This is a genomic window from Enterococcus phoeniculicola ATCC BAA-412 (genome assembly GCF_000407505.1).
Taxonomy (GTDB): Bacteria; Bacillota; Bacilli; order Lactobacillales; family Enterococcaceae; genus Enterococcus_K; species Enterococcus_K phoeniculicola.
Genome location: NZ_ASWE01000002.1, coordinates 807,399 through 865,069, shown reverse-complemented (window position 1 = coordinate 865,069; position 57,671 = coordinate 807,399). Strand labels below are relative to the sequence as shown.

The 57,671-nt window shown below is 35.5% G+C and carries 39 protein-coding genes and 1 pseudogene (2 of these 40 cut by a window edge); 34 read left to right on the top strand and 6 right to left on the bottom strand.

The features are described 5' to 3' along the window. The 11 genes from I589_RS10655 to I589_RS10605 form a co-directional block, all read left to right on the top strand. Positions 1–1,021, top strand: partial view of a DNA alkylation repair protein gene (locus I589_RS10655; protein ID WP_010767425.1) — the 3' portion only. 86 nt of this gene lie to the left of the window's left edge; only the last 1,021 of its 1,107 coding nucleotides appear in the window; the start codon falls outside the window, past its left edge; the stop codon is at positions 1,019–1,021. Further along, complete coding sequence (locus I589_RS10650; protein WP_010767426.1) at positions 1,022–1,342, top strand: ketosteroid isomerase family protein; 321 nt, start codon at positions 1,022–1,024, stop codon at positions 1,340–1,342. A gap of 1,025 nt (positions 1,343–2,367) precedes the next feature. Continuing rightward, positions 2,368–2,685 carry a PadR family transcriptional regulator gene (locus I589_RS10645; RefSeq protein WP_010767427.1) on the top strand — a complete coding sequence of 106 codons (318 nt, stop codon included), beginning with the start codon at positions 2,368–2,370 and terminating at the stop codon, positions 2,683–2,685. Further along, the gene (locus I589_RS10640; RefSeq protein WP_010767428.1) at positions 2,686–4,227 is read left to right on the top strand and encodes a DUF4097 family beta strand repeat-containing protein; all 1,542 of its coding nucleotides are present in this window, start codon (positions 2,686–2,688) and stop codon (positions 4,225–4,227) included. A 529-nt stretch (positions 4,228–4,756) separates the two neighbouring features. Further along, entirely contained in the window at positions 4,757–6,508 is a 1,752-nt protein-coding gene (locus tag I589_RS10635; RefSeq protein ID WP_010767429.1) for a polysaccharide deacetylase family protein, read from the top strand. 45 nt (positions 6,509–6,553) lie between these two features. Beyond that, positions 6,554–7,756, top strand: a complete 1,203-nt coding sequence (locus tag I589_RS10630; protein WP_010767430.1) for a glycosyltransferase family 2 protein — start codon at positions 6,554–6,556, stop codon at positions 7,754–7,756. A gap of 18 nt (positions 7,757–7,774) precedes the next feature. Beyond that, positions 7,775–8,878 carry a non-hydrolyzing UDP-N-acetylglucosamine 2-epimerase gene (wecB, locus tag I589_RS10625; RefSeq protein ID WP_010767431.1) on the top strand — a complete coding sequence of 368 codons (1,104 nt, stop codon included), beginning with the start codon at positions 7,775–7,777 and terminating at the stop codon, positions 8,876–8,878. A gap of 87 nt (positions 8,879–8,965) precedes the next feature. Then, on the top strand, positions 8,966–10,039 hold the full coding sequence (locus tag I589_RS10620) for a glycosyl hydrolase family 8 (protein WP_034684988.1): 1,074 nt from the start codon (positions 8,966–8,968) through the stop codon (positions 10,037–10,039). A 1,350-nt stretch (positions 10,040–11,389) separates the two neighbouring features. Continuing rightward, entirely contained in the window at positions 11,390–12,286 is an 897-nt protein-coding gene (locus I589_RS10615) for a helix-turn-helix domain-containing protein (protein ID WP_010767433.1), read from the top strand. 198 nt (positions 12,287–12,484) lie between these two features. Next, entirely contained in the window at positions 12,485–14,137 is a 1,653-nt protein-coding gene (locus I589_RS10610) for a glycoside hydrolase family 43 protein (protein WP_010767434.1), read from the top strand. A gap of 18 nt (positions 14,138–14,155) precedes the next feature. Continuing rightward, positions 14,156–15,391, top strand: a complete 1,236-nt coding sequence (locus I589_RS10605) for an MFS transporter (protein WP_010767435.1) — start codon at positions 14,156–14,158, stop codon at positions 15,389–15,391. A gap of 1,304 nt (positions 15,392–16,695) precedes the next feature. Here I589_RS10605 and I589_RS10600 read toward each other — a convergent pair. After that, the gene (locus I589_RS10600) at positions 16,696–17,181 is read right to left on the bottom strand and encodes an MGMT family protein (protein WP_010767436.1); all 486 of its coding nucleotides are present in this window, start codon (positions 17,179–17,181) and stop codon (positions 16,696–16,698) included. Positions 17,182–18,166: 985 nt separating this feature from the next. Here I589_RS10600 and I589_RS10595 point away from each other — a divergent pair. Next, a complete protein-coding gene (locus tag I589_RS10595; RefSeq protein WP_010767437.1) occupies positions 18,167–19,120 on the top strand; it encodes a S41 family peptidase in 954 nt (317 codons plus the stop codon). Between the two features lie 239 nt (positions 19,121–19,359). Here the strand turns inward: I589_RS10595 and I589_RS18795 are convergent. Then, positions 19,360–19,874: pseudogene (locus I589_RS18795) on the bottom strand (transposase); the annotation flags it as partial. A gap of 903 nt (positions 19,875–20,777) precedes the next feature. Between I589_RS18795 and hemW the strand changes: the two are divergent. From hemW to I589_RS10550, 9 genes are all read left to right on the top strand, one after another. Beyond that, a complete protein-coding gene (hemW, locus tag I589_RS10590) occupies positions 20,778–21,941 on the top strand; it encodes a radical SAM family heme chaperone HemW (RefSeq protein ID WP_010767439.1) in 1,164 nt (387 codons plus the stop codon). 388 nt (positions 21,942–22,329) lie between these two features. Continuing rightward, entirely contained in the window at positions 22,330–23,361 is a 1,032-nt protein-coding gene (hrcA, locus tag I589_RS10585; RefSeq protein ID WP_034685137.1) for a heat-inducible transcriptional repressor HrcA, read from the top strand. A gap of 44 nt (positions 23,362–23,405) precedes the next feature. Beyond that, complete coding sequence (grpE, locus tag I589_RS10580) at positions 23,406–24,008, top strand: nucleotide exchange factor GrpE (protein ID WP_051119760.1); 603 nt, start codon at positions 23,406–23,408, stop codon at positions 24,006–24,008. Between the two features lie 46 nt (positions 24,009–24,054). Then, positions 24,055–25,884, top strand: coding sequence for a molecular chaperone DnaK (gene dnaK / locus I589_RS10575; protein ID WP_010767442.1), 1,830 nt, complete (start codon positions 24,055–24,057; stop codon positions 25,882–25,884). Positions 25,885–26,060: 176 nt separating this feature from the next. Beyond that, positions 26,061–27,221, top strand: coding sequence for a molecular chaperone DnaJ (dnaJ, locus tag I589_RS10570; protein WP_010767443.1), 1,161 nt, complete (start codon positions 26,061–26,063; stop codon positions 27,219–27,221). Between the two features lie 304 nt (positions 27,222–27,525). After that, entirely contained in the window at positions 27,526–27,969 is a 444-nt protein-coding gene (locus tag I589_RS10565; protein WP_010767444.1) for a hypothetical protein, read from the top strand. A 71-nt stretch (positions 27,970–28,040) separates the two neighbouring features. Then, on the top strand, positions 28,041–28,373 hold the full coding sequence (locus I589_RS10560; protein WP_010767445.1) for a hypothetical protein: 333 nt from the start codon (positions 28,041–28,043) through the stop codon (positions 28,371–28,373). 67 nt (positions 28,374–28,440) lie between these two features. Continuing rightward, positions 28,441–30,573 carry an ATP-binding cassette domain-containing protein gene (locus I589_RS17885; protein ID WP_010767446.1) on the top strand — a complete coding sequence of 711 codons (2,133 nt, stop codon included), beginning with the start codon at positions 28,441–28,443 and terminating at the stop codon, positions 30,571–30,573. Positions 30,574–30,799: 226 nt separating this feature from the next. Continuing rightward, entirely contained in the window at positions 30,800–31,894 is a 1,095-nt protein-coding gene (locus I589_RS10550; protein WP_010767447.1) for a glycerol dehydrogenase, read from the top strand. Between the two features lie 271 nt (positions 31,895–32,165). On the opposite strand, the gene I589_RS10545 is transcribed toward I589_RS10550, so the two are convergent. Together I589_RS10545 and I589_RS10540 are read right to left on the bottom strand one after the other, a co-directional pair. Beyond that, positions 32,166–32,903 (bottom strand): amino acid ABC transporter ATP-binding protein, encoded by a 738-nt coding sequence (locus I589_RS10545; protein WP_010767448.1) that lies wholly within the window; start codon positions 32,901–32,903, stop codon positions 32,166–32,168. Between the two features lies 1 nt (position 32,904). After that, entirely contained in the window at positions 32,905–35,061 is a 2,157-nt protein-coding gene (locus tag I589_RS10540; protein ID WP_010767449.1) for an amino acid ABC transporter substrate-binding protein/permease, read from the bottom strand. Positions 35,062–35,331: 270 nt separating this feature from the next. On the opposite strand from I589_RS10540, the gene uvrB reads away from it, so the two are divergent. From uvrB to whiA, 7 genes are all read left to right on the top strand, one after another. Next, a complete protein-coding gene (gene uvrB / locus I589_RS10535; protein WP_010767450.1) occupies positions 35,332–37,326 on the top strand; it encodes an excinuclease ABC subunit UvrB in 1,995 nt (664 codons plus the stop codon). Between the two features lie 9 nt (positions 37,327–37,335). Beyond that, complete coding sequence (gene uvrA / locus I589_RS10530) at positions 37,336–40,155, top strand: excinuclease ABC subunit UvrA (RefSeq protein ID WP_010767451.1); 2,820 nt, start codon at positions 37,336–37,338, stop codon at positions 40,153–40,155. A gap of 319 nt (positions 40,156–40,474) precedes the next feature. Beyond that, positions 40,475–41,731, top strand: coding sequence for a D-aspartate ligase (locus tag I589_RS10525; RefSeq protein ID WP_010767452.1), 1,257 nt, complete (start codon positions 40,475–40,477; stop codon positions 41,729–41,731). Between the two features lie 3 nt (positions 41,732–41,734). After that, entirely contained in the window at positions 41,735–42,439 is a 705-nt protein-coding gene (locus I589_RS10520; protein WP_010767453.1) for an amino acid racemase, read from the top strand. A gap of 275 nt (positions 42,440–42,714) precedes the next feature. Beyond that, entirely contained in the window at positions 42,715–43,599 is an 885-nt protein-coding gene (gene rapZ, locus I589_RS10515; RefSeq protein ID WP_010767454.1) for an RNase adapter RapZ, read from the top strand. Further along, on the top strand, positions 43,596–44,594 hold the full coding sequence (locus I589_RS10510) for a gluconeogenesis factor YvcK family protein (protein WP_010767455.1): 999 nt from the start codon (positions 43,596–43,598) through the stop codon (positions 44,592–44,594). The genes rapZ and I589_RS10510 overlap by 4 nt, the downstream gene beginning before the upstream one ends. Positions 44,595–44,624: 30 nt before the next feature. Continuing rightward, positions 44,625–45,554: a DNA-binding protein WhiA gene (gene whiA, locus I589_RS10505; RefSeq protein ID WP_010767456.1), complete on the top strand. Its 930-nt coding sequence runs from the start codon at positions 44,625–44,627 to the stop codon at positions 45,552–45,554. Between the two features lie 117 nt (positions 45,555–45,671). Here the strand turns inward: whiA and I589_RS10500 are convergent, their stop codons facing one another. After that, positions 45,672–46,187, bottom strand: a complete 516-nt coding sequence (locus I589_RS10500; protein WP_010767457.1) for a DsbA family protein — start codon at positions 46,185–46,187, stop codon at positions 45,672–45,674. A gap of 209 nt (positions 46,188–46,396) precedes the next feature. On the opposite strand from I589_RS10500, the gene nifJ reads away from it, so the two are divergent. From nifJ to glmM, 4 genes are all read left to right on the top strand, one after another. Next, a complete protein-coding gene (nifJ, locus tag I589_RS10495) occupies positions 46,397–50,062 on the top strand; it encodes a pyruvate:ferredoxin (flavodoxin) oxidoreductase (RefSeq protein ID WP_010767458.1) in 3,666 nt (1,221 codons plus the stop codon). A gap of 830 nt (positions 50,063–50,892) precedes the next feature. Next, entirely contained in the window at positions 50,893–51,774 is an 882-nt protein-coding gene (gene cdaA / locus I589_RS10490) for a diadenylate cyclase CdaA (protein ID WP_010767460.1), read from the top strand. Continuing rightward, entirely contained in the window at positions 51,774–52,889 is a 1,116-nt protein-coding gene (locus I589_RS10485; protein ID WP_010767461.1) for a CdaR family protein, read from the top strand. Before cdaA ends, I589_RS10485 begins: the two co-directional genes overlap by 1 nt. 26 nt (positions 52,890–52,915) lie before the next feature. Next, positions 52,916–54,271 (top strand): phosphoglucosamine mutase, encoded by a 1,356-nt coding sequence (gene glmM, locus I589_RS10480; RefSeq protein WP_010767462.1) that lies wholly within the window; start codon positions 52,916–52,918, stop codon positions 54,269–54,271. 529 nt (positions 54,272–54,800) lie between these two features. Here glmM and glmS read toward each other — a convergent pair. Further along, positions 54,801–56,609, bottom strand: coding sequence for a glutamine--fructose-6-phosphate transaminase (isomerizing) (glmS, locus tag I589_RS10475; protein ID WP_010767463.1), 1,809 nt, complete (start codon positions 56,607–56,609; stop codon positions 54,801–54,803). A 405-nt stretch (positions 56,610–57,014) separates the two neighbouring features. Between glmS and I589_RS10470 the strand changes: the two genes are divergently transcribed. Together I589_RS10470 and sppA are read left to right on the top strand one after the other, a co-directional pair. Then, entirely contained in the window at positions 57,015–57,305 is a 291-nt protein-coding gene (locus I589_RS10470; protein WP_010767464.1) for a hypothetical protein, read from the top strand. Between the two features lie 12 nt (positions 57,306–57,317). Next, positions 57,318–57,671: the 5' portion of a signal peptide peptidase SppA gene (gene sppA, locus I589_RS10465; RefSeq protein ID WP_010767465.1), read on the top strand. 675 nt of this gene lie beyond the right edge of the window; only the first 354 of its 1,029 coding nucleotides appear in the window; the start codon lies at positions 57,318–57,320; its stop codon lies off the right edge, out of view.

Here is a 57,671-nt window from a genome sequence, read left to right as displayed (position 1 = left end):
AAATCACTTTGTCCAAGATATTTTAAATGATGACTGGTTTAGTCTGAAATTACGTGAACGGATGCAAAAAATTTCTACTGAACTAGGTCGTTATCTGCCACAAAGCTACCCTGAAGCACTTGAAGTATTGGATTTAATAGTAGATGACTGTGTAGGGTTTGCTTACTTATTTTTCCCTGATTTTGTGTCGCTTCATGGTTTGGAGGAGAAATACTTTGAATTATCGATGGAGGCTTTAAAAAGATATACATCGATGTCTTCAGCAGAGTTTGCAATAAGACCATTTATATTAAAGAATCCAGAACGTGTGATGGAAAAGCTGATTCTTTGGGCAAAAGATGAAAATGAACATGTACGAAGACTGTCTAGCGAAGGTTGTAGACCGCGTCTTCCTTGGGGAATGAGTCTTCCTATTTACAAGACTAATCCAACTCCAGTTTTGAAGATATTAAACATTCTAAAAAAAGATCCATCTCTCTATGTCAGAAAGAGTGTAGCTAACAATCTAAATGATATATCAAAAGATAATCCTTGTTTGGTGATTCAGACTGCAAAGCAATGGTTTGGTGAAAATAAAGATACAGACTGGATTGTACGTCATGGGTGTCGTAGCTTAGTGAAACAAAGTGTTCCGGAAATTATGTCTTTATTTGATTATGCAAGCCAAGAAAGTTTAGTTGCTTCCGGGGAAATAACAACAGATAAGAAAACGATTGATTTAGGAGAGAAAACAGAACTACAGTATGCTGTAAACATAGAATCATTAGAACCAGTGAAACTCAGAATTGAATATGGTATAGATTTTGTTAAGGCAAATGGTTCTACTTCAAGGAAAAAATTTTTACTTTCAGATAAAACGGTGAATGCGATGAGCAAACTAAAGGGTAGAAAAACACATGATTGGTCTAACCTCACAACTCGAAAACATTATGCTGGGAGCCATAAAATCACTTTATTGGTAAATGGAATAGAAGTCTCAACTACAGAAATTAATTTAAAAATTGAGAAAGCAGGCAAATAAATGAAATTAGAAAAAATAATAAAACAGTATTTTGAAGCATCAAACAATTATAATGAAGAGGAATTAAAAAAATGTTTTACAAGCAACTCTATCCTATTCGATGAAGGAAGACAGTATAGTGGAAATGTGACTATAGCAAAACATATCCAGCAGGCAAATAATCAAAATGTGAAAGTCAAGGTGCTTCAAATAAGAACAGAAGGAGTGAAAACGATAGTCATTGGTGAAGTCACAGGCTCATTTGACCCAATTTTATTAGATTTCACCTTTACACTATCCAATGGCTTAATCTCTGAATTAGCAATTACGAATACTAAATGATAAAGAAAAAGAATGTATTATAAATATTTGTGGTTTATAGGTTTAAGAAAATCATCAAAATATTTTTGAATCAAATCCTGATTGAGAGATAAGAACCTAACGTTATTTAATCTGTGTAAAAATGAACTGGTAACCAATTCGTTACAGAAATTTACTTTTAAATTCGATAATTGCGAATTGATATCCTTTTTTTACTGAAATTTTGAGAAGAAACAATTTGATTTGTAATATAACTTTTAAATAGAAGAATACCTCGCTTTTTTATTTGTTTTATCACTTTTATTTTAACAAAGCTGTTCTTATTTTATGTACAAAAAAATAATCCAGATACCAATCAATTTGACAGGTATCTGGATTTTTTCGTTAGGACGTATGTCTTAAGCACGAATTGGATTTCAATCGCTGGCTTTTATGGACAGAAATGGATTTAGATTATTATGGAATAGCTAAAATTGATACATATTCAAGGTTGAAACTATTTGAAATAAAAATTGTTTCAAATGGCTACTGATACTCTCCTTTTGATTTGTATAGTTCTGACAATCATGAGAAAAATTTATATTTTGAAAATAAAGTGATTCATGAAACTCAATTAAGTTTTTTTATCCCAATGGATTCACTGAAGAAACAATAAGCAGACTAGATGTATTGAACAGGAAAGAATATACAGATACTTTGAACCATCTAACGAAATTTATATTTTAGAAGAAAGCTTACCTTTCTAAATAAAAATTGGTATAATCAATAGAAGCTATTTTAAGGACAATCAGCAATATATCAAATAGATAGAGGGAATAGAAGAAAATATGTTTCTAAAAAGATTTGGGCTACGGGTTAACTGTTTACAAAGAACATTTTGAAATGATTTATGAATCAAGTTTACGGGCAAAAAGCACAACTATTTTTTAGAAAATGAACTATCGATATATAGTATCTTTAGGTAGTTCATGTATGTATAAACGACCTTTTTTTACTTATCTTTACTCTATAAGCAAAAGCAAATAACCCTATACAGGAGGCGAACAATGAGAGCAACCAGTCAGTTCAAAAAAGGAGCGTTAGAGATGTGCGTATTGGATTTAGTCTCTAAACGTGATCGTTACGGCTACGAGTTAACTCAAATTGTAAACAGTTTTTTCTCAATTACTGAGGGCGCACTGTATCCTGTATTGCGAAGACTTGTTAAAGAGGAGTATTGTTACACGTATATGAAAGAATCACCAGATGGACCTTCTAGAAAGTATTATAGTATCACTAAATCAGGTGAAAAGTACCTAAGAACATTACAAGCTGATTGGAAAGAGTTTATTGTGGAAGTTAACAAACTGATGGAGGAAGAATAAATGAAAGAATATCTCGAACTGCTCAGTCGATATTTCGATGAAGAGGATGTTGAGGGCTTCAATGAAATGAAGGAGGATCTTTTAGAGCAGTTAAGAACTTGTATGGAGGAAGGGCAATCAGAGGAAGAAGTGGTAGCTAATTTACCTGATCCTAAACAAGTTGCTGAAGATTACTATGAAGATAAAAATATAGAGATTTCTAAGCGCAGTAAAACGTATGTGATCCCAAAGGAACATTTAATAGAAGAATTTGTTAGTTCGATTAAAAGTAAATCTAATCGAATGCTGAAACTATTCTTTAAAATGGTGCGAATAATATTTTCTATTTTAACATTTTTTATTTTAGGTTATTCATTAATATATATTGGCAATGAGCTTCTATTTGATCAACACTTTGCCATTATTCCGTTCTTAATATCTTTATTTTGTGGGGCTATTTTTTTATTTTTATTTTCTATTCACTTCACAAAATATAAAGAAAAATTGAGATTATTATCAATTATGGTAAGTGGCCTTGGAGTTCTGTTGTTAACGATATTCTCTTTAACAGATCAGTTATTTTACGAAGGGCACTATTTTTCTTCGAAATTTGAAGTCGAGACAACAAGTCCAATTAAAATAAAAGTAAATACGGATGTAAATGTTGTGGTGACAGTTACTGAAGTATCAAAATCACAATCCCTGAGTTATGTTGTTAGAGGAAATTTTGAGGAAGAAGATATCAAGAAACTTAATAGTAGTAAAAAAGATGGGATAATTGATTTAACCGTCAATAAAAATAGCTGGAAAAACAAGTTTACTAAATTTAAGAATTTGGAGATTGTATTTCTTGTCCCCAAAGAAACAACCTTATCTGATTTGGAGATTAGTCTTAAAAAAGGAGATGTTAGACTAACGGATATTTCTTCTGAAAATCTAAATTTTAAGATAAATGAAGGGGATGTTTACTTTAAAAATGTTCTTTTTAATTCCGGAGATATTAAAAATGATAGTGCTGATTTAATTATTGAAAAGTCTAAAGCAGATTTTGACATCAACAATAATTCTGGAAAAATTGTGGTTACTGATTACGTTGGTGACTTATCAATAAAGGATATTTCAGGCATTTCAATTTTAAAAGAAGTTACTTCAGACATACTGGAACTCGATAATGTTTCTGGGAGAGTCACTTTGGAAGATTCTACAATACAAAAATTATCGATTCAATCAATTGAAGGACAGATAGCTGTAAAAAATACATATGGCGAGTTGACAGTCAAAAATAGCATTGGAAAAATAGTAGGAGAAGATAATACTGGTTCCGTAGATTTTGTGAATGATTCAGGACCGATAATTGTCATACAATCAGAATTTATAAGCGGAAAAGTTAAAAGTAACAGTGGGATAATTAAATGGCTTCAAGATAAAAACTATCCTGTAAATATTAACATAGCTTCAGATAAGAAAACAGAAGACAATCCTTTTGCAAATGTCGAAAGCGACTATTCTGTAGCCATTAATTCCAATAGTGACTGGGTTAGAGTACTGGAAAAAATTGAATAAGTTTAATGCAAATAGTTCTAAACTAAGAGACTGGGATATATCATAGAATTTGATATTATCCCAGTCTTTTTTTTAATAATTTTTAGTCTATTCTAAATGCTAAGGTGCTGGAAATAGATCAAAAGTATACGTATTACATAATGAAATAGTAGTTGTAGCTATCTAAAAAAACGGTCTTTAAGGAAGCTTTAACAGACTCTTTCATATAAATGTAACAAGTATCCCTATGATACGGATAGATAATTATACGTATAACATCAAAAAACAACTACCGTTCTTTAAAATCTATTATTTTATAAATAATAGTGGACTTTGATGATTCTCGTATGTATAATGAAACCTACGCTATTATTCATAAAATAATAGCGTAGGTTTTACACTGAGATTCACTTCAAAACTTCGTAATAAGGATTGGAAATTGATTTAAACACGAATGGTGCCTTCTATGGCTTCACTTATTACGAGAGAGGTTGGTTAAAAGAAATCAACCTAAACAAGGGGATAATTAACATGAAAAGGAATGGGGAAAATGAACAAAAAAAATTGGGTTTACCAAATGAGCTTTCTTATAAGCTTAATTGGATTGTTGGTAATTTCTAAGCATGCGCAAGCAACTTCTCTAGAGGTAGATGCGATTAATTCAAACAATCATGTACTGGTAATTTATGATTCAAGAGATGGTCAGTTGAATGAAGAGCATCGTATGCTGGATATGGGGTTAGGGCATTTTGCAGAAGACATTCAATTTGTTAACTCAAGAGAGCTACAAGAATCCGATATAGAGGGGAAGACACATCTTGTTTACTTTGGTCGAGATGAAGAAGTATTATCGGACACAACGATTGAAACAATAGGTTCATTTACAGGTGCAAAACTTGGGATTGGTTATAATGTGGATCAGCTTGGAGGGAGCTTTTCTTTTGTTGATCTTGGCGATGAGCAGCTGATAGATGAGTTATCGTATATGAGTGATCCAAAGAAAACGCAAAAAATTGAAGCAGAAAGTATTATTGAAGCAACAATTGATGATGATGCAACTGTTTTATCGAAAGGAAAAGGAGAAAATGGAGAGCTTCCTTTTATTATGCATCAAGGAAACACCTACTATATGGCAACAGATTCCTTATTTCCTCCCAATTCAATTTATTTAGCGGAGGTTTTAAATCAGATATTTGAAGTAAAAACAACAGAAGGAACTCCAGCCTATATTCGACTGGAAGATGTTCATCCTTTATCTGATCCAGAAAATCTTATGGCGATTGCCAAAGAATTACAAGAAAGAAATATTCCTTATATGGTGGCAACAATTCCTGTTTATACAGATCCAAAAACAAAGATTGAATATCACTTTGAAGATTTTCCTAAAGTTTTAGAAGCACTGAAATATATGCAAAAAAATGGGGGAACCATTGTACTTCATGGGTACACCCATCAATATAGAGGTAGCGAAACAGGAGAAGGATTCGAATTTTGGGATGTGGAAAATCAGTCCCCGATTTATTCAGAGGCCGATGCCAAATTCACTAAAATCTCTGCTCTTGATTTTGATAGTCAAGAGGAATATTTAGCTGCACTAGAAGAGCAGAAATCTTTTGAAACAAAGTACATAAAAAAGAGACTGACGAAAGGGGTTCAAGAATTAGCGAACTACGGATTGTATCCATTGGCTTTTGAGGCGCCTCACTATACCATGTCTCAAAATGGGTATGCAGTTACATCAGAAGTGTTCTCAACTTACGTGGGACAAATTCAGTTAAGTGATGAAGAGTGGGAAATTATGAATACCACGCCATACGCATCAAAACCAAGTTTTTTAAATGGAATGTTATTATTACCTGAAACTATCGGATATGTAGATCCTAATTTAAAAGAGCCTGTAAAAGAAATGATGACTGCTTCAAACTTGTACCAAGTGGCTGATAATGGGATCATTGGCGGCTTCTATCATCCTTATTTAGGCGTAGAAGGCTTCAACGCTTTAATGGATGAAATGGAAAAAATCCCCAATTTGGAATGGATTGATTTAAAAGAAATTGACAATACAGTCAATGTAGAAAATGTGAGCATTACAAGCAAAAATGGGAAAGTGACAGCTAACGTGGATCATTTTGGGTTAATGAAAACTTCTTTAAGATACCCCAACTATTATTTACATCTTGGATTAGATAAAGTGATTTGGTTCATGGTTTATCTTGGAGTAGCTTTCATTTCAATTTTAGTTATATTTATTGTGATTCAGAAAATAAAAGAAAAACGGTCTTGGGGGAGAATAAAATCATGATGAATTTTTTAATGTATGCCTCATTATTCTTGATTTGGTTACCACATGTTCTTAATGATTGGCGGGTACCTAACGCATAGAAAGCATTTGAAAATTGTGGCTAATTTAGACGAAGATTTAGTAGAATTACCAACAGTGAGCATTTTGATTCCAGCACATAACGAAGAAATTGTTATCGAAGAAACAATTAAAGCAATGGTGGCGCAAAACTATCCAAAAGATAAATTAGAAGTAATTGTGGTTAATGATAATTCAACTGATGGAACAGGTAAGATTTGTGATCACTATGCACAGAAATATGACTTTGTTAAGGTTTTACATACAATCCCCCCTCAAGGAGGAAAAGGAAAGTCTGGTGCTCTTAATCAAGGATTAAAACATTCCACAGGAGAACTCATTGTGGTTTATGATGCGGATAATACGCCAGAACCTGAGGCGGTTTATCAATTAGCATTAGGGATCAGCACAGATGAAAAAGCAGGAGCTGTAGTTGGAAAATTCCGTGTAACAAATGGAAATGATAACTTATTGACTCGATTTATTAATATGGAAACAATTACTTTTCAATGGATGGCTCAAGCAGGTCGATGGAACTGGTTTAAATTGACGACTATTCCGGGTACAAATTTTGGCATTCGTCGTTCAGTAGTGGAAGAATTAGGGGGATGGGATGAACAAGCTTTATCAGAAGATACGGAATTAAGTTTTCGCGTATATGATTTAGGCTATCACATTCGTTTTTACCCTTCAGCAATTACATGGGAACAAGAACCTGATTCTGTAAAAGTTTGGTGGAAACAAAGAACTCGTTGGGCACGTGGAAATGAATATGTGATTGCAAAGTTTCTACTTAACGCAAAAGAGATTTCGAATAAAAAAGTATTTCTAGATTTGTTTTATTTCCTATTCGTATACATACTGTTCTTTGCAGGAATCATTGGTTCCCATGCAATATTTATCTCACAGCTGTTCACTAACTCCCCGCTAACTATTGGACCGGTATCTAATGTGCTACTAGTTGTAGGAGTGTTTATGTTCTTAACAGAAATCTGGTTGTCTCTGAGTTTGGAAAAAGGACAGCTTACTATTAAAAATGCTTTAGTTTCTATACTTATGTACTTTATTTACTCTCAAATGTGGGTTCTTCTAGTAGCCTATGCTACTTTGCTTGAGTTAAAACGTATAGTCTTTAAAGAAGAAGTAAAATGGTATAAAACAGAGCGAATAAAAAAACAAAAAACTTCATAGATAGGAAAGAGTTATATAATGAAAATAATGACGATTTTTGGGACAAGACCAGAAGGAATTAAAGTGGCACCAGTGATTCAAGAGATGGCGAATCATTTAGAGATTGATAGCGTGATTGTTAATACTGGTCAGCATAAAGAAATGTTAGATCAAGTATTAGATTTATTTGACATTACACCAACTTATAATTTAGAGGTCATGAAAGCAGGGCAATCTCTAGGCGAGTTAAACAGTGTATTGATTGAAAAAATAAGTAAAGTCATTGAAATTGAACAACCCGATTATGTCTTTGTCCATGGAGACACAGCAACAACATTTGCTGGAGCTTTTTCAGCCTATGTACATCAAATACCAGTAGGGCATATTGAAGCAGGATTAAGAACAAATAATATCTATTCACCTTTTCCAGAAGAAGTAAATCGCCAATTAGTTGGAAGAATTGCAATTGATCATTTTGCGCCAACAAACAAAAACAAAGAGAATTTATTAAAAGAAAATATCGATGCAAATAATATTCATGTTGTTGGAAACACAGTCATTGATGCTTTACTAAATATTAGTGAAAGAAAGAATAATTTATCTGATAAATTAAATCATCTATTGAGTAACAATAAAAGGACAATTTTATTAACCACCCATCGCCGTGAAAATTTGGATGATTTGCATTCTGTATATCGTGCTATCCAAAGAATCACAGATAGCTATGAAGATGTACAAGTGATTTTCCCTATTCATAAAAATCCGGTGATTAGAGAGAAAGCACAAGAAATCATTGGTGAGAATCCTCGTGTTCACCTTATCGATCCTTTAGAGTATGAACAATTTGTCCATCTAATGAAGCAGGCCTATCTAATTATTACTGATTCAGGCGGCATTCAAGAAGAAGCTCCTGGATTAGGAATTCCTGTATTAGTAGCAAGAGATACAACAGAACGGCCAGAAGGAGTGGAAGCAGGAACTTTGCTTCTTGTAGGAACAGATGAAGATAAGATTGTTGAAGAAGTTGAAAGATTACTCTCAAATCCAAAAGATTATCAAACAATGAGTGGAATCCAGAATCCCTTTGGCCAAGGAGATACAGCCAAAAAGATTGTGAACTATGTTAAAATGAAATTTAAGTAACTATATTTTATTAGGATTTATGGGGGATAAAGTGTGAGACGGATTTTTATAATGGCTAGCATGGTAGTAATGTTAGGAGGGTGCAGTTTGAAACAGTCTACTCAACAAAATGATACCGACGCAAGTGAATCGATACCACTAACAAATACAACAAATTCAGCTAAAAATCAAACGGAAATTTTTATTAACAAGTGGCTTAAAAGTGAACAAGGATTAATTATTACTTACATCAAAGAGAGTAAACAGGAAGACACAGATTTAGTCGCTGGACGGGATGCGTTATCTGAAAGTTTAGGACTCTCAATGGTTTATGCAATAAATAAAAATGATGAACGTTTATTTATTGAAAACGAAGAAACATTAATCGATTTTTTTATAGAGAAAGACGGATTTGTTTACTGGAAACTAACTGAATCAGGAGAAAAAGAAGTCACCACTAATGCTCTAGTCGATGATGCTCGAATTGCGAACGCACTGATTAGTGCTTCAAAACTTTGGGAAGATGATTCTTACGCACATGTTGCTGAGGTAATGACTGAGTATATGTTTAAGAATAATGTCAATCAAGGCAGCCTAGTCGATTATTATGATAGAAAGAATAAACTAGCCTCAACAGATATTACCTTATCTTATATTGATCCTGAAGCTCTTGAAAATGTAGCAGGCGATGTAACTAGAAATAAACAAATTGCCGAAAATACAATAAATATACTTCAGAATGCTCCTTTAAAAAATGGGTTTTACCCAAAATCTTATGAAGTAGATAAAAAAGCCTATCACTATGATTCTCAAGTTAATATCGTAGACCAAGCGATTATTGCCTATCATCAAGCAAAAGCCGGAGAGTCTTCAGATGCTTTTTTAGAATTTATTCGTCAAGAAATGGACAATAATGGCTATATTAATGGCATGTATGATTTAAATACAAAACGGCCAGTTGTTAATTATGAATCCCCTGCAGTTTATAGTTTTTTGATTATGTATTTACTTGAAATTGATGAACTATCCTTAGCAAATCAAATTTATCAACAGATGATTCTACTTAGAGATGAGGATAGTTCAAGTCCGTATTATGGAGGATACAGCGTGACTAATGGAGATACACATGTTTTTGATAATATACTTCCTCTTATTGCAGAGCAGTTATTACATGAACAATAAGTAATCTGCATTTTATTACAAGGCTGATAAATGAACTTATCTGACTTAAACTCTTAGAAATGATAAATTTAAATACCAAGCGTTCACTTACATTAGATACAAACTAAGTACACATTTGACAAAAGTCTACTTAAGCTAAAAAATTGAGCCCAATTAAGCACTTACACATAAAATACTGACTATATAATTCTTGATGCGGATGAAGAAATTCATCTGCATCTATTTTTTTAGAAAAAAAGGCTCGTTGTCAAATGTTGTTGTTTTAAAAATAAGTCACAGAATTGAGAATATTTTGGGGTGAACCCCTTAATTTATTGAGATATTTGACAGTCCGATAGTCTGTCGTGGAATAAACTTTACTGTGCTGTAGTTTATTAAGTGCATTTTAATCAAAGAGGTATTTTAAAAGCAACTCCTTTTTTGTATAGTGACGAAAGTCTAAAGAATGGAAGAGCTTGAAAAAATCAATTAGAACTATACTAACTTGTGGGTGAATGAAATGGCAGAATAAGTTAATGTACTAGAGTCATGTGTAACTCCATAGATTGAAAGAGATAAAGACATCCTAACTATAGTCTATGACTCGAAAAATAGTCATGAGCTCAATCAGCTATATATGGAATCAGAACCAGAGAGAGTTAATCTCAAAAAATTGCAGAAAGAGGTCAAAGAAAATTCTCAGTTTCTTGATTGGTTGAAGACAGTCCTTACTACTTTTTAATTAAGTAAGACGACTCTCAAACCAAAATTTTTTTTGGGAGAGTTTTACAACTAAAAAATGATAATAATATCAGAGATATGGATGGTCATGAAACGAACGAAGGGAAATTTTTAGATTGAGACAAATTAGTAAACTTGAGAACAATAGACCTAAAAAAGGAAAATTGCACAATAGAACTTCTTTATCAGGCACAAGTATAAACAGATTGTAGTATTTAGAACAAAATTCAAAATAGTGATAAGATAAATTTTTTTATAATTCATGTAAGACTAAGTCTTAAATTAGCCGATATAATTTTTATCGGTATGATTCGTTTCGAATAAAAACTCTACTGGCTAACTTTTTTTCCAAAGAAAAGGTTAAGAATAATTATTTCTAGAGTTATTATCTGTGAGCAGAAGGAAAAGGTTTAAGCGAGTTAGTTGAAACCCGGCTAAATTCTATTAAAAAGTTTGAAGATTTTCGACTATTATTGGTTATCTTGTTTTTTGAATATTGTTGATGAGAAGAAAAATAAACCCGCAAAATACTTTTTCAGTCTTTTTAGATAAGTTTTTGGGTAAAATTTCTATTGATAATGTTTTATGGTATATTCTTATAGAGCGAATGATTAGAGATTGGGGATACGTATGAACGAAAAACCTGAATGGTTAAAGAAAATTGCGAATTTACCTGAAATCAACATGAATATGAAGTTCTTTGGTGGTCACCAACAAAAGGTTTCTTTTGGCTGGACAGCAAAAAGAGAAACGCATTTTGCTTTTGAAATAATGATTATTTTAGAGGGGATACAGCGTACCGAATTTGAGGGGCGTTTTTATGATTTTTATGAAGATGAGATTATTCTCATTCCTCCTGGAGCAAGTCATGAGAATTCATGTATTTCGAAAGAGGGAATGCGCTATTTTTGTGTACACTTTGATATTGATGATCCGGGAATTCAACAGAATCTCTTAATGTATTGTCCAATTAAATTGAGCAAGGACAACGAGTTTTTTCAAGAAATCAAAAAGGTCTTATATACTTATATTGAGCTCTTGGGACAAGAGAGTTTTTCTTTACGAGAAAAATTACTTGTAGAAAAACTGTTAATCGAATTGGTATTAAGCTTACTTGATTACGCGACATTTGAGCAAGAGAAGCTGGCGTCATCGGATAATTCAACGATGGTTTTAGCAAAGTCAATCGCAGATACGATTCAGCAAAATTTCCGTGCATTTACCGAATATCCATTGGAAGAAAATAGACAGTTGCTTTCCATGAACTATATCGCGGATTCATTGAATATAAGTGAAAGCACAATGTTAAAGGTTTTTAGGAAAATCTATTCTGTCAGTCCTAAAAAGTACCTAGATCAATTACGCTATAATGAATCTAAATTTTTACTGCATCAACCAAAACTTTCAGTGAATGAAATTGCCGAAATCATTGGTTATCAGAACTTGTCTCATTTTTCTCGTCAATTTAAGAAATGGAGTAACTTATCGCCAAAAGAATATCGAAAGGCCAATAATCAAAAAAAGTAATTAAATAAATCAATAATTCCTCTAACTGAAAAGGTTAGGGGTCTTTTTTTACGGAAAAAGGTAAAAAACGTCTGATTTTTGATATATAACCATCGTTCTAAATCTTTTATGATAAATACACAAATAAAAGTAAGCGATCACAATTCAATTTTAGGTTTGTAATCGCTCACAATAATAACAAAGGAGAGAAGAGATTTAATGACAACGATTCAAAATCCAATAATCCCTGGAATGGCACCAGATCCTTCAATTATTCGTGTAGAGGATACCTATTATATTGCCACATCGACATTCCACTGGAATCCAGCAATCCAACTCTTTCAATCAAAGGATTTAACGAATTGGGAGCTTATTGATTATGTACTAAAAAAAGATGAAGTGAATCTAAGGGGAACGAATACACCTGCTGGTATTTGGGCGCCGCATTTATCCTATGATGCTGTTACGAAAAAATACTGGTTAGCATACTCTCACATGATTAATATGGCAGGACGTGAATTTAACTCGGATTCTTACGCCATGTGGGCATACGACATTACAGGACCTTGGTCCGAGCCAATTTTTTTAACTGCTATTGGTTTTGATCCAGCAATTTTTCATGATGAAGAGGACAAGCACTATTTGGCAATCCTAGAGTGGGAAACTCGTGAAGGCTATCAAGCACCGGGGCATATTGTGATTGCTGAAGTGGATTTAGAAAATGGTGGAATCATAGGAGAGTGGCATCGGATCAATCATGGATTTACCACACGCGGTTGTGCAGAAGCTCCTCAGATTTATAAACGGAAAGATTACTACTACTTATTAATTGCCGCTGGAGGTACTGGGTATGGACATGGTGTAGAAATTGGCCGTTCAAAAGATGTTTTTGGTCCTTATGAGCCACATCCATCAGGAGAACCAATTCTTACATCCTCTCCGAGACACTTATTTTCACTAGGTGATCCAGATGCGGGACATTTTGAAATGTACAATCCAAATTCTATGATGCAAAAAGCAGGCCATGGTTCGTTAGTAGAGACGCCAACAGGTGAGTGGTACATCTCGCATTTGATGTCGCGACCGTTAGAAGGAACACTGTTAAATCCATTGGGGCGTGAAACTTCGATTCAAAAAATGCGTTGGACTGAAGAGGATTGGATAGAATTGGCAGATGGTTCTAACCTTGCGAAGATGGAAGTTGAAGGTCCTGAGGATTCTTTACCTTTGAAAGAAAATGCTTATGATGTACGGGATGATTTCGATGGAAACTATAGTCTGAGCTTTATGACACCTTATCGCAATCAAGAAGATAAATGGGTCAATACGACTGAACGACCAGGATACTTAAGGATTCATGGGGAAAATTCATTCTTCTCACAGATAAATCCAGCAATTATGGCAACAAGAGCAACATCATTTTCCTACGAGGTTCAAACTAGTCTGTCTTTTAAACCAGATCATTATTCAGAAACTGCTGGTATAGGACTTTATTATGATTCGAATAATTGGCTGTATCTACATCTGACCTATTCAGAAGAACAGTCAGCAACGATTCTGACTGTTTTACAAGCAAAATTAGGAGAACGGATTGAGTACGGTAATCATCGCTTAGTAGTGAATAATGATGAAATCGAGCTAAAAATCAACTATGACCAAGGAATCGCAACATTGATGTATCGACAATCAGATGAGCAATGGAAGCGTTTTGTTGACGATGTCGATGTAACCTACTTGTCCGATGAAGGGGTAAACGGGGAGCCAGGAGAGATTGGCGGATTCACAGCGTTATTCAACTTTATTGGTTCAGTCGATGCACATCAACGGGACTCATATGCTGATTTTGATTATTACTATGTAACAAATGTTTAGATTTGAAAGGAGAAAAAAATGAATACAACTGTATCTTTAAAACGTCTAATTCCAGGTTTGATTATCGGACCAGCTTCTTGGCTCGGACCATACATTGCCGCATCAAGTTTGTTTCTACCAGCATTGATTCAGCAACTGGATGCACAGAACAAAATCCAATTAGTCGCACTGTTTTCAACTTGTGGAATGGTGGTAGCGGCCATTTCAAATATGGTTGCGGGGTATCTTTCTGATCGTACACGTTCCCGATTTGGTAAACGAACACCTTGGCTTGTTGGTGGGGCAGCCGTATTTATGCTTTCCATGATTCTTGCATCAACAGCCAATAGTATTCCTTTTCTGCTGGTGAGTTGGATGCTGGGCCAAATCGCCTTGAACTTTATTGTTGCACCAATGGTTGCTTGGCTAGATCTTGCGCCAGAAAATGGAAAAGCAACAGCATCAGGTGCGTATGGTGGATTAGGTATGGCATTGGGGAATAATGGCTTTACCATTTTTGCAGCAATGTTTTTAGGACAATTTCGATTAGGGTTTATTATTTTTGGAATCATGACTTTTGTAGGCACACTTATTGCTGCAATCATCGTGCGTGAACCTTCAAATTTAACTGAAGAGCGAATTGAACCTGAAAAAAAGGAAAAAATTTCGTTTAAAGCGGCGATGAAAGTATTTCCTAGATGGAAGGTTGGACGGGACTATTATTTAGCCTTAATTGGCAAGTTGTTTCAAGGCGTGGGTAATTTTTCCATCACAGGATATCTGCTGTTCATTATGACTGACTTCTTGCATAAGGAAACAGCAGCTACACAGCAATCAATCCAATTAATCAATATGATCATGCTGGTATTCGGAATCGCGATGGGCTTTATTGCAGGTCCTTTGTCAGATAAATATAAGGTTTTAAAATTGCCGGTTGGTCTTTCCACTATTTCATTGGGAATTGGAGCACTCAGTATGTTCTTCCTACAAAATGATCTGGGGATTCTGATCTATGGCTTTGCGGCAGGTTTAGGCATGGGTATTTGGAATTCATTGGATAATTTACTGAATTTAGAAGTTATTCCAGATAAAAATCGTGTGGCCTTCTTCTTAGGCATCTACAATTTGGGAAATACTGTGACGCAAGCAATCGCACCTGTATTAGCTGCCTTTGTCATTTCTCAATTTAGTTTTTCTTCAATCTTTATTGTCTCATTTATATTCTCAGCAATCGGAGGCTTGTGCATCCTATCCATTAAATCTGTTGCAAGGTAATTTGATTGGAATGATTTAATTGATAAAGAACTCTATGTAGTAAAGCAAATCAGCAGGCAAGTTGAAAAAGTAACTAAAAAATTTCAAATGTATCGGCAGACTTTATGCTTTGCTACTAATTTATAGAACAGTCAGGTAAAATTATGAAAGACGATAAGCAGATCAATCAATTTATATTTTAGCGGCAGTTCATAAAAGATGCTCAAAAAATGAATAAGACTTTTACCATTTTGTGCTCTTTTCTTGCTATGTTCATACAGTGAATTAATATTTAAAAGACACTATTTAAGAAAAGTTTAGAATCTATCCTAAGAATGCTGATTTTATAATTGTTGAGAAAAAAATATTAAACAGTTGCTACATGAAGAATTACGTACAAAACAAGGATTTTATACCTATATAACAGCTAGGTTCAAACTAACTCATTCATATACTTAAACGTTTTCTAAATCGGAATATTATAGGAATGAAAAATTACTATCTGATCATCTTAGAAGTGGTTATTAAAAATCGACAAGGATATCGGAGTAAACATTTATTCTAACAAATAAAGCGACCGAAAGGATATCTTAAGTCTATTAGAAGACAATTTAACAATGTATCCTGAATAACATTAAAGTCAACTGTGATGGAATCTTAATAGTCAATAGCATTAAAAGTGATAAACCTTGTAGTACCAAGGTTTCAACCTGTATTTACATTCCACTCTGTGAATATAGCTGTTATTACTGTGACTTTTGATTTTTCTTTAAAATCATAGCCTACTCACTTTTTTTAATAGACAAAGATAAACCTGTAAACTGCCTACACGGCAAGATTTACAGGTTTTTATGTGTTAAGTGAAAATGGAGAGAAAAATGATGAATACGTACTATTTGGTACAATATCGTTGTTAATTATATTAACGTTGTACAGATTTCAGCAAATAGTTAGTGAGAAAGTCTGTAATGAATTAATGCTGTATAAATAATAAAGAAAAAATATTGAACTAAAAAGTAGCAGATACAAAAGTAAATACTTTATCAATATGATTCTGTTGCAAAGTTTGAAAGTACATAGTACGACTCCATTTTTACCAGTAGTTTAAGCTGGTACTCCAACAATTCCTATGAATAGCTTTCAATAGAAAAAAGTTGCTTCTTCTTGTCAATCATACCATGAACCTCTACTTGCTAATCTTTGAATAGCTTTTTCCAAAGTCAACACCAAAAACCACCAAAATCAAAACTTCTAAAAAAAATAAAGATACTAGTGACTGTCATTGACCAGCTCTTTCTTTTTTGACGTTTATATTCTTCGAGTAGCTAGTTGGCCGATAGATCGAAGAGGGAAGCTTGAGAATTTTCCACATAGTACTTAAAATTTTTGCGACCACGACGGCGTATAGTGTGTCCTTCAGCTTCTAACAATTTAATCTGAGCTTCGATACCTCCAGGATACTTGGGATGCAGTTCGCCATTTGCTTTGAGGGTTCGCCAGTAGGGGGTGAGATCTGTTTCCCGCTGATAGCTAGCCCAAGCGGCGATGCTGATGAAAATACCGGCAGTAATCGGGTCGGTGAAATCGGCGTCATTCTGTGTGGCGAAGAATTGCCGAAGCTCTCCAGTAGTGATGACTTGTCCGGTCGGAACACGTTTCATTTGAAGATCATACCAACTGGGAGGCGCAAAGAACATGCGGTTGCCGCCATATTTTTCGATGGATTTTTTATCGATAATCAGTTGTAATTTGGGCATCCCTTTGTTCTCATGGAGCATCTGGTTGAAGTTTTTAGTTTTCTCATTAGACATGATAGTTCCTCCAGCATTAGTAATTATCAATTTAGTATTTGGCTGGAGTTGGCTATTTGATTTTTTTAAACAGTGATATGGAAGAACGAAAAGGACGAATCAAGTCTTTAAATTTTATCCTTTCTATGTAAAAATAGGGTATAGGTAAAAAAATATCTTCAGCAGCTGCTACGTGATCACTTTCTTTGAGTCAAGAATAAGTGTAAGAAAATAGCTATGCCAAAAACATTCCTTATGGCAATAGCTTTCAATCAACTTATACAAAGAAAGTAGAAGAAATTGAGATTCTATTCCAGTCAGCTTAGGCTAAACAGTAAAAATTGAGGTCAACTGATCTATTTTAAAACTTTGCAACACAACCATTTTCTTTTGAGTCAAATGACGAATGACGTACTTATGTCCAATGTGAGTTGATTAATGTTATAACTTGGATATGATCCTTTCAGGATTAAGCTGGAAGGATGGGCGTCTGCTTGTATTTCTTTTGTTTTACCCAAAAAACATAAAATGAACAAAATCTCGTCATTTCATGTTTTTTGTAAGGGACTTATGTCACCCAACTTCGTAAAATCTTAATAAAGGGAAGAGAAGGAACTCATCTCCACTTCGCTTCGCTCTCATCATCTTCTACGCATGGTACATAATTGAGTTGAAGGCTCTGGAAATAAGTTGACACACTCTTTCTGAAGGAAATAGACATATAATTGCCTCCCTAGTCCCAAAGATTTAAGGAGCAACGAGTAGAAATCAGTCAACATTGAAAGACAATCTTTGGTGTTTCTGGTCATTTTCATGAAGATCTGCTTATTGCTGAAAATTACAAAGTAACACTTCCGATGATGCACAGTACCTACTTGTTTCTTAAAGCTAATCTCATCTATCCCGGCCTCCCCAACCGATATCATCTAGAAAACGATTTAATGAGGATGAAATGAAGACATATGGTACTAATTTATCTTAAGAAAGAAGAAAGAGAGTTAATTAAATGAAAAAAACAATCAAATGGATTGGCGCACTATTTTTAATACTTGTAGTATCAATAGTAGCTTTGGTGTACATTTATGGACCTAATTACAATCTTTACCTAGTTCCCCCAACACCGAAAAAGTATGGTGAGCTAGCATTAAACAAAATGGATCAGATAGGATTATATGCTAATTCAAACGAATGGGCCACTAAAAAAGAAGAAATCCAAACTAAGTTACTGAATGTCACTAGTTATGAAGAAGCCGTACCATTATTAGAAGAGGCTTTGAAAATAGCTGGTGGAAAACACTCATTTATTCTTACTGGTGAAGAGTTAAATAAAGTAAATAGTGATGAGTTTATACTTCCAACAGTTAAAGAAATAGATAATAGTTTAATTCTCACTATCCCTCCATTTTCTGGTAATGCCGAGCAAGCGCAAAAATATGCTAATACTTTAGCTGACCCTCTAATTAATTCAAGCTACACCAGTATTATCTTGGATTTCAGAGACAATTCAGGTGGAGATTTGGGACCCATGATTTCAGGCTTATCCTCATTATTGCCAGAGGGAAATCTGTTAAATTTTGTTGATAGGGATAACATGAAGACACCACTTACACTAGAAAACGGTTCAGTAATAAATGGTGGAACGAAGGTTACAATGGAAAATCACAAAAAAATTACTGATATCCCTATTGCCATTCTAATAAACGATAGAACTGGAAGCTCTGGGGAAATAACAGTTTTATGTTTTAAAGGAATACATAATGTGACTTTTTTAGGAACTGAAACAGCAGGATATACATCATCGAATATTCAAATAAATTTATATGATGGCTCAGTCATGCAAATAACTAATGCCGCTATTGAAGATCGCAAGGGAACGAGTTATAGTAATGTTCCTATTTTACCTGATATTCATTCAGAAGATCCGATGTTAGATGCAAAAAGCCTTATTAATAAAAAATAACTCTTTGTCAAACATGCGTAACTTGGTGAGTACATTCATTTTAGAGGATGTATTGGTTATATTGCAAAGTTTTAAAATAAATCAGTTGACTCCAATTTTTACTGTTTAGCCTAAGCTGTCTGGAATAGATTCTCAATTTCTCTTCCACTTTCTTTGTATAAAGGGCTCTTTGTCAAATGGGGTTGTTTTTAAATTAAGCCATAAAATTGAGAACATTTCGGTGTTCTCTTTTTTGTTTTTTAAATGAGTTCACAGAGACCTTGTTGGACAAGAATACGCAGGCGTAGATGGCGAAATATTCGAAAGCCAAGAGTAATCCGTTTGATTACTTTAATTAGGTTATTTTTTTTCTTCTAGTTTCCCTTTAGAATAGCTGTATATCAAGGCGTTACAAATGGCTTTTTTGAATCCTTTGTTCAAGTGCGTAGGCAGTTGGTCAATACAAGTAAAGAAGCCCTCATAATCCTTATTTTCAAAGGTAGAGTTCTTGAAAAATTTTATAGCTTTCTCTAAGGTCAGAATCCACGCCTAGGAGATGATCCAAAACCTCTGATTCTGTTACATATCTCTTTTGAAAGAGAGGAAACTGTTTGAGCGCACTGTAGTTTATGTTTTTATGTTTCTTTAAAAGCGTCCACCAATATTTTTTTAACTTGCGATAGTTCGGGCAATGGAATCACTTTTTTAGTTGATTCATTGTCTGAATTTTTTGATTATTAAAGGTTCTACTCAGTTGTTGAATCACATGAAATCGTGGACGATACGATGAAGATTGTTACCGGGAGTGTGTATTAACCATGTTAATTTTTATAGACAAGTTTGTTGTGAGAGGGGGGGAAATGAGGATTTAGTGAACAAGCTAAATAATAGAGGATTGGAGTAAAATCAATCCTCTTTTTTATATTCTAGTCCTTCTAGTCAAAAAATTACGGCTATTGACAAGAGAATATTCTAAAAATTGATAGAGGAGAGTAAAGAGCGAGAAAGTATGAGTTCAATCAGTCTGTCATAAATTCTACACATAAATTGGTTTGGATAAATGTAAAAGGATTTGCAAAGTTTTTAGAATGGAAGAAACATGAAAATGGATACTAGAGCCTATCAGCCGCAAGAAATTCAAGAATATGAAGGGAAAATATGGTAAAATGAACCGTGAACATAGTAAGGTGAAAAATATAAAATTTTTCACCTGATTGTCTGTTTTATGTTCACTTTTCATACACTATGCTATCCGGTTGTTCAATTGAGGACGGAGGCTAGTTATTATGAAATACGAAGTAGAGTGTCTAAAAGGTCATTTCACAATTACGGATAAAGGTGGTAGGTGTTTACAAGCGCATGTTTCAACGTTATCAATATCCGAAACCGAAAAATAAAAAAGAAATCGGTGAGTTGAAAATGTCAAAAGTTTAAAAGCGAGAGACAAGCACCGAAATTTTTACTTACAAAGTGGGATTTTAATTTGGATAATCGGTCTATGAGAATTATTTTGAATCATATTGAAATAAATCACGCAATACAAAATAAGATGAGAATACATCGGAACAATAAGTTTACGATGGGCATTTATGAAAAAAATGCAGTTATCTTAGACATGCGTGTAGATAGTTATATGAAAAAGTGGTACGGATTTTGATTTTGGAGGTTCAAAGACAACATGAAAAAAAGTATAAAAACCAGTAGTAGCAAGGTATCAGCGTATATTCACATACCGTTCTGCGAACATATCTGTTACTACTGTGACTTCAATAAAGTTTTTATTGAAGGACAGCCTGTGGATGAATACATTAGCAGAATGCTTGATGAAATCGATTTGACTCGCCTAATGCATCCGAATGAAGATACAAAGACGATTTACATTGGCGGGGGGACGCCAACCTCATTATCCGCGGCACAGTTGGATCGATTACTGCAAGGTGTGAGGGATCGTTTGCCTTTTAATGAGAGCAATGAATTTACCGTTGAAGCAAATCCTGGTGATTTAACTCAAGAAAAGCTTCAGGTAATGAAAAACTATGGTGTGAATCGCTTATCAATGGGAGTTCAAACCTTTGATAATCAATTATTAAAAAAAATTGGTCGAAAACATACCGCAGAAGATGTTTATCAAACAATGACATTTCTTGAAAAAGAAGCATTTCATAATGTGAGTATTGATTTGATTTATGCATTACCTGGACAAACAATAGAGAGCTTTCGAGACACATTAACACGTGCACTTGATCTTGATTTACCTCATTATTCGTTGTACTCGTTGATTTTAGAAAATAAGACAATGTTTATGAATTGGGTGAGACAGGGGAGACTAGAGCTTCCAGATCAAGAAATTGAAAGTCAAATGTTTGAAGAAACAATTGACGCTATGGAACGAGCAGGACGTCACCAATATGAAGTGAGCAATTTTGCTTTGCCAGGAAAAGAAAGTCAGCATAATTTAATATACTGGAACAATGAAAATTATTATGGAATTGGCGCAGGGGCAAGCGGCTATCTTGGTACGACACGTTATAAGAATCATGGTCCTATTAAACGTTATTTGAAGCCTTTAAAAGAAGGTAAATTGCCAATTCTTGAAAAAGAAGAATTAACAAAAAAGAATCAAATGGAAGAAGAAATGTTTCTGGGGTTACGAAAAAAAGCTGGAGTCTCCAAACAAGTATTTTACGAAAAATATCGCGTTGACTTAATGGATATTTATGAAGACGTGATAAAGCAATTGATAAATGAACAGCTAATAATAGAAGAGAATGACTTTGTAAAACTAACAAAGAAAGGTCTATTTATTGGAAATCAAGTGTTTGAAAAATTTTTATTAGACTAGAATCGTTTTCTATTAACTGCTTTGTTAAGAAAATCTTAAAAAATAAGAAGTCCTTTGATTCTGAAGGAGCTTCTTTTTTGTAGAAGGATTTATTAGATAAAATAATCGAGTCTTTCCTAAAATTTAGTAATAATCTAGAAATCTATACCTTATTATAAAGAGTTTTTCTGCTAAACTTTAATAAAAAATAACGCAAAAAAGAAGAAATGAAAGAGGTGATAATCAGTTTCCAACGACAACTTTTTTCTATTTGGAAACAAATTAGCACTCTCGTGTACAGAGTGCTAAAAAAATCGAGTTTTTTCTTGACAGATTTAGAAAGACTTGCTATATTAATAATTGTGTTAGCACTTAATAACTAGGAGTGCTAATGAGAGGTGATGAAGCGATGTTAACACAACGACAAAAAAATATTTTGCGTCTAATCATCCAAAATTATACAAGCAACGGCAATCCAGTTGGATCAAAAAAGTTGATGGAAGATGGTATCCAGGCTAGCTCTGCAACAATTAGAAATGAAATGAAGAGTTTAGAAGACAACGGATTATTATTAAAAACACATTCATCTTCCGGGCGGATTCCTTCGATGGCTGGTTATCGTTATTACGTTGATTACTTATTGAAGCCTGCTCGTGTAAATAAAGATGATTTGCAAATAATCCATCAATCGTTTGGTCAGGAATTCCATGAAATCAATGAAATCATCCGCCAATCTGCTGAGATTCTATCGAGTCTTACAAGCTATACAGCTTTTTCCTTGGGACCTGAGATTAAAGAAAGAAAATTGACGGGCTTTCGAATTGTTCCGCTAAATGATCGACAAATTATTGCGATTATTGTGACGGACAAAGGAAACGTTGAAAGTCAGGTCTTTTCCATTCCTACTTCTATAAGCAGTCCTGATTTGGAAAAAATGGTGCAGATTATTAATGATAAACTGGTTGGGCAGCCGCTTTTAACGGTTTATCATAAGCTACGGACAGAAATTCCGATGATTCTGCATAAGTATTTCCAAACCACAGAAGGAATTTTAGATTTATTTGAATCTGTTTTTGGACAGGCTTTTGAGGAAAAAATCTATGTCAGCGGCAAGATGAATCTGTTGAATTTTGAGCCGCAGCAAGATTTAAACCAGTTTAAATCTATGTATTCGTTTATGAAGGATTCAGAAGAGCTAACACAACTATTAGCACCAATGGATGGCAATATCCAAATTCGTATAGGCTCAGAGATAGGAAATGAATTACTCCAAAACATGAGTATGATTCAAGCAACTTATGAAATCGAAGAGCATGGACGTGGAACCATTGCCTTACTTGGACCTACAAGTATGCCTTATTCAAAAATGTTCGGCTTAGTTGATACTTTTCGCAATGAGTTAGCAACAAAACTTGCTGAGTATTATCGTTCATTAGAATAGACAATTACGCTATAAAGGATGTAATTCCTTGAATTATAGATTGAATGATTCGATGGAAATCGAAGAATCCATTGGGAAAGGAAGTCAGAATTTTGAAAGAAAAGAAAAAAGAGGAAGAACTTCAAGACGAAGTAACCCCTGAAACAGAAGAGCAAGTAGATGAAACCGTTGAAGCTCCTGAAGAAGTGATCGAAGTATCAGAAGTTGATTCTTTAAAAATTGAATTGACAGAGATGGAAGATAAGTTCTTGCGTGCTCGTGCAGAAATGGCCAATATGAGCAATCGAAACAAAAATGAACGTGAGCAGTTGCAACGCTATCGTTCACAGGATTTAGGGAAGAAACTATTGCCTGCACTTGATAACTTGGAGCGTGCCTTGGCTACTGAGGTTAGCGATGACCAAGGAGCCAGCTTGAAAAAAGGAGTGGAGATGGTTCTTGAAAGCCTGCGTTTTGCTTTAAAAGACGAAGGAATTGAAGAAATCCCCGCTAGTGGAGAGGTGTTTGATCCTAATCTGCATCAAGCGGTTCAAACTGTTCCAGCAGGTGAAGATGTTGCACCTGAAACAATTGTAGAGGTTCTGCAAAAGGGCTATAAACTACATGATCGTGTACTACGACCTTCTATGGTTATCGTTGCACAATAGTGCTTTATATAAAAATTAAATAAATTAATGTGAGGAGACTTTTATTATGAGTAAAATAATCGGTATTGACTTAGGAACAACAAACTCTGCTGTAGCAGTATTAGAAGGTGGAGAAGCAAAAATTATCACAAACCCAGAAGGAAATCGCACAACGCCATCAGTTGTCTCATTTAAAAACGGCGAAATCCAAGTAGGGGAAGTTGCAAAACGTCAAGCAGTGACAAATCCACATACAATTGGTTCAATCAAGCGTCATATGGGTGAAGCTGGCTTTAAAGTGGAAATGGAAGGAAAATCTTACACGCCTCAAGAAATTTCTGCGATGATTCTACAATATATCAAAGGATTCGCTGAAGATTATCTTGGTGAAAAAGTTGAAAAAGCAGTTATCACTGTTCCAGCTTACTTCAATGACGCACAACGTCAAGCAACAAAAGATGCTGGTAAAATTGCTGGACTTGAAGTAGAACGTATTGTTAATGAACCAACAGCTGCAGCGTTAGCTTATGGACTAGATAAAACAGATAAAGATGAAAAAATCTTAGTATTTGACCTTGGTGGCGGTACATTTGACGTATCTATCCTTGAATTAGGTGATGGCGTATTTGACGTATTATCTACTGCAGGTGATAACAACCTTGGTGGAGATGACTTTGATAATAAAATTATTGATTATATGGTTGCTGAATTCAAAAAAGATAACGGCGTAGATTTATCAAATGATAAAATGGCTGTTCAACGTTTGAAAGATGCTGCTGAAAAAGCGAAAAAAGATTTATCTGGTGTAACTAGCACTCAAATCAGCTTACCATTTATTACGGCTGGAGACGCTGGTCCTTTACACTTGGAAATGACATTAACTCGTGCGAAATTTGATGAATTAACACAAGATTTAGTAGAACGTACAAAACAACCAGTACGTCAAGCATTGAAAGATGCTGGATTATCTCAATCTGAAATTGATGAAGTTATCCTAGTTGGTGGTTCTACACGTATTCCTGCAGTTGTTGAAGCAGTACGTAAAGAAACAGGAAAAGAACCAAACAAATCAGTGAACCCTGATGAAGTAGTAGCAATGGGAGCTGCTGTTCAAGGTGGTGTGATTACTGGTGATGTTAAAGATGTTGTCTTACTTGATGTAACACCTTTATCATTAGGTATTGAAACAATGGGTAGTGTGTTCACGAAATTAATTGATCGTAATACAACAATTCCTACAAGTAAATCTCAAGTCTTTTCAACGGCTGCAGATAATCAACCGGCTGTAGATATTCACGTATTACAAGGTGAACGTCCAATGGCTTCTGATAACAAAACATTAGGCCGTTTCCAATTAACAGATATTCCTGCTGCACCACGTGGTGTGCCACAAATCGAAGTAACATTTGATATTGATAAAAACGGGATTGTAAATGTTTCTGCAAAAGACTTAGGTACACAAAAAGAACAAAAAATTACAATCAAATCATCTTCAGGTTTATCAGATGAAGAAATCGAACGCATGGTGAAAGATGCTGAAGCAAATGCAGAAGCAGATAAAGCGCGTAAAGAAGAAGTAGATTTACGTAATGATGTAGATGCATTATTGTTCACTGTTGACAAAACATTGAAAGATTTAGAAGGAAAAGTCGATGCAGATGAAGTGAAAAAAGCTGAAGAAGCACGCGATGAATTAAAAGCTGCTGTTGAAGCAAACAACATTGAAGAAATGAAAACAAAACGTGATGCATTAAATGAAATCGTACAAAATCTAACAGTGAAATTGTATGAACAAGCAGCACAACAACAAGCACAAGAAAATCCAGAAGCAGCACAAGGCGGAGCAGATGATGTAGTCGATGCTGACTTTGAAGAAGTAGACGGTGACGATAAATAATTCATCATTCTGATTAGAGAAAGCCAAAGCCACCCCTTTGGCTTTTTCTTTTGAGAAGTAATCGCTGTTATTACAAATTCCTTCATTAAAGTATTCAGCTTTTTTTGAAACTATGATATGATAGCAACGATGTAAATAATCTAGAAGGTTATTTAAACTAATTGGGGGGAAAGCCTATGGCAACAAAAAGAGATTATTACGAAGTCTTAGGAATATCTAAAGGGGCTTCGGATGATGAAATAAAAAAAGCATACCGAAAGCTTTCCAAAAAATATCATCCGGATATTAATAAAGAAGCAGATGCAGAAGAAAAGTTTAAAGAAGTTTCTGAAGCGTATGAAATATTGAGTGATCCACAAAAGAAAGCAGCTTATGATCAATATGGACATGCTGGAACAGATTCAAGCTATGGAGGCGGCGGTTTTGGCGGCTTTGGTGGCGGTGGTTTCAGCGGCGGCGGCTTTGGCGGATTCGAAGATATTTTTGATTCTTTCTTTGGCGGTGGAGGTCGTACAGTCGACCCTAATGCACCAAGACAAGGAGCCGATTTACAATATACGGTAGAACTTAAATTTGAGGAAGCAATTTTCGGTGTAGAAAAAGAAATTAAATACAATCGTGAAGAAGTTTGTCATACATGTAGCGGAAATGGTGCTAAGCCAGGAACGCAACCAGAAACTTGTCATAAATGTCATGGTTCTGGTTCGATTAATGTGGAACGTCAAACACCGCTTGGTCGTGTGATGAGCAGACAAACATGTGATGTATGTCATGGGACTGGGAAAGAAATTAAAGAACCTTGTCCTACTTGTCATGGTTCTGGGCATGAAAAGAAAGCTCATTCAGTGAAAGTAAACGTGCCTGCAGGCGTTGAAGAAGGACAACAAATGCGATTGTCTAATCAAGGAGAAGCTGGAACAAATGGCGGCCCTTATGGTGATTTGTATGTCATTTTCCATGTAGAGGAAAGTGATATATTTGATCGTGATGGTGCTGAAATTTTCTATGAAATGCCATTAAGCTTTGTTCAAGCTGCTTTAGGTGATGAAGTACAAGTCCCAACTGTACACGGCGATGTGAAATTAAAAATTCCTGCGGGGACACAAAGCGGAACCAATTTCCGTCTTCGCGGAAAAGGAGCACCACGTTTACGTGGCGGTTCTACTGGAGATCAACATGTAAAAGTTAAATTGATTACACCTAAGAACCTAAATGAAGAACAACGTGAAGCATTACGTGCGTTTGCAAAAGCTGGTGGACAAGAAGTTAGTGAACAACAAGAAGAAGGATTTTTCGATAAAATGAAAGATGCTTTTGGTGGTAAAAAGAAAAAATAATCAAAAGTATTTCTATGATTTATAAAAGGTCGGAACAGAGGATGAAGTATAACTTTCTAAGTTATGCTTCACCCTTTTTTTCGTTGAAATCCAAATGTTCGGAAAGAGTTTGACTATTCAGATTTAACACCTATTAATTAAGATATTGAAATAGAATAATTAAGTAAATTATAAATAGTGTTTATCAATTCTCTGGATTTCAATATTTATTTGAGGTAGTATTTAAATGAGATTAGAGAATAGTTTCTTTTTATTGATTAATTGTAGTACACTAAATATATAAAATTATAAGGAGGGACTTGAAATGAGTAAACAAAAAATTTTTGTACGTTCAACTGTCGTGATACTAGTAATAGGTTGTTTATTCTTTGGATGGAAGATTTATCAAAATAGTACAAGGGTCATTCTGTCTATCGAGAATTTAAAAAATGTACGTATTAAAGAAGAAAAAAATCAGTTATTTATTACTGGTAGAGCAGATTTAGATTCCTTTGAAAAAATTTCTAATTATGGCGCAGTGCAAAAAGGAGACTCCTTATATATTTATATAATGAAAACCAAATCATTACTTAAATCGGATAAAATCTATGAAAATATTGATAAGATAAAGATTAGTGATAGTAAAGATGCACCAAATAAAATTTACTTGGTAAGTGGAAATCGTATCGAAGTAAAATATAAAGATAATCCAAAAATGAATTATATAGATGTTATTAAATATTCTGAAAAAAGAGAGTTGTTTAAATAATTGATAGCGTTTCCTATCGTTGTATGATAGGATATTTCCGTAAACTAAGTTTGTTTTATAGGAGGAATAACATGAAAAGGAAGTATTTTGGTGCACTCGTATCAGTAATGTTTTTTGTTAGTATTTCTTCAGCTGTGTATGCGGCTCAAGGCAATTGGGAATCTTCTTGGCAGTGGGATGCAAATGGTGTTTCAAGCGTAGGGACTGCAAATGCACAAAATGAAACGGGACATTACTCTTTAAGAGTAGTTCGCGCTGGTGGCGCTTGGATTGGGAACAAAAATGTTACCTTAGGACCTAACCAATCTAGCTCTTCTAGTTTTTGGGGACAACCGTTACTTGATCGTCAAGGACAAGTTTTGATAGCTCCTCGATTTTATCATGCACCTTGGTTTGATGCATAATTTTCAATAATAAGAAATATTTTTTTGAGAGCCGATTATTAATGGGCTCTTTTTTCGGAGGTGTTTTATGATAAAGATTAGAAACTTAACAAAAAAATACAAAGATAAAGTGATTTTAGAGAACATATCAATGAATTTAAATGATCCCAGTAAAATATATAGTTTAATGGGAGAAAGTGGTAGTGGGAAGACGACAGTATTTAATATCCTCTTTGGTTTAGATAAAGATTATCAGGGAATTTACCAAATATTTGGAAAAGAAGCTTCAAGTCTAACTAATGTAGAATGGGCAATTCTAAGGGAAAAGTATATTCGGATGGTATTCCAAGATTATAAACTATTGAGTAATTTTACTGTTTATGAAAATATTTGTCTTTCGGGTGAGTATTTAGAGAATGAAATTGATTTGGTATTAACGGAATTAGATATTTTAGAATTCAAGTATCGCCATGTCTCAGAGTTAAGTGGTGGTCAGAAACAAAGAGTCGCAATTGCTAGAGCTGTGATTGCTGATCCTAGAATACTACTTTTAGACGAACCAACTGGAAATCTTGATGGTATGACATCAGAGAAGCTAATGAATTATTTAAACAAATTGAGAAATAAAGGGATTTTGATTTTTATCATTACTCATGATTCTGCGATTTCTGAGCTATCTGATGTCGTATTTGAGCTAAAAGAAAAAAAGATTACTAGTCTAGGTATGGGAAATACGATGAATGCAAAAGAAGAGATTGAAATCAATACAAATAATTCTGGAAAAAAACAAATAAATAGATATGTGCTGACTAATTTAATGCAAACTAAAAAGAAGCTATTTTATCTTGCTATTCCGATCATAATAATTTTAACGATATTTATTTTAGGGTTTAGCGCCTATAGAGCAAATTCGACACTGGCGTTAAAAAAAGCTTTTAGAGGAATTGGTGATCAAATTATTCTTTTAGATACACAAAAAATCACTGAAAAACAAATAAGAAATTTTAACAAAAAAGGGATTCAAAGCTCTTTTGATGGTACTAGAATTGGGTTTTCTGATGAAGATGTAGAGAAAGTATCCGCTATAAAAAATGTAGAAAAGGTCTACCTTTCTTTAGGCGATGTTTATTCTAATTACGATAAAGATTCGAATACATTAAATGTGGTTTATCCAAGTTCAAATTTTTCTGATAGTATTAAAAAATATGAGAATTTTGGGAATAAGATTGATAGTCTTTCATTTGATTTTGTCAAAAATTATGTTCCCAAAGAATTGATGACTGCCTACAATAAAGAAAATATCGAATTACTTAGTGGAGAGTTTCCATCAGATAAAACAAATGAAGTCGTTATACCCGATATATATGTTCTATTAAAAAATAATAATGAAGATTTCAATACCATTATTGGGAAAAAGATATTTTTAAAAGTTAAAGATAAAAATAATAACGATAAACATGTCGGCTATACTGTATCAGGTGTTTATAACACGAACTATAAGAACTCACTGGATACAACGTACTCTATATACACAAGTTATTTTCAAGAAGATTTCCTCCCTAGCTACCTTACACAAGAATCGTATGATTTTTATAAAAAAGTGATGACTGTGAATGAACCTACTCAAAATTTTAATAAAAATATAATTAAAGATTTTGATTCTTACAAACATGCCGTTGGAACAGCGAATACAGAGATGATTGTTAAGGTAAGTAAACCAAACTATTTATCTGAGGTGTCAAAAGAGTTACAGAAGATATATCCATACTATCATTTAGTTTCACAAGAGGATTTAAAGAATGGAGAACTCGCTTCAATTTATTTTTATCTAGTAAAAATTTTAATAGTAGGTTCCATGGGAATTGCGCTAATTACAGGCAGTTTAATAGCTTTTCTAAATAAAGGATATATAAACAACCGTAGCAAGGAGTTGGCAGTCCTGTATAGTCTTGGGTTTAGAAAAAAGGATATCACGTTAATTATTACCATAGAAAACTCAGTCCTCTTTTTCATCTATTTTGTCCTAGCGTGTATGCTTGCATATACTGCAAATAAACTTTGGTTCAGTAAAACAGCTAATTTTCAATTATTTATGAATATCTTCGAACCATTTAATCTTGGAGTGATTTTTCTGTTACTTTTGATTATGTTGAGTATTTCAATTAGTTGGGGATTGATGGGTGTGAAACAAAGAAATTTAAAGAAATACTTAAATGAATAATAAAAAATTGGAGAAAAATGTACAAAAGTAGTGAGCTTCTGCGAGTAGTAGTCAGTCTGACTAAGATAACCGATGAGATTCGTAAGTAGGCTGCAGGTTATACTTGGATAGATTGGGGTTGAGGCAGAAGAACCTAATTTGTTTTTTTATTCACAATGAGTAGTACCCATTCTTGTTTTTCTACTGGTGATGTGTAAAAATTATAGAAAAGAGGAGTGGAGATATAGTGAAAATATTTACAAGTCCAGGGAAATATGTACAAGGACCAAAGATTCTTAAGACAAATTTAGCGATGATAACAGCGTATGGCAAACAGGCGATAATCGTTACTGATTCGTTTGTTTGGGAAATGATAGGAAAGACGTTTAATGAAAATTTACAAAAAGAAGCAATTGCTACTACTATAATTTTATTGGATAAGCAGTCTCCAAACAAGGATGAAAATCCAATTGTCTGCAGGGAAGAAGCAATTGATTTTGTCATTGCACTAGGTGGGGGAAAAGCAATAGATTTTGGGAAAGCTGTTGCAAATAAGCAAAAAGTACCCGTGATAGTGGTTCCAACAGCCGCTTCGACTGATGCACCGACTTCAGCAATTAGTGTCACTTATGATGATAAAGGTTTTTTTCAGTCCTATCACTACTATGATAAAAATCCCGATTTAGTTTTTGTAGATACCGACGTACTCGTAAACGCACCAGTAAGAATGCTGAAATCTGGTATAGCGGATGGTTTAGCAACGTTTATTGAAGCAGAGGCCGTAGCTAAGAGCCATGGAAAAACGTTAGCTGGGGGCACTCAAACAATTGCTGCACATGCTTTAGCGAAAACTTGTGAAGAAACATTATTTTTCTACGGGAAACAGGCGATTGCGGCTAATGAAGCACAAGCAGTTACACCTGCCTTTGAAGCCGTTGTTGAAGCAACAACCTTGTTAAGCGGATTAGGATTTGAAAGTGGCGGTCTAGCTGCAGCTCATGCATTACAAAATAGTTTTTCGAGTATAGAAGGAGAAATTCAAAAAAAGACACATGGAGAAAAAGTTGCCTTTTCAACTCTAGTACAATTGATGTTACAAGGAGACTCAGAAGAACGGATGGAACGTTTTATTACATTTTATCAATCGATTGGCTTGCCTACAACGCTAAATGAACTTGGTCTGGGATTGTCAGATAAAGAACTACTGAGTCTTTGTGAAAAAACAGTTGATAGTGAAGATACAATGAAGCAAATGCCTATGAAAATCACTGGAAATGATTTATTTTGGGCGATACGCGCAACAGACAGCTATGTAAAGATGAAGGTTTCCGCACATAAATAAAGAAGGAAACGAAATGGAATCACTCTCCGGGAAAAAAGAGTGATTTCAGAGGAGGACAGTGGTGCCAGCTTATCATTTGGCGAGATTGAAGCACAGTAGTAACTGCCTGTTTTTAATCTGCGAACTATGAACTTGAATGCTTCGTAAGGGATGAGGATAGCAGTCTGAATAAATCTTATCTAGTTAAAACACTTTTTTAAAACTTATTCAGCCTACTCTCCTATATAGAATTAATAAAAGAGTTGAACGCATTTGCGCTCAACTCTTTTAATTAAATATTCAATACTTTATCTAAAAAGTCTTTCGTACGATCATTTTGGGGATTCTCAAAAATTTGTTGTGGTGTTCCATCTTCTAAGAAATTCCCACCGTCAATGAACATAACTCGATTGGCAACTTCTTTTGCAAACCCCATTTCATGCGTAACAATGACCATAGTCATACCTTGCTCAGCTAACTTTTTCATTACATTAAGCACATCGCCGACCATTTCAGGATCTAAGGCCGAGGTAGGCTCATCAAACAACATGATATCAGGATTCATTGCTAATGCACGTGCAATTGCAACACGTTGTTTTTGTCCACCAGAAAGGTTATCTGGATACATATCTTTTTTATCAGCTAGTCCGACTGTTTCTAAAAGCTGAACAGCTTTTTTTTCTGCTTCTTCCTTTGTTTGCTTCTTTAAATCCATTGGCGCTAAAATAATATTTTCCAAGACTGATAAGTGGGGGAATAAGTTGAAGTGTTGAAAAACCATCCCAATGTGTTGGCGAACAAGATTAATATTTGTGCTTTTATCTAGTAGATGAGCACCATCAATGATGATGTCTCCGCTAGTTGCTTCTTCTAATCGATTTAAGCAACGTAAAAAAGTGCTTTTTCCCGAGCCGGAAGGTCCAATAACACAGACCACATCCCCTTCGTTAATCGATACGTTAATATCGTTTAACACTGTGTTTTCTCCGTATTTTTTTACAAGATGCTCAACAAGAATTTTTTCTGACATCTTATTTCACCTTCTTTTCTAAAACTTTTGCTAATTTCGTCAATGCAGTGATTAAAATTAAATACATAACAGCGATAATCAGATAGACGTAGGTACTTTGTGTCGTACGTGCAACAATAATTTTTCCTGTCTGTAATAATTCTACCACACCGATTACAGAAATGATGGTTGTATCTTTTAGAGAAATAACAAATTGGTTAACAAATGATGGAATCATAATTTTTATTGCTTGAGGAAGGACGATTTTACTCATTGTTTTATTGTAGGAAAGCCCCAAGCTTCGAGAAGCTTCCATTTGACCAATCGGTACAGCATTGATCCCGCCACGAACAATCTCTGCAATATAAGCACTCGCATTTAGTGTCAGGGTAATAACGCCCGCAATAAAGTCTGGAATCGTAAAGCCAATTACATTCGGTAGTCCAAAAAAGATAAAGAATGCAAGGACCATCATCGGAATTCCTCGAATTAAATCAACATAAATTGTTGAAATCCCGCGTAAAATTTTTGAAGGTGCAACGCTAAACAAGCCGAAAACAACACCAACAATTAATGCAAGAACAAAGGAAATCAAGGCTAATACAATCGTTTTCCAAAGCCCAGTAAGAAGTCCTTTATAATTATTTTTCAAAATACCGAAGATAGTTGATTCATCAGCTTTTTCTTTTTTCGTTGAACCATCTTTCACATAGTTATTAACAATTTCATCATATTCGCCTGTACGCTTTAATTCTTTTAATCCTTCATTGAACATTTCTACCAGTTCAGGATTTTGTCCTTTTTTCACTGCAAACCCATATTTTCCACCAGTTTCACGTTCAATTGGCGTTTCCAGTTCCTGCCCTTGACTAATAGCATAGCCAATCACTGGATAATCATCCATCATAGCATCAATTGCTCCAGTTTTTAAGCCTTCATACAGTTGATCAGCTGCATCAAAATATTTGATAGAATAGCCATATTCTTCTTCGTGATCTGCTAAGAAGTCAGCACTCTCGGTTCCGACTTTTGCCCCAACAGTTTTTCCTTTTAAATCTTCATAAGAATGGATAGAATCGTTCCCTTTTTTTACAGCAATCTGAATACCACTTTGGAAATAGGGATCAGAAAAATCAAAGTTTTTTTCTCGTTCGTCTGTAATCGTCATTCCAGCAATCATACCATCTGCTTGTCCGGCGTCTAATGACTGAACAGCAGAGGAGAAGCCGATGAAATTGAATTTTACATTGAATCCTTGTAATTCGGCAATTCGGTTAACTAAGTCAACGTCAATTCCTTTGTACTTGCCATCGGAATCTTTAAACTCAAATGGTGCAAAAGCAGAGTCACTGGCAATGACGTACAAATCTTTTTTTGGTTCAATTTTTTTCATTTTATCCGTAGACGTTTCGTTAGATCCGCTAGAGATATAAGTAGAAACAATTTCTTCATAGCGGCCACTGTCTTTTAATTTTTTCAGACCCGCATTGAATTTTGCCAACAGTTCTTTATTTTGTCCTTTTTTTACTGCAAAACCATAGGCACTGCCAGATTGAGGCTCGCCAACCAGTTTTAGTTTTTGTCCTTGATTGATTGCATAGCCTAACACGGGATAATCATCAAAAATAGCTTGTACCGTATTACTGTTAATTGCACTATATAAAGCATCTGCTGCATCAAAAGACTTGATTGTATAGCCGTATTTTTCTTGGTTTTCTTCTAAAAAAGCAGCGCTTTGTGTTCCAACCTTAGCCGCAACGGTTTGTCCTTTTAAGTCATTAAATCCTGAAATTTTATTATTATCTGAGGCAACTGCCATTTGAATCCCACTATCGAAGTAAGGATCAGAAAAATCAAACGTTTCTTTTCTTTCTTCGGTAATACTCATGCCGGCAATCATTGCATCTAGCTGGTTTGCTTGGACCCCTTGGACAGAGCTGTCAAAACCAACAGGCTTTAAATTGAATTTGAAATTTTGATCTTTGGCAATTTCGGTTAATAAGTCAATATCAATTCCTGTGTATTCACCATCTGTATTTTGGAACTCAAATGGTGCAAACGTTGAATCTGTTCCAATCGTATATGTTTTTTCGTCAGCGTGGGCAGTATATCCTAAAGTAACAGTTAAAATACTTGCCATTGCTAAAATTAATGAGAGAAAAATATTTCTTCTTTTCATAAATTATCCTCCTATTTTCTCAATATCTTATAAATTATATGCTAAATCATAACTATTACACAAGATTTTCGCAAGCAAAAACAGAAAAAAATGAAAAAATGTCACATCTTATGTAAGGAAATCTGACATGAGTTTGAAAAAGAGAAATACAAAAAGATAGCGAAAGTATGTTCGGTGTGGTATAATTTTTTCAGTATGGAAAATGACTATTTTACTATGGTTTTTGCTGTTATTTTTCGCAAAGATAATTTAACTTGAGGAGGAGAAGACATGATTGAAAGAGATACTTCTCATACTTTCGAACTTGTTTCAAAGTATCAACCTGCAGGAGACCAGCCAGAAGCCATTCGTCAGTTAGTTGATGGAGTGGTGGAAGGAAAGAAGGCTCAAATACTCTTGGGAGCGACTGGGACAGGAAAAACCTATACCATTTCAAACCTAATAAAAGAAGTGAACAAGCCAACATTAATTATTGCTCACAATAAGACATTGGCTGGGCAGCTTTATGGAGAATTCAAGGAATTTTTTCCAAATAATGCAGTTGAATACTTTGTTTCTTACTATGATTACTATCAACCAGAAGCATATGTTCCTTCAAGTGATACTTATATTGAAAAAGATTCGAGTATTAATGATGAAATTGATAAACTTCGACATTCAGCAACCAGCTCTCTGCTTGAAAGAAATGACGTGATTGTTGTCGCTTCCGTATCCTGTATTTTTGGCTTGGGATCACCTAAAGAATACAGTGAGCAGGTTGTTTCTATTCGAGTAGGTATGGAGATGGATCGCAGTCAGCTGTTAAAAAAACTTGTTGATATCCAATTTGAAAGAAATGATATTGACTTTCAACGTGGACGGTTCCGTGTGCGAGGAGATGTTGTAGAAATCTTCCCTGCTTCAAGAGATGAACGCGCTTTGCGAGTAGAGTTTTTTGGCGATGAAGTAGAACGGATTCGTGAAGTGGATGCTCTTACAGGTGAGGTTGTAGGAGAGACGGAACATGTAGCAATTTTCCCAGCGACTCACTTTGTCACAAATGAGGAACATATGGAGCATGCTATCAATAATATACGTCAGGAATTGGCAGATCGACTTAAGGTTTTGAGAGAGGATAATAAACTTTTGGAAGCCCAACGTCTTGAACAACGAACAAATTATGACATTGAAATGATGATGGAGATGGGCTATACCTCAGGAATTGAAAACTATTCAAGACATATGGATGGCCGAAAAGAAGGTGAGCCTCCATATACATTGATTGATTTCTTCCCAGATGATTTTCTACTTGTTGTTGATGAATCCCACGTAACGATGCCTCAAGTAAGAGGAATGTATAACGGAGATAGAGCGAGAAAACAAATGCTGGTGGATTATGGGTTCCGTTTGCCATCAGCGCTAGATAATCGTCCGCTTCGCTTGGAAGAATTTGAAGAGCACGTTCATCAGATTGTCTATGTATCTGCGACACCGGGTCCTTATGAAGCTGAGCAAACAGATACGGTTGTACAGCAGATTATTCGTCCGACCGGTTTACTTGATCCTGTCATTGAAGTCCGTCCTATCATGGGGCAAATCGATGATTTAGTTGGAGAAATCAATGATCGGGTTGAAAAGAATCAGCGTGTATTTGTTACTACGTTAACGAAAAAAATGTCAGAGGACTTGACGGATTACTTTAAAGAGTTGGGCATCAAAGTGAAGTATCTTCATAGCGATATAAAAACCCTTGAACGAACAGAAATTATTCGAGATTTACGACTTGGGGAGTTTGATGTACTTGTTGGAATCAACTTACTTAGAGAAGGACTTGATGTTCCAGAAGTTTCTCTAGTTGCTATTTTAGACGCAGATAAAGAAGGATTCCTAAGAAGTGAGCGTTCATTAGTACAGACAATTGGACGAGCGGCAAGAAATTCTGAAGGAAAAGTTATCATGTATGCAGATAAGATGACGGATTCTATGCAAAAAGCTATTGACGAGACTGCCAGAAGACGTCAAGTTCAAGAGGCCTATAATGAAGAACATGGGATTGTACCGAAAACAATCATTAAAGAAATTCGCGAGTTAATCTCCATTACAAAAACTGCTGATAATTCAGAAGATGAAAAAATTACAGTATCTTATGATGAATTAAGTAAAGCAGAAAAAGAAACTTTACTATTGAAACTAGAAAAAGAAATGAAAGATGCAGCCAAAGCGTTAGACTTTGAGACAGCAGCAACGCTTAGAGATACCATTCTTGAGTTAAAGGCATCGGAATAGGAGAAAACAATGGCAAACGATAAAATAGTAATTCACGGTGCAAGAGCCCATAACCTAAAAAATATTGATGTGACAATTCCAAGAGACAAAATGGTTGTTGTTACCGGATTATCAGGTTCTGGGAAAAGCTCTCTTGCTTTTGATACGCTGTATGCAGAAGGACAAAGACGATATGTTGAGAGTTTATCTGCTTATGCAAGACAGTTTTTAGGTCAGATGGATAAACCTGATGTTGATAGTATTGATGGGTTAAGTCCAGCCATATCAATTGATCAAAAAACAACTAGTAAAAATCCCCGTTCGACAGTCGGAACGGTCACAGAAATCAATGATTATCTACGTTTGCTCTATGCGCGTGTAGGGCATCCTATTTGTCCAAACGATCATATAGAAATTACCAGTCAGTCTGTAGAACAGATGGTCGATAAAGTACTTGAGTTAGAGGATCGTACAAAGATACAAATTCTAGCTCCGGTCGTATCCAAGAAAAAAGGACAACATAAAAAAGTATTTGAAATGATTCAAAGAGAAGGGTATGTTCGTATTCGCGTGGACGGAGAAACCTATGATATCTCTGAAGCACCTGAGTTGGAAAAAAATAAAAAACACGATATTGCCATTGTGGTTGATCGAATCGTAGTCAAAGAGGGAATTCGTTCTCGTTTATTTGACTCGTTTGAAGCTGCATTACGATTGGCTGAAGGCTATGCGATTGTGGATGTAATTGGTAAAGAAGAAATGCTATTTAGTGAGCACTATGCGTGTCCCTACTGTGGGTTTACGGTGGGGGAACTGGAGCCGCGATTATTTTCATTCAACGCACCTTTTGGGGCTTGTTCAGAATGTGATGGCTTAGGGGTGAAGCTAGAAGTTGATAAAGATTTAGTGATTCCAGATGGAAGTAAAACCTTACGTGAGGGAGCGATTACACCTTGGAATCCAATCAGTTCACAATACTATCCTCAAATGTTAGAACAAGCCGCAGAAAGTTTTAATATTGATATGGATACGCCGTTTGACGAACTTCCTGAAGAACATCAAGAGATTATTTTAAATGGTTCAAATGGTGAGCCTTTCCATTTCCATTATGAAAATGATTTTGGCGGTGTAAGAGATGTGGAAGTTGCATTTGAAGGTGTATTGAAAAATATTGACCGCCGATACCATGAAACAAATAGTGACTTTACAAGAGAACAAATGCGCTTGTACATGACGGAGTTAACGTGTCAGTCTTGTAAAGGGTATCGCTTGAATCCACAAGCATTATCTGTTCAAGTAAATGGAACAAACATTGGTCAGGTCAGTGAATTAGCAATCAAAAATGCTGTTCATTTTTTTGAAGAAGTAAAATTATCTGAACAGGAAACGATGATTGCACGTCCCATTTTAAAAGAAGTCAATGACCGGTTAACCTTCTTAGAAAATGTTGGGTTAGATTATCTGACATTGAGTAGAGCATCGGGAACATTGTCTGGTGGAGAAGCACAAAGAATCCGGTTGGCAACCCAGATTGGCTCCAATCTTTCTGGTGTCCTCTATATACTAGATGAGCCCTCTATCGGGTTACACCAAAGAGACAATGACCGGTTGATTGAATCATTGAAAAAAATGCGTGATTTAGGAAATACCTTGATTGTTGTAGAGCATGATGAAGATACTATGCGTGCCGCGGACTATCTGATTGATGTCGGTCCCGGAGCTGGACATCAGGGAGGCGAAATCGTTGCTGCTGGCACACCAAAGCAAGTAGAAAAAAATAAGAAATCGTTAACTGGACAATATCTTTCAGGTAAAAAAGTAATTCCTGTTCCAGCAGAGCGAAGAAAAGGAAACGGACAAAAAATAAAAATTACTGGTGCTGCAGAAAATAATTTGAAAAATGTCACTGCTGAGTTTCCTTTGGGTGAATTTGTCGCAGTTACTGGAGTATCTGGTTCTGGAAAGAGCACGCTAGTCAATCAAATTTTGAAAAAAGGATTGGCGCAAAAGATTAATCGAAATTCAAATAAGCCGGGCAAACATAAGACGTTAACTGGCTATAAGCACATTGAAAAAATAATTGATATTGACCAAAGTCCAATCGGACGTACACCACGAAGTAATCCAGCAACGTATACAAGTGTATTTGATGACATTCGTGATTTATTTGCAAAAACAAACGAAGCTAAAATACGCGGCTACAAAAAGGGGCGCTTTAGTTTTAACGTGAAGGGCGGTCGTTGTGAGGCTTGTCGCGGCGATGGGATTATTAAAATTGAAATGCATTTCTTACCAGACGTCTATGTTCCTTGTGAGGTTTGTCATGGAAAACGATATAATTCTGAAACGCTGGAGGTTCACTATAAAGGAAAAAATATTGCGGATATTTTGGATATGACTGTTGAAGATGCTGTAGAATTTTTCAAATCAATTCCAAAAATCCATCGGAAACTGCAAACAATCGTAGACGTTGGTCTAGGATACGTTACGTTAGGTCAACCTGCGACAACGTTATCTGGTGGTGAAGCGCAGCGTATGAAGCTAGCAAGTGAACTTCACAAAAATTCAAATGGGAAAAATTTCTATATATTGGATGAACCAACTACTGGATTGCATACAGACGATATTGCACGTCTTTTAGTCGTTCTTGAACGTCTAGTTGATGCAGGAAATACAGTCTTAGTGATTGAACATAATTTAGATGTGATAAAATCAGCTGATCATGTCATTGATTTAGGTCCAGAAGGCGGCGATGGTGGAGGAACAATTATTGCAACTGGCACGCCAGAAGAAATTGCTGCAGTTCCTGAGAGTTATACAGGTTTCTACCTAAAAAAAGTTTTAAAATAATGGTCTGTTTTTCTAGAAATTGATTTTTCTTATGGATAAGTTATTAAAAAAGTTTAAAAAGCTTGTAAAATGGCTTGTCTTTGCTTTTAATATCTTATATTATTTAATTATGGTTGAATCTACTACTAAATTGGTATAGACAAAAACAGCCTATAAGTGAAATCCGTTCAAAAAAGAAATGAGCAATCTAAGGTCTTCCCTTTGATTGCTTTTTTCTTTATGGTATGATAATCCTGTTGTAAATTTTATTGAAGTGATAGATAAATGAAAGAACGATTGAGAACAATCAGAAATTTTGAATAAAAGAGAGCGTGTTTATATGAGTAATCAACAAGAGTTTGTGCCAATTTTATTAGGAAGCGATATGAATGTGTATGGGATGGCACGTTCATTTAATGAAGCCTATGGAAAGGTTTGTCAGGCGTATGCCTCTGATCAGTTGGCGCCAACAAAATACAGTAATATTGTAAATGTAGAGGTTATTCCCGGATTTGATAAAGATCCAGTCTTTATCGAAGAGATGAGAAAACTGATGAATGAAAAATATACAGATTCATCTAAAGTCTATTTGCTGATTGCTTGTGGGGATGGCTATGCAGAACTTATTTCTCAACACAAGGAAGAATTGTCTAAAACGTTTGTTTGCCCATATATTGATTATGAATTATTTGAACGTTTAGTGAACAAAGTAAGTTTTTACGAGGTCTGTGAAGAATATGACTTACCTTATCCAAAAACACTAATTATCCGTGAAGAGATGGTCATAAATGGTCAGTTAGCAACAGAGCTTCCATTTAATTTTCCAGTAGCCTTAAAACCAGCAAATAGTGTGGAATACCTGTCTGTAGATTTTGAAGGACGAAAAAAAGCATTTATTATAGATAATCTAACAGAGTTTAACTCTGTTATAAATAAAATTTATTCTGCAGGCTACACAAGCGAATTAATCGCACAAGATTTCATTCCAGGCGATGATAGTAATATGAGAGTTTTGAATGCTTATGTTGATGCTGAGCATAATGTTCGTATGATGTGTTTAGGTCATCCATTACTAGAAGATCCTACGCCGGCTTCAATTGGAAATTATGTGGTTATTATGCCAGATTATAATGAAAAGATTTATCAAACAATTAAAGAGTTTTTAGAAAAAATTGATTATACTGGGTTTGCTAATTTCGATATGAAATACGATGTGCGAGATGGTGAATATAAATTATTTGAAATTAATTTGAGACAAGGGCGTAGTAGCTTCTTTGTGACATTAAATGGGTTAAACTTAGCGCGTTTTGTTACAGAAGATCGTGTATTCAAGCAACCATTTACAGAAACGATTTATGGAAGTAATGCTTCTGAGAAAGCAAAATTATGGATGGGTGTGCCAAAAAAAGTCTTTTTAACTTATGCACGAGACAATCAAGACAAGGAAATCGCCAAACAGATGATAAAAGAAGGGCGTTGGGGAACAACTGTCTTTTATCAAAAAGAACGCTCTCTGAAACGTTGGCTATTAATGAAATATATGTTCCACAATTATATCGCACGCTTTAAAACCCATTTTAATGTGAAAGAAGGGTAATCTATGGAAAGTTTTTTTAGTATCTTAGGTGGTATGGGCACAATGGCAACTGAGAGTTTTGTCCGTTTACTTAATCATCGGACTGTTGCACATAAAGATCAGGATTATCTAAACTATGTCTTATTTAATCATGCAACTGTTCCTGATAGAACGGCTTATATTCTTGACCAGACTAATGAAAATCCAATTCCATTTTTGCTGGATGATATTGAAAAACAAAATTTGTTAAAACCTGAGTTCATCGTTTTAACTTGTAACACGGCTCATTACTTTTTTGACGAGCTTCAGCAGGCAACGGATATCCCTATGCTTCACATGCCAAGAGAAGCTGCCAAGGAATTAAAAAAACAAATGCCGAATGGTAAGGTAGCTTTTTTAGGAACTGAAGGAAGTGTGAAAGCAGGTGTCTACGAAAAAGAACTTCGTACATTTGGTTTCGATGTCTTTATTCCTGAAAAAATATTGCAAGAAAAAATCAATCATTTAATTTATCATGACATTAAAGAAAATGATTTTTTGAATCAAGAACTCTATTATGAAATTTTGGATGAGGTAACAAAAAAATATGGCTGTGAAAAAGTAGTCTTAGGCTGTACCGAGCTTTCGTTGATTCAGGAATTCACAACGGATAATCCGTATCCTGTGATTGATGCACAGTCCATATTAGCTGATCGAACGATTGAAAAAGCGTTAGAGTTACGCAAATAAGGTGAATCGAGTTACTCAAAGTAAAAGTTTATGAAAGACTGAAGTAGTTGATAGTCAAAAATAAAGAGGACGGAACAGAAGTGTTCAGCTCCGTCCCCATTTTTTCAATGACTAATTAAGCTTCTGTCTTTTTCTTTTATGCCTACTTTTTTAGAGAAAACAGCAGCAGACTGAAGTTTATTATAGTAGAAAACAAAAGAAATAGGTAAGATAGATGGCAATGACACGCCCGGAATGATATAATGTTGTTGTCCAATAGATAGGAGTGAATAGTTATGGTAGATAACTTACAATTAGTGATTATTACAGGAATGAGTGGTGCTGGGAAGACAGTTGCTATTCAAAGTTTTGAAGATATGGGTTATTTTTGTGTAGACAATATGCCGCCAAGCTTGATCCCTAAGTTTTGGGAGTTAATCAAAGAGTCGGGAAAAGTGACTAAAATTGCTTTAGTGGTGGATTTACGTTCGCGCTCATTTTTTGAAGAAATTCAATCGATGTTAATTGAAATTGAAAATACAGATTTTATTGATACCTCTGTACTATTTTTAGACGCATCAGATTCTGAGCTTGTGTCTCGCTACAAAGAAACACGACGTACTCATCCAATGGCTATGGATGGGTTAGTAACCGAAGGAATTCGAAAAGAGCGGGCGATTTTAAACGATATTAAATCACAGGCATCTATTGTGATTGATACAACAGAGTTAAGTCCGAGAGTTCTTCGTGAAAAAATTAATCATGAATTTAAATCTAAGAATGATGTTGGCTTTCGTATTGAGATGGTTTCCTTTGGATTTAAATATGGACTGCCTATTGATGCAGATTTAGTAATGGATGTTCGTTTTCTGCCAAATCCGCACTACATTCCAGAACTTCGTCCGTTAACAGGACAGAACTCTGAAGTATATGATTACGTCATGTCTTTTCCGGAAACTGAGGAGTTTTATACAAAGTTTGTTGATTTGCTGCAAAGTATTTTACCAGGATACGTAAAAGAAGGGAAAAGTAGTTTAACCATTGCTATTGGTTGTACAGGTGGTCAGCATCGCTCCGTGGCACTTACTGAACGTATTGCAAAATTTCTAATGGAAAACTATAAAGTTAATATGACTCATCGAGACAAAGATAAACGCAAAGAGACGGTAAATCGCTCATGAAGATGAAAACATACCGTATTAGAAAACCAAAAATTGTTGTAGTAGGCGGCGGAACAGGTCTACCTGTTATTTTAAAAAGCTTACGAAATCAGGGAGCAGATATTACAGCGGTTGTTACTGTGGCCGATGACGGAGGAAGCAGCGGAGAAATACGAGATACAATTGATATGGCTCCTCCTGGAGATATGCGAAATGTATTAGTTGCTTTGTCTGACATGCCACAGCTTTATGAAGACATTTTTCAATACCGATTTGATGCGGAGGATAGTTTTTTAGCAAATCATGCGATAGGAAACTTGATTATTGCTGCTGTTTCAGAGATGAGGGGAAGTACCTATGATGCTATTCAGCTGTTATCCAAAATGATGCATGTTGATGGACATATTTACCCCTCTTCTGAACAACCCCTCGTTTTACATGCAGTATTTAAGGATGGAACCTCAGCAGTAGGAGAATCGAAAATTGCCATCGATCGAAAAACAATCGATCATGTGTTTGTTCGAAATGTGGAAGGTGATGACACACCAACCGCTGCACGAAAAGTTGTAGCTAGCATCATGGACGCTGACATGGTTGTATTAGGACCAGGAAGCTTGTTTACCAGCATCCTTCCTAATTTGGTTATCCCGGAAATAGGCGAAGCTTTGGTGAGTACGAAAGCAGAAGTTGTTTATATCTGCAATATTATGACTCAAAAGGGAGAAACTGAGCATTTTACAGATGCCGATCACGTTCGTGTATTAAATAATCATTTAAAAAATCAATTTATAGATACTGTATTAGTAAATACAGAAAAAGTCCCTGATGACTATATGGATCCAGAAATCTATGATGAATACCTTGTTCAAGTAAAACATGATTTTAATGGATTACGAGAAGAGGGCTGCCGAGTGGTGTCAACTGACTTTTTAGAGCTAAGAGACGGCGGTGTATTCCACGATGGAACAAAAGTAGTGGAGGAACTTTTCCGAATCGTATTTGGTGCAAAAGTTTAATTCAGTGAAAAAAGAAGGGAGGAGAATAGATTGTCATTTGCAGCAGAGGTAAAAAAAGAGTTGACTGGTTTAGAGGTTCATCGCGAGCACGCAAAAGCTGAACTAGCGGCGCTTATTCGGATGAATGGCTCACTTAGCTTATCCAATCATCAATTTATCTTGAATGTCCAAACGGAAAATGCGGCGATTGCCAGACGTATCTATTCTCTTTTAAAAGATCATTATGACGTACGCAGTGAGCTGCTTGTACGAAAAAAAATGAAATTAAAAAAGAATAATGTCTATATCGTTCGACTAAAGCAAGATACCGAACGCATTTTGTTGGATTTAGATATAATGGATGGTTTGATGTTTAATAGTCATGTCTCAGATGAAATTTTGGGGAATGCACAGAAAATGCGTTCATACTTACGTGGGGCGTTTATGGCTTCAGGGTCAGTAAATAATCCAGAAACAAGCCGATATCATTTGGAAATTTTTTCTTTATATGAAGAACATAATCAGGATGTCTGTGATATGTTAAACTATTATGATTTGAATGCGCGAACACTTGAAAGACGAAATGGCTATATCTGTTATCTGAAAGGAGCAGAAAAAATTGCGGATTTCCTCACATTGATTGGCGCGACAAACTCAATGCTGAGATTTGAAGATGTGCGAATTGTTCGTGATATGAGGAATTCTGTGAATCGATTAGTCAATTGCGAGACAGCAAATCTGAATAAAACAATCGATGCTGCATCAAAGCAGATTGAAAATATCCAATACATTGAAAATACAGTAGGTTTACAAGCATTGCCAGAAAAACTTCAAGAAATTGCAGAACTGCGTTTGGAACATCCTGAGGTTAGTTTGAAAGAACTTGGCGAGATGATTCCTTCAGGAGCAATTTCAAAATCAGGAATCAATCATCGAATCCGTAAAATAAATGAATTTTCGGATAATCTAAGAAATAGATAGAAGACAGATGTATCAATAAAACTAATAAAAAACGAGCGGATACGTAGAAGTTACTTCAACGATCCGCTCGTTTTTTTACTAGTTTATGAATAAATTTTTATGGCTGCTTTTATGGTATTAGCCGATAATTTCTTTTAACTCATCTTTGGAAATTGATTCGTCAAAAATATGGTTATCTACGATGACAGTTGGTACAAACTGAATATTAGCAGCATTTGCTTCAGCAATAATTGAATCGGTTACTGATTGATCAAATTGTTCTGTAAGATTAAGAGTTTCTTTTGCATATACTGCAACTTCTTCTAATGAAAGATTCCCCCACTCATCCTGTGTATCAAAGATTTTCTTTAACTCCTGTAATGCCTTTGCGCCATCTGTTTGGGTAATGTGATGCTGCATAACATTTCCTCGCTGCAGGCTTTCTTTTTCCTTATCGAAAAATTTAATGATACGTTGTATTTTCCCTTCAGAGACAGCTTCAAAGAGTACATCGTAAGACTCTTCAAACCATTTACGACAGTAAGGGCAACGAACGTTAATAAATTCTACCATCTTTTTAGGTGCCTCATCTGCGCCTATTTTTAACCCAGTCTGAGTATTTGTTTGATTTGCTTTAATAATAGATATATCCATCAAAATTCCTCCTTTTTATCTAGTGTACCGAATTTTTTAAAGAAATGGAATCTTTTTAGCTTACAGAGATTCACAAAAAAAGGAGCGGATTTATAAGAATATATAGGACTATGTGAAAAAATTATCCAATAATCTCTTTAAAATAAAAAAATATCAGTTATAATGGAATGGAACGATTTGACTCAAATCAATTAAGAGGATGATGATACATGCGCAAAATGAAAACAATGGATGGAAATACTGCGGCAGCTTATATTTCCTATGCCTTTACTGAATTAGCTGCAATTTACCCAATTACACCAAGTTCAACAATGGCTGAGCTAGTGGATCAATGGTCTGCCGAAGGAAAAAAGAATATTTTTGGTCAGCCTGTAAAAATTGTTGAAATGCAATCAGAAGCAGGAGCTGCCGGTGTTGTCCATGGCTCTTTGAAAACGGGTGCGTTAACAACTACGTATACCGCTTCACAAGGATTGTTATTGATGATTCCCAATATGTATAAAATTGCTGGTGAACTGCTTCCTGGTGTGTTTCATGTAGCCAGTCGTGCGGTAACGACTAATGCTTTAAATATTTTTGGAGATCACGGAGACGTGATGGCTGCTCGTCAAACTGGATTTGCAATGCTCCAAGAAAGTAGTGTTCAAGAAGTAATGGATTTAGCACCTGTTGCACACTTAGCAGCTATTGAATCTGGTATTCCATTTTTAAACTTTTTTGATGGATTTCGAACAAGTCATGAAATTCAAAAAATTGAAGTATTAGACTATGAGGAATTAGCACCTTTAATGAATCAGGAAAAGTTAGCAGAATTTCGTGCAAAAAGTATGAATCCTAACCATCCATCGGTTAGTGGAACCAATCAAAATCCAGATATTCATTTCCAACAAAGAGAAACCATTAATACACATTACGAAGAATTGCCTAAAATTGTACAAAAATATATGGGCAAAATAAATGAGTTGAGAGGAACAGCATACGATCTAGTCACCTATTACGGAGCAGAAGACGCAGAAGAAATTATCGTTTCGATGGGATCTGTAGCACCAACCATTGAACAGACCATTGATCATTTATTAATTGAAGGAAGAAAAGTCGGCTTTTTAAACATTCATTTATATCGCCCCTTCCCAATTGAGACATTTTTAGAAAAATTACCGGAAACAGTGAAAAGTATTGCTGTCTTAGACCGGAGTAAGGAACCTGGCGCTGGAGGGGAACCGTTGTTATTGGATGTTCAAAGTGCAGTCTACGATACAGAAATTCATCCACTAATTATTGGTGGACGTTATGGACTCGGTTCAAAAGACGTCGTTCCAAATCAAATTGTCGCAGTTTACGATGAATTAAAAAAATCAAGAAGTGAAGTAAAACGTCGATTTACAATTGGAATTGTTGATGATGTTACAAATATGTCGCTTGATTTGGGTCCTTCCTTAGACCTAACCAATAAACAAACCTATCAAGCTAAATTCTGGGGCTTTGGTTCTGATGGAACTGTCGGAGCGAATAAATCAGCGATTAAAATAATTGGGGATCATACGAAGAAATATGCACAAGGGTATTTCTATTATGATTCAAAAAAATCTGGCGGATTAACAGTGTCTCATTTACGTTTTGGAGAAACACCGATTCGTTCAACGTATTTGATTGAGCATGCTGATTTTATCGCCTGTCACACACCTGCCTATATTCATAATTACGATCTTGTCAAAGGGCTAAAGAAGGGCGGTACATTTCTATTAAATACTGTTTGGGATGATGAACAATTAAATCGTCACCTTCCCAATAAATTGAAACGCTACATTGCAGAAAATGAGATTCAATTTTACACAATTAATGCTGTTAAACTTGCGCAAGAAGTTGGGTTAGGTGGTCGAATCAACACAGCAATGGAGACTGCCTTTTTCAAATTGGCGAATATCATTCCTTTTGATGATGTGTTACCTATTTTGAAAGAGGAAGCGTTGAAGAGCTATAAAAAGAAATCAATGGCAATTGTGGAAAAAAATGTACAAGCAATTGACCGTACCGTTGAGTTATTACACAAAGTAGACATTCCTGCTGAGTGGTTCACTGTATCTCTTGAAGAAAGACAGTCAGCTAGAGAAAAATCTGCTTATATTACACAGATTTTAGAACCTGTAAATGCACAAGAAGGAAATGAGCTTTCTGTAGGAACCTTAGTCGCAAATGATATGACTGACGGACGGATGCCGTTAGGAACTGCTGCTGTTGAAAAACGAGGAGTTGCCTTAGAGGTTCCTGAGTGGATTAGTGATCGCTGTACCATGTGTAACGAATGTGCATTTGTTTGTCCTCATGCGGCCATTCGTCCTTTCCTAGCTGACGAAGAAGAGCTAGAAGAGGCACCAGAAGGATTCATTGTTCGTGAGATGAGAGGCGCAGATGGACTGAAATACCGTATTCAAGTCTCTGTGGAAGATTGTACAGGCTGTGGACTTTGTGTAGAGGCCTGTCCAGCAAAAGGGAAAGCATTAGTCATGAAGCCTTATGAGGAATCAAAAGAGCAAGCAATGAATTGGGCGTTTGCAATGACTTTGCGACAAAAAGAAAACCCAGTGAAAAAGAATACAGTTTTAGGAACACAATTTAATAAACCGTTATTAGAGTTTTCTGGCGCATGTGCGGGATGTGGGGAAACACCTTATGTAAAACTATTAACCCAAATGTATGGGGACAGAATGATGATTGCAAATGCTACAGGTTGTTCATCTATCTGGGGCGGAGCGGCTCCTGCTTCTCCTTACACAACCAACGAAAGTGGACAAGGCCCTGCATGGTCGAATTCTTTATTGGAGGACAATGCAGAATATGGCTATGGAATGTTTTTAGCCTCACAGACACGAAGAGAACATTTAGCCGAAATGATGCTGCATATCTTGCCGAATGTATCTGACAGTCTCAAAGAATTGATGAATGACTGGATACTTCATATGAATGAAAGCGAAGGTACACAGCAAAGAGCGGCAAAATTAACTGCTGCTTTGATAGAGGAAAGACAAGAAAATCCTAATCTAGAAGAAATTCTTGGAGCGAGTGATTTATTTGTTAAACCTAGTCAGTGGATGATTGGCGGAGATGGCTGGGCATATGATATTGGCTACGGAGGAATTGACCATGTGCTAGCAAGTGGAGCAGACGTGAATTTACTTGTGCTAGATAATGAAGTCTATTCAAATACAGGTGGACAAGTGTCTAAAGCAACGCCAGCTTCTGCTATTGCAAAATTTTCTGCTAGTGGGAAGTATGCCTCCAAGAAAGATTTAGGCATGATGGCGATGACTTACGGGAATGTTTATGTTGCTCAAATTGCCTCAGGGGCAAATCAAATGCAAACCATTAAAGCATTAGAGGAAGCAGAAAAATTCCCTGGACCATCAATTGTGATTGCTTACACGCCATGTATTACTCATGGACTTTTAGGCGGGATGAGCCAAACGCTAAAAGAGGCTAAAGAGGCAGTTGAATCAGGCTATTGGTCATTATACCGATATAATCCTGAGTTAAGAGAACAAGGGAAGAACCCGATGACATTGGATTATAAGAAACCAGACTTTTCATTAATGCCCAATTTCATGAGACAACAAGTTCGTTTTTCTTCTTTGGAGTCAACACAGCCAGAGCATGCTGAAAAATTATTTGAAAAGACAGTAAACGACGCAAAAACCCGATTTTATAATTATGCCCGTTTATCAGGTCAAGAAGAAAAGATACGTGAGAAACTAGAAGGAAAGTCGGAAGAGTCTCTTCAAAAACCGGCGCGTGTAAAAAAAGAGCGGGTAGTTGATCCTGAAGCTGAAGCAAGAAGAGCAGCAAAACGTGCGGAACGCGCAGCGAAACGAAAGAACTAATGCTCTAACAATAATGAGGCTCGACTTAAAAGTTGTACGCAAATTAATTAACCAACTGGCTGGTATGAATTCGATATTAATCGGACTCATACCAGTCAATTTTGTTTTTATGCAGTGATGATTATAATAATGGATAGATGTTGTAACAGCTTGTCTTAATTCTTAAAGAGTAGAAAAACAGTGGACGTAATACATCTTTTATCTTATTAATCCAAAGAAATTTTCATTAAAGCGTTGTCTAAACAGTTTCCTTTTTGAGGCATGCTTTGGACTATTCTTGTCTTTCTTAATTCTCTGACATACTACTGATTTTTTGGTAATATCAACCTTGATTGAATTAAAGGATTACTCGATTGTTTGATTCATCGCTTGCTTCAATCACTTATTTAGAGGAGAACAAGCAATCCAGTGTAGCGTTTTTGCTAAAATTAATAGGGAATAATTTCCCCGTCTAAAAATGAATAAGGGAGCTGATAGGTATTCCCTCAGAATTCCGCTCATTATAGTGGCGTTCTAAAATATCTGTAAAGAGTTTCTGCTTTAGAATCGAGCTGAAAAAACACTCTACCTTATTTTTTTTGCTAAGGCTCGTTCACACGGAGGAGCTTCTAAGTAGTCTTGTACTATCTTCACTTTGAATTCTACTTTATAATAATTCATAATCAATATCCTCCAAAACATGAAGTTACGCCTTCATATTTTAAAAGAAATTCTATAGTTTACAGAAAGTTTTCCTAAATTAAGGGAAAATTTGGTCTATCTTAATGTTAAGCTAATCAAAGCTATGCTATACTATTTAAGAAATCTCAAATAGAGAAGAGAGGCTGTCTATGTCATTTCAATTAGGAGAATTACTCAATCTCGAGTATTGGAAACAGATTTTTACCGGAAGCCTGTTTTCAGCTAATTTTTTTATAAACATTTTAGATATTCTGGTTGTCTGGTTCTTAGTTTATAAATTAATTCAATTAGTCAGAGGAACAAAAGCCGTTCAACTTTTAAAGGGCGTTGCTATGTTTATTCTGATTCAAATTCTTGCGGATGTCATTGGTTTGCATACCTTATCATGGCTGATGAGTCAGGTAATTACTTATGGGGTAATCGCAACGATTGTCATTTTTCAACCAGAAGTTCGTCGCGGACTGGAGCACTTAGGGAGAAGCTCTTTCTTCAAACCACCTAAAAAAGGGCAACGCGAAGATGAGCGAATGATTTTATCTTTTGACAAAGCAATCCAGTATATGTCTCGAAGAAAAATCGGCGCATTAATCACAATTCAACGAAATACAGGGTTGGATGAATATATAGAAACTGGGATTGCGCTTGATGCAGATATTACAGGAGAATTACTAATCAATATCTTTATTCCAAATACGCCGCTACACGATGGTGCGGTTATTGTGAAAAATGGAAAAATTGCAGTTGCCTGTGCCTATTTGCCATTGTCGGAAAGTATGCTGATTCCAAAAGAGTATGGGACAAGACACCGTGCAGCTGTGGGTGTCAGTGAAGTAAGTGACGCAGTTACGATTATTGTCTCAGAGGAAACAGGGGATGTAAGTATCACATTGAATAATGAATTAATCCCTGCGTTGACACAAGAAGAATATTTGGAAATTTTAAAACGAGAATTAGCTCCAACAGAAGATGAAAAAGAGAAAAAAAATCTTCTGCAATCTTTCCTTGATGGTATGAGCAAGGGGGATAAATAGTGGATACGAAAATGAAAAAAAGTAATGTGTTTTATGCTGTTTTAGCATTGTTGTTTAGTTTGCTTTTATTCTTTAATGTAAACGGAAAAAATCTTTCTTCTACTTCGACGACAGGGAGTGAAGGATACAGTGAAACAGCAACAAATGTAGCAATAAAACCAATCTATGATTCAGAAAAATATTACATTCATGGTTTTGAAAATAATGTAACAGTCAAGCTAAGCAGTGCAAACAAGATTCAGCTGAATGCAGAATTAAATGAAGACACTCGTAGTTTTAGCGTGGTAGCAGACTTGTCTGACTTAAAAGAGGGAACACATGAAGTTCGTCTTCGGATGCAAAATTTAAGTAGTGCAGTTTCTGCTAGTATTGATCCTGGAACAATCACAGTTACTATTGAGAAAAAAGTAACAAAGACGTTTGAAGTAGATCCTGTGGTTTCCTCATCAAATACTGGAGAAGGATTTACATTGGGAGATGTCACTGTCTCGCCAAAAGAAGTACAAATTACAACGGGTGATCAAACCTTGAAGGAAATTAAACGTGTAGTTGCAACGGTTGATCCTTCTAAAGTAGCAAAATCTGATTTCAGCGAAAAAGCCGCTATTCAGGCATTGAATAGTGCAGGAGAGCCATTAAGTATCCAATCTACTCCTGATAAGGTGACGATTGATGTAGAAGTCGTAGCACCGCAAAAAGTGGTGAGCTTGTACCCGCAACAGACAGGAAATTTGGAAAAGGGAATTGCCTATTATAACTTGACACTGAACCAAACTTTAGCTACTATTTCAGGTGCTCAAGAAAAATTAGATGGCTTGTCGAGTATTGAAATACCAGTAGATGTATCAGGTGTTTCAAAAGCAACGAAAAAGACAATTGATATTCCAATTGACTCTGGTCTGTCTATTTCACCGAAATCTGTTGAAGTAGATATTGTACCAGTTTATGAAAACGAATCAAGTACACTTGACACAACCGAAACAAAAGTGACATCCGAAACATCCACCGAATCTGAAGAGGAAAAGCAAACAACAACCTCATCAAAAAACACAGAAAATACAGAAAAAACCGATGAAACTGAGGATAAAGTAGAAAAGACTGACGGAACAAACTAGGACGAAATTAAGGAGAGAAATTGATTATGGGGAAATATTTTGGAACTGATGGTGTGCGCGGCGTAGCCAATAAAGAGCTGACACCTGAATTAGCATTTAAATTAGGACGCTGTGGAGGCTATGTCCTCAGCCAACATGAAACAGGCGAAAAAAGACCTCGTGTTCTTGTAGGAAGAGATACACGTATTTCTGGACAAATGTTAGAAGAAGCACTAATTGCTGGTCTGCTGTCTGTCGGTATTGAAGTTTTCCAGCTTGGTGTTATTTCTACACCGGGTGTTGCTTACCTAACAAGATTACAAAAAGCTTCAGCCGGCGTAATGATTTCTGCTTCTCATAATCCTGCTGAGGATAATGGAATCAAATTCTTTGGAGCGGATGGTTTTAAATTAGTCGACAGCCAAGAGCTAGAAATTGAAGCTTTGCTTGATGCTGAGGTGGATGATTTACCAAGACCTTCAGCTGAAGGTTTAGGTACTGTTGAAGAATTTCCAGAAGGGTTATTAAAATACTCTCAATTTTTAGTTCAAACAATCACTGGAGATTTGTCTGGTTTAACTGTTTGTATCGATGCTGCAAATGGAGCAACAGCAACTTCAGTAAATCGTTTATTTGCAGACTTGGAAACTGATTTTTACACGATGGGTACAAAACCTAATGGATTAAACATTAATGATGGTGTTGGATCAACACATCCTGAAAAATTAGCAGAAATGGTTGTTGAAAAAGGGGCAGATGCAGGTTTAGCCTTCGATGGCGATGGTGATCGTATCATTGCAGTCGATGAGCTTGGAAATATTGTTGATGGCGACAAAATCATGTTTATCTGTGCAAAATTCTTAGCAGAAAAAAATCGTTTAAAGAAAGACACAATTGTAACAACTGTGATGAGTAATTTGGGCTTCCACAAGGCAGTTAAAGAAATTGGTTTGAAGGATGTCATTACACAAGTTGGTGACCGTTATGTTGTGGAAGAAATGCGAAAAAATGATTATAATTTTGGCGGCGAACAATCAGGTCATATGGTATTTTTAGATTTTAATACTACTGGCGATGGTATGCTTTCTGGGATTCAGTTGCTTCATATTATGAAACAAACAGGTAAGAAACTCTCCGAATTAGCAGGAGAAGTAACTATTTATCCGCAAAAATTAGTAAATATCCGCGTGACAGATAAAAATGGCGCAATGGAGGTTCCTGCAATTAAAGCAGTTGTAGAAGAAGCCGAAAAAGAAATGAATGGCGAAGGTCGAATTTTAGTTCGTCCTTCAGGAACAGAACCCCTATTACGTGTGATGGCAGAAGCACCAACGCATGAAAAAGTAGCGTATTATGTAGAAAAGATTGCAGAGGTTGTACGTAAAGAAATTGGTGCAGAATAACAGAGAGACTTCTCGTTTTTTTAAATATTTTGTCAAACATTCATGAATGGAAAGTAACCCAGAATCAAGAGAAAAATCTCTTGGTTCTGTTTTTTTTGCTCTAAGTCAAGTAATGTGAATGAATAAAATTAGGTGCCTCTACGCAACGAAAGCTAGTTGGTTTTCGTTGCGTAGTTGTTTCGCTTCAAAACTAAGTAAAATTATGTTTCTATTTTTCCTGAAAAAATAGAAGCAGACAAATTTTTTCATCCACCTCAAACATTGTACAGCTATTTTTTTGTTTCAAAGACATTCATGGTTTTCAATCACTAGAAAGCTTATTGTAAAACTTTTAAACAGTTCATTGTACAAATTCTCTGTAGATTAGATAGACTAAAAATATTTATTCAACCTTTTTTTGCTTACATAAACTTTGGAATAATTCTTTTTACGGGTAGCCTGTTATTAGTAAAGTAGGATTCTAAGCACGTATAACCAGAAACAAAGAAAAAATGGGCTTGGGACATAAGTCCTAAGCCCACCTCTCGATTTACTCAACCGTAACTGATTTTGCTAAATTTCTCGGTTTATCTACATCATACCCTCGCTGTAATGTTGCATAATACGCGATTAACTGTGTTGGAACAACACTTAAAAGTGCGCTTAATAGAGGATGAACATTTGGCAAAATCAATTGATCGGTAGGTCTTGCCAATCCTTCACTTGCGATCACTAAGGTGTGTGCCCCACGGCTTTCTACTTCTTTTAAGTTCCCACGTGTATGGGATCCTGTAATTTCGTCTGTAATAATCCCTAATACAGGTGTTCCTTCTTCAATTAAAGCGATGGTTCCGTGTTTCAATTCACCAGCAGCAAATCCCTCAGCTTGAATGTAAGAAATTTCTTTTAGTTTTAATGCGGCTTCCATAGAAACGTAGTAATCAACGCCTCGTCCAATATAAAAGGCATTTCTTGTATCTGTCAGATACGCTGTAACGAGCTGCTGAATCAACTCTTTTTCACTAATGACTGATTCCATGCTAGTTGCAATCAAGCCTAACTCATGAACAAGATTGAATTCCTTAGCAACTAAACGATTTTTTTGTTGCCCAAGTGCCTTTGCCAAAACAGCAAGTACTGCAATTTGAGCTGTATATGCTTTTGTAGAAGCAACAGCAATTTCAGGGCCTGCATGTAATAGTAGGGTATAGGTTGCTTCTCTAGAAAGAGTCGAGCCTGCAACGTTTGTAATCGTTAGAGAAGGATAGGTTAACTCGTTAATTTTTACCAGTACTTGTCGACTATCAGCTGTTTCACCACTTTGACTTAAAAAGAGAAAGAAAGGTTTTTCTGATAATAAAGGCATATTATAGCCAAATTCACTGGATAAATGAATTTCTACAGGAATATTTGCCAATGTTTCGATGATTTTTTTTCCAACCCATCCTGCGTGACTACTTGTTCCGCAAGCAATGATATAGATTCGGTCACTGCTACTCATTTCTTTTAATAATGCCTCATCAATTTGACAATCCCCTTGTTGTGAGAGATAGGCTTGACTAATTTTTCTCATAACTGCTGGTTGCTCATCAACCTCTTTTAGCATGTAATAAGGATAGGTTCCTTTTTCTATATCTGATAAATCAAGCTGTGCTTCATAAGAGTCGCGAAATACCTGATTTCCTTTTTGATCTTCAATGAGGATTTCATCTGCTGTTACCACAACCGTTTCGCCATCTACAAGCTCAACGAAGCGATTCGTTTGTTCAAGCATAGCCATTGCATCACTACAAATAACATTGAAACCATCTCCAAGACCTACAAGTAAAGGACTCTTGTTTTTAGCCACGTAAATAGTTTCTGGATCTTCTTTATCAACTAACGCAAACGCATAGGATCCCTGAATCTCTTCTAGTGATTTTTTAAACGCTTCTTTTGTCGTTAACCCTTGACTCATAAAAAATTCTATTAAATGAACGACTATTTCTGTATCTGTCTCTCCGATAAATTTATCGGCTGCCAAAAAGTTCGACTTCAATTCTTCAAAATTCTCAATTACACCATTATGAACTAAAACTAATCGATGACTCTGTGAAGTATGGGGATGGGCATTTTCTTCACTTGGCTGTCCATGGGTTGCCCAGCGGGTATGTCCGATACCAATCGTTCCTGTTACATCAGGGGTTAATTTATCAGAGAGATTTTTTATTCGTCCCTGTGCCTTGACTAATGATCCTGATGTTCGATTAGCAACAAATAAACCTGCTGAATCATACCCGCGATATTCTAATTTTTCTAGTCCTTTAATGATAATCTCTGTCGCATTTGGCTTTCCTACAATTCCTACAATTCCACACATAATGATTTTTTCCTACCTTCTGTCCATTATATGTTTCCGCTGCTTGATAAATACTTTGTTGGAATGTCTCCATTCGTTTTTTTATTTATCTATAGAGTGCAGACCCTAGAGTCATCCGCCGAATGATTCGATAAACTCTTTCCTCGTCGTCTGAAAACCAGACCAGGCGCTATCCAATTGGTATATTTAAATCCTCCTTTAATATTCTTTCGGAAACAAGTAAAATCATAGCGTTAATATAATTATTTGTCAACATAAAAATAAATTGGTATAGATGTTACAATTGAGATTGCAAGTGCCTAGAGGAATGAACAGCTTCTTTCCATTACCAACAGACCAAAAAGAAAGTCGACAGAAAAAGGAAAATTTTGGTACAATAAATCTATCTGTGAGGAGGATGAACAAATGGAAACAGAGATTAAGGTAATGACAATTAAAGAGTTAAAGCAAGCAATTCAAACACTGGAAGCAAATGCTAATATCTCAGATGATACAAAAGTATTTTTAGATACTGGTTGGGACAGCTTACAAGAAGTTGCGCCAGATGCCTTAACAGCTGAACAAGCAAAGCAATTTAAAGTACAGGATGAGCTGACTAAAGAAATTTTCCTCGGTTATTCCTTAGAAGAAAAAGCAGAAAAAACGCATGCAACTGGTGAGAGTGAAACCATCGTTGTTTTGCGTAATTTATATTAGGGAGGAGTACAGATGAATGCCAAACGTTGGGTAGCCGTCGGAATTGCTGTCGCATTATTTATTTTCTCAGGGATTACTGCGGGACTTACAAAAAAAGAAACAAAAGAGACAGATGAATTGTCTTCAATAAATACTTTATTATATGGATCAAACCAATTGTCAGAAACTGTTCTGGAAGATGGAAGCTCTTCTGACAAAATTGCAAAAATCCAAGTAGAAGGAACAATAACAGGTGGAAGTGGCGGATTATTTTCTACAGAAACCTATAACCATGAAGAGTTGCTTGATCAAATCCAAGCAATCAAAAAATCCCCAAGCGTTAAAGCCGTACTTCTTGAAGTGAATACACCAGGAGGAGGAGTCTAC

What these genes read in the sequence shown, in the direction of transcription:
- I589_RS10650 (WP_010767426.1), top strand. Translation starts at nt 1,022, where the DNA reads ATGAAATTAGAAAAAATAATAAAACAGTATTTTGAAGCATCAAACAAT.
- I589_RS10645 (WP_010767427.1), top strand. Translation starts at nt 2,368, where the DNA reads ATGAGAGCAACCAGTCAGTTCAAAAAAGGAGCGTTAGAGATGTGCGTA.
- I589_RS10640 (WP_010767428.1), top strand. Translation starts at nt 2,686, where the DNA reads ATGAAAGAATATCTCGAACTGCTCAGTCGATATTTCGATGAAGAGGAT.
- I589_RS10635 (WP_010767429.1), top strand. Translation starts at nt 4,757, where the DNA reads ATGAACAAAAAAAATTGGGTTTACCAAATGAGCTTTCTTATAAGCTTA.
- I589_RS10630 (WP_010767430.1), top strand. Translation starts at nt 6,554, where the DNA reads ATGTTCTTAATGATTGGCGGGTACCTAACGCATAGAAAGCATTTGAAA.
- wecB (WP_010767431.1), top strand. Translation starts at nt 7,775, where the DNA reads ATGAAAATAATGACGATTTTTGGGACAAGACCAGAAGGAATTAAAGTG.
- I589_RS10615 (WP_010767433.1), top strand. Translation starts at nt 11,390, where the DNA reads ATGAACGAAAAACCTGAATGGTTAAAGAAAATTGCGAATTTACCTGAA.
- I589_RS10610 (WP_010767434.1), top strand. Translation starts at nt 12,485, where the DNA reads ATGACAACGATTCAAAATCCAATAATCCCTGGAATGGCACCAGATCCT.
- I589_RS10605 (WP_010767435.1), top strand. Translation starts at nt 14,156, where the DNA reads ATGAATACAACTGTATCTTTAAAACGTCTAATTCCAGGTTTGATTATC.
- I589_RS10600 (WP_010767436.1), bottom strand. Translation starts at nt 17,181, where the DNA reads ATGTCTAATGAGAAAACTAAAAACTTCAACCAGATGCTCCATGAGAAC.
- I589_RS10595 (WP_010767437.1), top strand. Translation starts at nt 18,167, where the DNA reads ATGAAAAAAACAATCAAATGGATTGGCGCACTATTTTTAATACTTGTA.
- hemW (WP_010767439.1), top strand. Translation starts at nt 20,778, where the DNA reads ATGAAAAAAAGTATAAAAACCAGTAGTAGCAAGGTATCAGCGTATATT.
- hrcA (WP_034685137.1), top strand. Translation starts at nt 22,330, where the DNA reads ATGTTAACACAACGACAAAAAAATATTTTGCGTCTAATCATCCAAAAT.
- grpE (WP_051119760.1), top strand. Translation starts at nt 23,406, where the DNA reads ATGATTCGATGGAAATCGAAGAATCCATTGGGAAAGGAAGTCAGAATT.
- dnaK (WP_010767442.1), top strand. Translation starts at nt 24,055, where the DNA reads ATGAGTAAAATAATCGGTATTGACTTAGGAACAACAAACTCTGCTGTA.
- dnaJ (WP_010767443.1), top strand. Translation starts at nt 26,061, where the DNA reads ATGGCAACAAAAAGAGATTATTACGAAGTCTTAGGAATATCTAAAGGG.
- I589_RS10565 (WP_010767444.1), top strand. Translation starts at nt 27,526, where the DNA reads ATGAGTAAACAAAAAATTTTTGTACGTTCAACTGTCGTGATACTAGTA.
- I589_RS10560 (WP_010767445.1), top strand. Translation starts at nt 28,041, where the DNA reads ATGAAAAGGAAGTATTTTGGTGCACTCGTATCAGTAATGTTTTTTGTT.
- I589_RS17885 (WP_010767446.1), top strand. Translation starts at nt 28,441, where the DNA reads ATGATAAAGATTAGAAACTTAACAAAAAAATACAAAGATAAAGTGATT.
- I589_RS10545 (WP_010767448.1), bottom strand. Translation starts at nt 32,903, where the DNA reads ATGTCAGAAAAAATTCTTGTTGAGCATCTTGTAAAAAAATACGGAGAA.
- I589_RS10540 (WP_010767449.1), bottom strand. Translation starts at nt 35,061, where the DNA reads ATGAAAAGAAGAAATATTTTTCTCTCATTAATTTTAGCAATGGCAAGT.
- uvrB (WP_010767450.1), top strand. Translation starts at nt 35,332, where the DNA reads ATGATTGAAAGAGATACTTCTCATACTTTCGAACTTGTTTCAAAGTAT.
- uvrA (WP_010767451.1), top strand. Translation starts at nt 37,336, where the DNA reads ATGGCAAACGATAAAATAGTAATTCACGGTGCAAGAGCCCATAACCTA.
- I589_RS10525 (WP_010767452.1), top strand. Translation starts at nt 40,475, where the DNA reads ATGAGTAATCAACAAGAGTTTGTGCCAATTTTATTAGGAAGCGATATG.
- I589_RS10520 (WP_010767453.1), top strand. Translation starts at nt 41,735, where the DNA reads ATGGAAAGTTTTTTTAGTATCTTAGGTGGTATGGGCACAATGGCAACT.
- rapZ (WP_010767454.1), top strand. Translation starts at nt 42,715, where the DNA reads ATGGTAGATAACTTACAATTAGTGATTATTACAGGAATGAGTGGTGCT.
- I589_RS10510 (WP_010767455.1), top strand. Translation starts at nt 43,596, where the DNA reads ATGAAGATGAAAACATACCGTATTAGAAAACCAAAAATTGTTGTAGTA.
- I589_RS10500 (WP_010767457.1), bottom strand. Translation starts at nt 46,187, where the DNA reads ATGGATATATCTATTATTAAAGCAAATCAAACAAATACTCAGACTGGG.
- nifJ (WP_010767458.1), top strand. Translation starts at nt 46,397, where the DNA reads ATGCGCAAAATGAAAACAATGGATGGAAATACTGCGGCAGCTTATATT.
- cdaA (WP_010767460.1), top strand. Translation starts at nt 50,893, where the DNA reads ATGTCATTTCAATTAGGAGAATTACTCAATCTCGAGTATTGGAAACAG.
- glmM (WP_010767462.1), top strand. Translation starts at nt 52,916, where the DNA reads ATGGGGAAATATTTTGGAACTGATGGTGTGCGCGGCGTAGCCAATAAA.
- glmS (WP_010767463.1), bottom strand. Translation starts at nt 56,609, where the DNA reads ATGTGTGGAATTGTAGGAATTGTAGGAAAGCCAAATGCGACAGAGATT.
- I589_RS10470 (WP_010767464.1), top strand. Translation starts at nt 57,015, where the DNA reads ATGGAAACAGAGATTAAGGTAATGACAATTAAAGAGTTAAAGCAAGCA.